The following is a 57,671-nucleotide window of genomic DNA, read 5'->3' as shown; positions in this document are numbered from 1 at the left end:
TGCCTGGCCAGGAGGGAGCGGGCGGCGGCGGTCAGTCCCCTGGGTGAGACCTCCAGGCCGCCGTAATCCCGGCTCTCCTCGGCACCGGCCCCCACCTGGGTGAAGTCGGCCTGGGCCATGTCGGAGGTCCGCTCATAGAACTCGGGCAGGTAGCCATAGAGAAAGTCCGAGGGGACCGTGTCGTCGTTCCAGACGGCGCTGACCCGCACCTGCTCCCCGGCCCGGGTCACCGCCTCCAGGAACCCCTTCTTCTCGGCGTAGAGGATCGACTGGAGCCTGGGGTCATGGCTGAAGGAGGACCGGTCGGGCTCCCCGATGCGGTTGTGGAGGACCAGGTCGGCCAGGTCCTCGGCCCCGAACATGGTGTCACGGGGGGTCAGGTTGGGCCAGACCCCATCCTGGATGGCCGGAAGCCAGACCAGGGGCCAGACCCTGGCCAGGGCGGCGGCACCGGCCGGGGTGGTCAGGGTGACCGCATGCTCGATGGGGCCGATAAGGGCCAGGGAGTCCGCCTCGATCTGCATGCTGCGCACCTGGTCCATGAAGGCCTGGACGGTGCGGAATCGTTGGGAACCGGCCGCATACTGGAAGAGACGCATCAGGGCATCCAGACGGTCGTTGACCTCCTCGCCCTCCTGGGTGGCCACCAGGGCGCGCCGCTGCCAGTCATCGGCCAGCCCCAGACTCCGCCAGGCCTCCCAGAGCACGTACTGGGGCTGGGAATCAGGCAGGGCGGCAATCCTGTCGGCGGTGGTCGTGACCACCTTCAGGGCATGGCGGAGGGCGTGAACATCCGGATCCTCCATGCGGCCACCCGCGATGGCGGCCATGACGGCCAGGATCGTCTGCGAGGAATCCTGCGGATCCAACAGGAGCATGGTCTGGAGGGCGTCCACACTCAGACCGGACGCGGAGGTCGGTGCCTGCCCGGTCCCGGAAATCAGGGAATCATCGACCTTGATGCCCCTCTGCCGGGCGGTGTCGGTCTCCTGGGTCCGGATGGCCCGGGCCCAATCCTGCCACGCCGCGACCAGACCAGGCAGGGCCGACAGGGTCTCCTCGGCGGGATCCGCAGCCGCCGCGGTCGTATCCGTGTCCCGGGAGGATGTCTCCCCGCATGTCGGATCCGAGTCTCCGGAGGACCGGACCCGGGACAGGACGGCCATGGAGTCCATCAGGGATTCCAGGTGTTCCATCCGCACGGGTCGTTCATGCCGACCCTCCCCCACCTTCGCGCTGATCAGGGGACTGACCATCAGGGTGCGCAGATGCCGCCTGACCCAGGAGGCGACTGCGGCGGGGCTGGTTTCGTCGGTGGGCAGTGTGGATGGGTCCTGCACGGCCTGGGCCAGCTCGACCAGGGCGAAGAGCCCCTGGATGGTCGGGTCCTCACTGAGTGGCCGGGTGACCGACGAATATCGGACCGGGACCCCCTGAACCCTGAGTTTGCGGCCCAGGGCGCGAATGGTCGCATTGTCGTGGGCGATGACGGCCATCTCGTTCCAGTCCCTGCCCTGGGTCAGGAACTCATGCTTGACCTGCCAGACCAGGTCGTCCTCCTCCTGGGCGGGGGTATGGAAGAGCCGGGCCCTGACCGAACCGTCGGCAAGGAGGGGGTCGGCCGAGGCCAGGGGTGCCACAGGTCCGGCACCGGGCCAGGCCGGCAACTTGCCTGGTCTGCCGGGAAGGGGCCTGTCGGCCTCCTCCAGGCTGGCGATGCCGAGGGAGATACGGGCGGCCACCAGGTCCGCATAGGAACCGGGACCGTCATGGGATTCCCGATCGGGCAGGGCCGATGCCGAGTCGTCACCTGGCCCCTGACCGGAGGCGGCCGATGTCCGATCCGGACCGGATGCACCAGCTTGGCCGACGCCCCGACCATCCATGTAGGGGACCACGATACGACGCGGTTCCAGGACCATCTGCCTTGCGTCGAGGCAGGCGAAATCATCGGCCAGCATGGGGGCCGCATCCCCCTGGATACGCGCGCTGAGGCCGGTCAGCCTGGTCGCCAGGAATTCCGGATAGGACCCGCGGAAGGATTGGACCGACTGGTCGCAGTTCCCCACCAGAAGCAGACGGCACCCGGCCCGGTTCAGGGTCTGGAGGAATCCCATCCCGGCCAGGGTGACGTCCTGCCAATCATCCACGACCAGGAAGCGCGGCAGAGTCAGTCCGTCGACCCTGCCGACTCCCTCGGCCGCCCCGACCATCAGCAGGGACGGGTCCAAACGGAATTCGCCGGGGTAGGTCCGGTCGATGCACTCCAGGTATTCGTCGTTCAGGGCGAAGGCCAACCGCCATTGCAGGCCGAGACGCTCCTTCCGGTCCAGGTCGATGGACTGGGTTTCCAGGGCGGACAGGAGCTGGTCCCTGTCGCCGGAGGTGACCCCCAGCTCGGTCATCCGGGCGAACATGTCGCGCAACTGGGCGATGAACCGGTTGCTGACCCCCTCGACCTGGCCGTCCGCCTGGGTGACCAGGACCGAGGACCAGCCTGATTCGCTTTGGAAGTAGCGCTCCAGGAGCCTGCATACCGCGCAATCATCACCGGCCCGGACATGCTCGATGTGATCGGCCATGACCTGGCGAAGGAGTGCATCCTGTTCTGCCCCGTTCAGAAGTCTGGGAAGCGACGCCCCCTCTTTTCCCGTCAACGAAGCGGCCTGGGTCAGCACCTGGAAGGCCAGGGCCTGTAGGGTTCCCACGGGCCGGGTCCTGCCGGCGCTCCCCCGTTCCAGGATGACCTGGCGGCTGATCCGGTCCGCGGCGGTGCGGCCCGAAACCACCATGAAGGCATCACGGTCACCGAACGTTTCCATGCCGACCAGGAGGGCACGGGTGGCCACGGTGGTCTTGCCGCTGCGTGGCGGCCCAGCCACGACCAGGGTCGAGGTCCCCTCCCCATCGGGGCCCCTGAGCTCGCCGTCGATCAATTCCCGGACCTCGGCAGGGACCTGATCCGCGTCAACCGGTCTGCTTTCGTTCATGCCTTCAGGGTAGGCCCCAGGCTGGTCCTGTCGCGGAACATCAACCGCCCCATGGCGAGGGATGTATCCGCAACCCACGGTCCGTCAATCAGCGACCAGGGCCTTCCTGAGGTCGGCGATGTCGCTTGGGTCGGCACCATTATGGAGGAGGTACTCGCGGACGGAACCGTATCGGGTATCGATCAGGTCCAGGATCTCACGGATCAGGGCGGCCGGGGTGATGGTGATCATGGGCACCAGGCGCTTGGGGAAGTCGACACCTGAGCGGGCGATCATGGCCAGCATGGCATCCTTCCAGGCCCCCGACAGGTTGGCCTGGGAGGAGGCATAATCAGCGATGACCTGGTCACGGTCGGCTCCCGCCATGTCCAGCAGGAAGGCGATGGACGTACCGGTCCGGTCCTTGCCCGCCGAGCAGTGGATCAGGGTTCCGCGCCCCTGCCGGGCCATGCCGGCGGTGCGGTGGAGCACCTGCACATAATCCGGGCCGTTGTGGGCCACCAGGGACAGGTAGGACCTCCGGAGCGTGGCCTCGGCGTCCATCTCCTTGCCCGACTCAATGGACCGTTCCCTGTCGGCGTCGATGGGCATGGCACCGTCCAGCATGGGGATGTGAACGTCCTTGATTCCTGCGAGCTCGGGATCGGGCATGGCCCTGGCCTCGTCATCGGTACGCAGGTCCAGGACCAGCCCTATCGGGGAATCCTCCATCTGGTGCCTTCCCTGGGCGGTCAACCCATACAGGGCCTCGGACCGATAGAGGAGACCGGACCTGATCCGACCGTCAAGGGTCTTGATTCCGCCAAGATCACGGAAATTATAGAGTCCATCAATGTGTTCCATGTCTTCCCACCTTCATCTGCAACATTCCTTGCCCGAATTTAATCAGCAGGCCCCTACCCGGACCTGGGCCATTCCTTTTACCATATCCCGGACCGTTCAACCCGGGAGCTGATTATGCAGGACGCGAGCGTGACGGGACCGACCTCCCCATGCCCCACCACGAGTCACCGACCCCCCGGCTTTCCCCTATACCTGTCGGGCTTACACAATTGCCGATATATTGTGGTGCTATGACGAGCCAGCCTTCCGCAGCCCTGCCGACAGACGTTCCGGACCTGCAGGGATACCGCTATGTCCGTTTCCTGGGCCGGGGCGGAACCTCATCGGTCTATCTCTACGAGCAGGAATCACCCTCGCGCCCGGTGGCCGTCAAGACGAATGCACACAGTCAGGCCGCCCATGAGCTCTTCCTGAAGGAGGCCGACTACCTGGCCAGGCTCTCCACCCACCCCTACATCCTGACCATCCACCAGGCGGCGGTCAGCGGGGATGGGCAGGATTGCCTGATTCTGGAGTACGCCTCGGGGGGCAGCTGCAAGACGATCATGCACTCGGGGGGGCTGGACCAGGAGCAGACGCTCGACCTGGGGGTGCGGATGGCGAGCGCCCTCTACAGCGCCCACACCAAGGGCATCATCCATCGCGACATCAAGCCTGGCAACTTCCTGATCACCGAACAGGGGCTCCCCGTCCTGGCCGACTTCGGCATCTCGGCCTCCACCTACGGCACCTCCCGGGCCAAGGGGCTATCGATCCCCTGGGCGGCGCCAGAGGTCCTGGCCCATCGGTCTGGAGGATCGGAGGCCAGCGATATCTACTCCCTTGGGGCCTCCCTCTTCGGTATGCTGACCGGACGGTCCCCCTATGAGTACGGGTATCAGGTGGCCGACGAGGACCAACTCGCCCAGGCCATCATCCTCCAGGACCTGCCGACCCTGCTCAGGGGCGAGGCCTCGCCCGAGTTCGAGCGGGTCCTGGGCAGGGCCATGGCCCACGACCGGGACGACCGCTACTACACGGCTCTCGACTTCGGGCGGGATATGCAGGAGATACAGCAGGAGTTCTACGGTCATATGACGCCGTTCGTCGGTGATGGGATCGACCCTTTCCCGGACGGGGGCCATGGCGGGCAAGGCACCGGACAAGGGACCAATGCGGACCTGAGCGGCCTGCGGGGCGGTACAGGCGCTCGCGGCAATGGCGGACGGCCCGGAAGGGGGGACCTGCGCAGCGGATCAGACAGACCATCCGCCCTTACGGAGAAGAAGACACCCGGAGGATCCAAGAAGAGGGGGCCACTTTCTCGAGGATGGGCACGTCCGGCCCTGGTGGCGGGTGCGGCAATCCTGGCGGCGGCTCTGATATCCCTGGTGGTGGGGCTCGTCGTCCTGCCCGGCCGCGACAGCATCAAGGCCGGAACGACCACGACCGCGCCCGGGAATGAGACCTCGACGGCGATTCCGGAGGAGCCCGGCACCCGGGGCGATACCGGGGACCACGCCCCGGTACCCTCGGTCGTCGAGGGGAAGGGGACCTACCAGGGGTCTACGGTCACCTTCACCTGGCGCAACCCGGATCCCAAGGCCGGTGACACCTATACCTGGCATCTGCTCGGCGACCAGGGCGGCGGGCACGGATCCAGCGCCCAGACCGGGGAGACCAGGGCCGTGATCCCCCAGGCGGAGGGCGGGCAGACCTGCATCTCGGTCAGTCTGGTACGGGCCGATAGGCGGGTCTCCCAGGAGCCGACGACGATTTGCGCCACCCAGGAGCAGGGATGAGGCCCTGATCGTGGTTCGGCCGGGCATGGTTGACCACATTGTTCTCCGAGCCGATTTTCCCGGGTACGGGAAGTTAGACTCGAATCACCGGGGACCCGAATGGGCGGGCGATGAAAAAGAAGTCCTTTCCGCCAACGCGGGAGCGCCCGGGATGGCACCATGAATGCATATCGGAAGCATCATCACAAGGCAGGAGCAATGATGGATAGTGGGAGCGGGTCCTCATGGCTGCACCGGACCAGGCGACGGGTCCGCTCCCTCATGTCCGGGGCGCGCAACCCCTGGGCCATGCCGGTCATGGTTCTTCTGGCCATGCTCCTGATCGGGACCGGGGCCATCCTCCTGAACACGATCAATCGGCGGCAGGTGCAGGTTGATGACGGGAGTGTCTGGATCAGCTCCCAGGATGAACGCAAGGTGGCCCGGTTCAAGCCGGCGATAGGCGAGGCCGACGTGGCCCTGTCAACCAATACGAACAGGTTCGACCTGGCCCAGAGCGGGTACACCACCATCCTGGGGCAGGATGGGGCCATGTCGGCCATCAGGGCCTCGACCGCCAGCATCGGCGACCGGACCAGGCTGGGTGCCCAGGTCGAGCAGATCGTCAACGGGCCCACCGTCGCCCTCTTCCAGAAGACCACCGGCAAGGTCTGGGTGGGCAGGGCGGACACCCTGAAGACCATGGACCCGGATCAGAGACAAGCAGTATTGACCCTGGGCCGGGGCGGGGCCGTGGCCGTCACCCCACGGGGGTCCGTCTATGCCTTCCGCCCCTCCGATGGGGCCGTTCTGGTGGTGGATGGGCCCGACGGGAGGACCCATCATGCCCTGGATTCGATAACCGGCGGCAGGGCGATCAGGGCCGACGGTATGGCCGTGGTCGGCGACCAGGCGGTGGTCCTTTCCGGCAGGACCCTGTACTGGTCCAAGGGGTCCACCCGCCTGCACAGTTCAGGCGATCCAAGGCTGCAGGAGACCCCGGTCGACCAGGACCAGCAGGGTACCTGGGTGGGGGTCGGCGACCAGCAGGGTGTCCACCTGGTCGACCTGGACGCACCCGGCACAGATCCCACCCTGATCGCCACCGGAGGGAGCGGCCAACCTGCCCGTCCGGTCTCTTCGGGGGACTGCCTCTGGGCGGCCTGGTCCTCTCCGGGCAGGAACTTCACCCGCCTGTGCGGCACCAGGGGTGGCATGCCGGCCGGTCAGAGCCGGGGTCATGGGTCCAGGTTGGATAGCCGTCTGGTCACCCTCCAATCCATCTCCCCGACCACCAACCTGGTCTTCCGGACCAACCACCGCCAGGTCATCCTCAATGACGTCCAGGCCGGGAACGTCTGGAACCCGCGCAAATCCACAAAGATGATCAAGATCCAGTGGCAGACCATGGAGGTCAAGGAGACCCAGGCCTCGAACCAGAAGGAGGACTCGGCCAACAACCAGCAGCGGTTCGCCCCCACCTGCGACACCCGTTCAGGGGCCATCAGGGCCGAAGACGACCAGTTCGGCATCAGGGCAGGGTCCCAGACCATCCTGGACCCCCTGCGCAACGACCACCAGACGGACTGCTCGGTCCTGCAGATCAGTGACGCAAGAACCTCCAGCGGCGAGATCACCCTGGCCCCGGTATACGATGGCCGCTTCCTCCAGGTCGATGCGGCCCGGGCCCATCCCGGCACCGTCAGGATCAACTACTCCATCACCGACGGTCACGGGCAGGTCTCCTCGGCCGGCATCGACCTGGAGATCACCCCGGGCGACATGGGCGGTGAGGACAGGGCCCCGGAGCAGGTCGACACCCCATCCGAGTACGAGGTGGAGCAGGGGGCCACCATCGATGTCAACGCCCTGGCCGGTTTTGTGGACCCCGACGGGGACCCCATGACCCTGGTCTCGGCCAACCCCACCAACTCCGACCAGGTATCGGTCTCCACCCGGACCGACGGCAGGCTGACCCTGGCCGCGGGGTCCGCCACATCAGGCCGGATCAGTGTCAAAGTGACCGTTTCGGACGGAAAACTGAGCGGGGAGGGACTGGTATACTTCTCCATCAGGCCGGCCAACACCCTGAACCCCCTGGTCGACCCGGTCATCCGGCAGGTCCAACCCGGACGGGCGGTCAGGATAGGCCTGAAGCAGGCCGTACACGGCAATTCGGCCCAGCCCCTACAGCTGACCAGGGTCGAACAGCCCAAGGAGACCCGGGTGGAGGCCAACACCGAGGACCTCTCCTTCACCTTCAGCTCACAGACGCCGGGCACCTACTACCTGCCCTACGCGGTGGCACAGGGCGACCATGCCACCCAGGGGTTGGCCCGGTTGGAGGTGGCGCATATCAAGGGGGATGCGGCCAAGCCCGTCGCCGTCAACGACGTGGCCCTCCTGGGAGCCGACCAGACCGCGATCGTCGAGCCCCTGGACAACGACCTGGACCCCATGGGCGGGGTCCTCTCCCTGACCTCGGTGTCGGTGGACCCGGCCCTGGGCATCAAGGCGGGCATCGTCAACCACAAGCGGGTCTACCTGACGGCACGCCAGGTACCCACCCGACCGGTCAGGATCTCCTATACCGTCACCAATACAGCCGGCGACGCCCAGGGGACCATCACCCTGCAGCCGCCGCCCCTGGACAGGAGCGCCTCAACCCCCAAGGCGGGCAACATCAGCGCCCAGGTCCGTCAGGGAGGCCTGGTCACGATCAGGGTCATGGACCATGTGACCTACCCCGACGGCACCACGGTCAGCCTGGAGCCCGACCTGGGCAGGGACCAGGGGACCTTCAGGGGGTTGGTCTTCGTCTCCGGCGACACGGTTCGCTACCAGGCCGGGCAGGAGACGGGCGCCTACCCCGTCACCTACACGGTCAGGGACAACCTGGGCAATACCGCCTCGGGGACCATCACCTTCAAGGTCCATGCCGACAACCAACGTGACAAGCCGGCGCCGACCCCCGGTGACGTCCAGGCCCAGGTGGCCGCCGGTGCCAAGGTCCGCATCCCCATCACCCTGACGGGCATCGACCCGGACGGTGACTGCGACACCCTGTCCGGACTGGGAAACCAGGCGCCCAAGCTGGGCAGGATCACCCAGGTGGGAGCCGACTACATGGTCTATGAGTCCTATGCCGACTCCAGGGGAACAGACGACTTCACCTATGCCGTCGAGGATTGGGTCGGACAGCGTGCCCAGGGCCACATCCGCATCGGCGTCTTCCGGGGTCCCACCGGCGGGAACGTATTCAGCCGTGACGACCATGTGACCCTGAGACCGGGGACGGCGGTGGACGTGCCCGTACTGGCCAACGACATCTCGGGAGACGACACCGTGCTGGACCTGGACCCCCACCTGGAAGCCACAGGGGTCTCCGATGCCAAGGTTGTCGGCGACATGATCCGCCTGACCACCCCGGCCCAGGCCGGCACCTCGTATGTGGTCTATCGGGCCAGGAACCGGGCCGGCATCAGCGACCAGGCCACCCTGACCATCACCACGGACCCCAAGGCGCCGATACAGCCGCCAACCGTCCAGGACTACGACGTGGCCCCTGCCGACACGATCGACAAACGCACGGTCGAGGTCAACCTTGCCGGCTCCATGGCCAACCCCTCGGGGACCATGGATGACCTGAAACTGGAGGTGCACCCCAGCGCCAGCGACCATGCCCGGGTCAAGGGCGGCCCCGGGTCCACCACGCTCAGCATCGACCTGACGGGCCAGGCCAGGGCGGTGCCGTACACGGTCACCAACACCCGGTACAAGATCACCTCCACGGCCTTCGTCAAAGTGCCGGCCTACGGGGTCTTTCCCCCGACCCTGCGCCCCAAGGCGCCCGCCCTCCAGGTCCGGGCCGGGCAGAGCATCACCATCGACATCGCCGACCAGGTGCGGGTAGGGGCCGGCAAGACGGCCAGGATCGCCTCGGCCGATTCCGTTTCGGCGACTAAATCCGACGGGTCCGACCCCTATGTGGATCCGACCACCCTCAAGTTCACCGCAGGCAAGGACTATTCAGGCCCCGCCTCACTGACCTTCACCGCGCAGGACGGGGTCCCCGACGGGAAGACCATCGTCAACTCGGCCGTCCTGACCCTCCCCATCACCATCGAGGGCGGACGCGAGGAGCCGCCCTATCTCTCGGCTCCCACGATCGACCTGGTGGCCGGTGATCCGGCACAGACCATCTCCCTGAGGGCCCTGACACAGGTTCCAGAGGGGAGCCGGTCCAGCTCGTACACCTATGCCACCAGCGGGGCCAACGGCCCCATCCGGGCCACGCTCACCCCCCAGGGTCAGCTCTCCGTCAGCGCCGACAAGGCCGCCACACCCGGAGCCAAGGCCACCCTCCCCGTCACCATCACCTATGCGGGCGGCAACGTCGGGGGCGGGCTGACCTTCAGGATCGTCAAGACCACCCGTCCCCTGGCATCGGTACCCTTGCGCGCCGTCAGGGCCAAGGCGGGCCAGAGTCTCGATGTCAACGTCCTGGAGGGGGCCATGAATCCCTTCCCCGACACCCCCTTGAGAGTGGTTGGCGTGGTGACCGACGACGCATCCAAATTGACCGCCTCCTCCGGCGAGGACGGCCGGGTAACCATCAGGGCCGACAAGGACATCGGCGCCTCGACCAACACCGTCCTGGTCACCGTGGAAGACGGCACCAGGGACAAGGACAGGCGGGTCAGCGCCGCCATAACGGTCAGCATCATCGACAGGCCACAGGCCCCCAAGGTCCTGGCCGGGTCACCGCGCACCGGGGACGGGACAGTCTCCCTGGCCTGGGAACCGGGGAACGCCAACGGAAGCCCCATTGACGAATACAGGGTCTCCTACCAGTCGGATGCGGGCTCCGGGCAGCAATCCTGTTCGAGGGCCACCACATGCACCGTCACCGGCCTGACCAATGGTCGGGACTACAGCTTCACGGTCCAGGCCCACAACGAGGTCGGGTGGTCTCCGGCCTCCTCCCCCCTTGCCGCCAGGCCTGACGTGATCCCCGGCGGCGTCCGCAACCTGTCGATGGACGGCAGCGCCAAGGAAACCCTGACGGTGAGGTGGGACCAGCCCGAGAACCGCGGTTCGTCCATTGACCGATACTCGGTCCAGGCCAACGGCCCCGGATGCGGATCCATGCGCAATCGCGCACCCACATCGACCAGCGCGGTCTTCTCCGTCGATCATCAGGATGCAGGGCAGGCCTGTTCCGTCACCGTCATCCCCTCCAACATGGCCGGGGCCGGGGCGGCCGAAACCGCCTCCGGGTCCACCTGGTCCCACCCCGACCCGCCCATTTTCGAGAGGGCCGAACAGAGCGACCCCACCGACAATCCCGATCAGGTCGACCTGACTTTGACCCCGGGCGCCAGCCATGGCAAACCCTGCGGGGACATCCTGGTCACCATCGAGGGAGTCGATCCCTCGAGAGCTTCCTGGACGCTGGGATGCACCCTGCAGACGGCCACGGAGCAGATCACCCTTCCCGCCTCGGTGGCCAACCCCGGAGACACCATCCGATTCAAGGCCGTCAGCCGGATCGGCGGCATGGGCAGCGAGGGGATGTCACCGCCCACCACCAGGGAATTGACTCTTGCAGGAGGGCAACCGTCCACGATGCGCACCCTGCGGAACCGTCGAACACCAACCACCCGTAAGACCGGATATGCCCCGTCAGACGCCCGGAACCGCATGGCGGGCCGGGTCATCGGAACCAACCAGGTCTCAGCAGAGGACAAGGATTGACAGACATGAGTGACCAATTCCAGGATGATGCCACCCAGGATGAGCGCAGCCCTCTCAATGATGCGACCAGAGTGGGCGGTCCCCGATCCGGATCCGGCCAGATGCCGCCATCCCTACCCGACCCGGACCAGCCCACGGACCAGGCTGACCGGGGCGAAAGGAAGGGAGGATCCGCGGACCTGGAAGACAGCACCAGACTGGGCACCTATCAGGCCAGACCCCTGGCGGACGGCAGGCCCCTGATCCTGGACGACGGGGACGAGGGCCCGGAAGACAGACCCTCACGGTCCAGCCGCATGAAAATCCTGCAACGACAACGCGAGGCCATGCTGGGCGGTCTCGGACACAACCCGAAACAGACCAATGGTCAAAAGCCCCTTGGAGCCGGTGAGACCCAGGCACGATCGATTCCGGCCAGGCAGCAGGATGGAACCGATCCATCCCAGGCCGCAGCAGCAACCAGGAGAGCCCCTTCCCCGAGTATCTTCCCGACGGGGACCAATTCGCCCAGGTCCACGAACGCAAGAGAATCGGCTGGGTCTTCGGCACCGTCCGCGGAACAGTCCAGCCCGAACCTGTCCACGGACAAAACCGGACTGTTCAAGTTCACAGATGACGACAAACCGATTGACGCTCCGGAACAGTCCGCGGAACAGTCCAGCCCATCCTGGTCCGAGGAAGAAGCCGGTCACTCCCGGTTCACAGGTGGAGCCAGGCCGATCAAGACACCAGGGAGGACCGAAACATCCCTGTCCGACGAGACCTATGCCAGCCCGATCATCGCAACAGGCGAAGCAACCGGACACCATGGCGGGCAAACACCCACAGCCAGACAACCACCTGCAACAGGCGGCCCCACAATGGACCGCGACGACTTTGCCCGTACCTTCCGCTCCATCACCGAGAACGTCGGCAGGGCGGTCGTCGGCAAGGAGAGGACGGTGGAGTTGTGCGTCACGGCGCTGATTGCGGGTGGCCACATCCTTCTGGAGGACAACCCCGGCACCGGCAAGACCCAGCTTGCGCGAGCGCTGGCCAGGTCCATCGATGTCGAGTTCAAGCGGATCCAGTTCACCCCCGACCTCCTTCCCTCGGATGTCGTCGGTGTCACCTTCTACGACCAGGCCGAGGGGAGGTTCTCCTTCAGGCCCGGCCCGGTCTTCGCCTCGATGATCCTGGCCGACGAGATCAACCGGGCATCCCCCAAGACCCAGTCCGCCCTCCTGGAGGTCATGGAAGAGGAGAAAGTCACGGTTGACGGCAACACCTACCGGGTACCCCACCCCTTCATGGTCCTGGCCACCCAGAACCCGATTGAGCAGTTGGGCACCTACAGCCTGCCCGAGGCCCAGATGGACCGCTTCCTGATCCGGACCTCCATGGGGGCTCCCGGTCATGAGGCCAGCATGCGCATCCTCCAGGAGGCCGACATCAGGGACAGGGCCGGACTGGTCACCCCGGTGGTCGGAGCCGACGAGATTGCAGACATGGCCCGGTACGCCTCCAGCGCCTACTGCGACCCATCGATCATGGAGTACATCATCCGAATCATCGAGGCCACCCGCCACAGCAAGGCCATCAGGGTCGGCTCCTCCATCCGTGGAGGCCTGGCCCTTATTCGTTGCGCCCGCATCAGGGCCTGTTCCCAGGAGCGGGATTACGTCATCCCCGACGATGTCAAGGAGCTGGTCGACCCGGTCCTGGCCCATCGCATGGTCCTGGAGACCGAGACCAGACTCTCCGGTGTCGATGAGCACCAGGCACTGGCGAAGGCCCTGGCGACGGTCCCCGTTCCCACGGCGGAGCGCTGAAGACCATGGCCGCAGAGAGTTCAGCCAAGACCTCCAGGCGTATCTCGGAGGCAGACCGGCCGCATTCGGACCGCGTCCCCTTGCGCCAGGCCCTTTCCATGGTGACACCACTGGGATGCTGGATGGTCACGGTCACGGTCATCGCCGGTCTTGGCCTGGCCCTGGTCGGCTGGACCGAGCTTCTGGCCTTCCTCCTGGCCGGTGTGACCCTGGTGGCCACCGGTCTGGTCATGAGCATGGGGAACCTGGGCTGCCGGGCGGAACTCGACCTGGACCAGACCCACCTGAGCGTGGGCCAGGAGTCGGAACTCTCCATAACCCTGTCCAATCCGGGCAGGCGCGCCACCCGCGGCGGCAGAATCGGCATCCTGATCGGAAGCGAGCCCTCCTATCTGGCCCTTCCGGCCCTCTCGCCCGGCCAGTCCGACCATCTGCACCTGAAACTTCAGGCCCTGCACCGCGGCACCATCCCTGTGGGCCCGGTCACCATGGAGACCGGAGACCCCTTTGGCACCATCCTCAGGCAGCGGATCCTGGCGGACGGGGACCAACTCTATGTTCATCCGAAAACCGTTGACCTGACCCCGATCACGGCCGGACTGCAACGGGACCTGGAAGGGCAGGTCGCTTCGGGAATCGTCGATGACGACCTGGAATTCCACGCCCTGCGCGCGTATGAACCCGGGGACGACATCAAGCGCGTCCACTGGCTTTCCACAGCCAAGACCGGCTCCCTGATGGTCCGCCAGTACGAGCCGACCCTCCGCACGGACACAGTCCTATGGATGGATACCGACCCGTCCTCGTATTCCAGCGCCGAGGAATTCGAACTGGCCGTCAGCATCTTCGCCTCCCTGGGGGCACGATGCCTCCTGGACGGCCGCCGTCTGGTGGCCATGGCCCCCCGCGACTTGACAGGAAACCGGTCTGACTCCCCTTCCGGCATACGTTCCACTGACCCCGTGCATGGTCGACGCACCCAGGAAACCGACATTCTCCGCACCGACTTCCCCCGCGCCTTCCTGGATGATTGCAGCTCCATCCTCCCGGTCGAGACGCCCTCGGGAGAAGGCCCCGACCAGACTTCGGCCGCCTGGCTCGACATGATGGAGACCCAGGTTCCCGATGCCTCCCTGATCCTCCTGGTCTCCGGTTCCCAGACCGATCAGCAGGCAACCCAGACCATGACCGCGGGGGTTCCCGAATCCATCCAAACCATGGTCCTGAACGCCGCGCGAGGAGAACAGCGCTCCATCCAGGGCCAGGGAAGACTGACCCGAGCCCGCCTGGCAGCCCTGGAGGATCTCCCCCTGATCATGGAGACCCTCGCATGAGGACCACCACGACCTGGCAGGCCCAGCCGGCCCCCTCGCCGGTCCATGTGCTTTGGCGAAACCAGCCGATGCCCCTGGAGGGCTCCAGGAGCCGTGCCCTGGGTCTCCTCTCCACCCTGGCCCTGGTACCGCTCAATCTCCTGGCCGCGATCCAGCTGCTCCCCGTGTACGGCGACCTTGCAGGATGGCTCCTGGTGGGGCTCCTGGCCAGCCCGGCCGGAACCCTGATCGCCCTGACCTGGTCCCGCCATGCCCCACGCCCTTGCATCCAGGCCGGGTTGCTGGTGCTGGCCCAGTTCGTCCTGGGCCCGATCATCACCCTGAACGGCACCACCATCCTCCATCTGCTGCCCACCACGCAAACCCTGATCCAAGGGTGGACGGCCACCTTCGGCTCCTTCAAGGCCCTGGTCGCAATCGACCCCCCACTGGGCTGGGAGGCGGGCGGTTTCATGGCCCTGTGGACCCTCCTCCTGTGGACCTCATTCCTGGCGGCCTTCCTGGCGCGGATACGCCCCTACGACCGGCCCAGGCGGCCTGACGGCAGGATTGACCCCGCCCCTATCCTGGCCACCCTGCCGATACTCATCACCATGTCGGCATCGGCCCTCCTGGGCACCAGCCATGGATGGCACCCTGAGATCATGGGATGCTGCCTGTGGGTCCTGCTTCTTCTCTGGGCATCCTGGCGTCTGCACCTGATCCAGTCCGGCAGACCCCTTGCCAAGGCCCTGACACTGGTACTGACCCTGGGCATCGCCCTGGGCGGGACCCTCCAGGTCCCTCTTGACCGCCTGGTTCTCCGTGACCGCTACCAGCCCCCGATCGACCCCTGCCAGTTCACCAGCCCCCTGAGCGACTACCGGTCCTACATCAAGGACCACAAGGATGACACCCTGGTCACCGTACACAACCTGCCGGCCGGCACCCCAGTCCGGATGGCCGTCATGGACCGGTTCGACGGCAAGGTCTGGAATCTCTCCGACAGCGCCACCCCCGGGCAGTCGTCCGATTACCGGCGTATCGGCAGCGCCGTCTCCCCCAGCCGGGATGACGGGGGTGACACCAACCGGACCCAGGGCCCGACCTTCAAGGCCTTGTTCACCATCCACCAGGGATTCGGACGCTCCTGGCTGCCCACGGCCGGTCAGGCCTCCTCCATCAACCCCGGCAGGAATCTGAGCAGGGAGGACCTCTACTACAACAAGGGAACCGACTCCGCCCTCTCGGCGACCCCCCTGGGCGCCGAGACCACCTACACGGTCCAGGGGACCCTGAACGTCAGACCCGACCGGGAGGCCATCAGGAACAGCCAGGTGGGAGCCGCACAGGTCCCCCAAATCTCGGACCCCCCGGATTCCCTTCCCCAGGCGGCGGCCCTGATGACCTCCCTCCAGGACAAGCCCGGCACCAGGGCCCTGGCCATCGAGACAAGACTCCACCAGGACGGCTGGTTCTCCCATGGCCTGGAGGGTGACTACCCCTCCCCCTCCGGACACGGGGACTATCGGGTCAGCCAGCTCCTCCAAGCCCAGGCCATGGTCGGCGACAGCGAGCAGTACGCCTCCGCCATGGCCCTCCTGGCCAGGCAGATGGGACTCCCCTCCCGGGTCGTCCTGGGTCTCATCCCCAAGGACAAGCAGGGAGACATCAGCAAGGCCCGTACCCGCCAGGACCCCGATGGCGGCACCACCGTGGACTTCAGGGGCGGGGATGTTGAGGCCTGGGTGGAAATCAACCTGGCGGGCCTGGGCTGGGTGCCCTTCTACCCCACCCCCCAGGAGACCAAGACACCGGACAAGAACCTGAATCTGACCCCGCCCAACCCCAAGACCCTGGTCAGGCAGCCACCGCCTCCCCTGGTCGATCCTCCCCGTGATGACCAGCGCACCAACGGCAGGACCCGAGTCGGCGGTCAGGATGCCGACCAGACGGCAGGGCCCTCCCTCTGGACACGATTCGGCCCCCTGGTCGGGAGGGTCCTTGCCTACTCCTCACCGGTATGGGGTGTGGCCCTGCTGGTTCTGGCCATCCTGGCCCTCAAGGCCTGGATCCTGAACCGTGCCAGAACGAAGGGTTCCGCCGAGGAACGCATTGAACAGGGCTGGAGGCAGGTCGGCAACCTGGCCTGGCAGTCGGGGCTCAGGCCCCAAGGAACCCGAAGGGAGCAAGCCCGGACCATCGGACGGGACCTCCTCGGCCAAAGCACGTTCAAGGCGGGACGAGACACCGACAGGGACAAGCTGAATCGGCTCTGCACGCTTGCCGACCGGGCCACCTTCGACAATCGCCGCGTATCGGACCAGGATGCACTTGAATACTGGCGCCTGACCGATCAGGTCCGCCGGTCCATACTGGTGGGCCTCCCCCGGTCCAGGCGCTGGAGGACGAGGCTCTCCCTGCGTCACCTCTTCTGAATCCCATCCGGGTTCAGATTCCGACCACACCCGAACAAGACCAGGGGTCCCGTCCGGCATGGTGCCGGACGGGACCCCTGAGTCATCCACCCCTGGCAGGGGGTGGATCTCAACTCACCGAATCATTGATTGGCATCCTGGTCCGAGGAGGAGAAGGTTGCCGCGGTTCCCTGGTCGCCCGTCGAATCATCCCGGGAGGCATCCTGGTCGGTGCCGGGCTGGTCCAAGGACCGGCCGGCATCGCCATCGACCGGAACATCCCCGTTGGCGTCCACGTGGCCCTGGCCACCCTGGTCGTTCAGGAAGTCGTCCGGGTTGAAGTCGTCGCCCAGCTTCAGGTCCCCGAAGTCGATGTTGGAGAAGTCCACATCGTTCAGGTCGGCGTCGCTCAGGTCCACACCGTCGCCACCCAGCCCGAAGTTCGGGTAGATGGTGTCGCGAATTGCCTTGTCGGGCTCCACGGTGGCGTTGCGGTACCTGGCCAGGCCGGTGCCTGCCGGGATCAGCTTGCCGATGATCACGTTCTCCTTCAGGCCCTTCAGGTCGTCGACCTTCTGGTTCAGGGCGGCCTCGGTGAGGACGCGCGTCGTCTCCTGGAAGGAGGCGGCGGAGAGCCAGGAGTCTGTGGCCAGGGAGGCCTTGGTGATGCCCATCAGCTCGGGGCGGCCGGCGGCGGGCTTGCCACCGGCCTTGACGGCCTTCATGTTGGCGGCCTTGAACTTGGCCTGGTCAACCAGCTCACCGGGCAGGAGGTCGGTGTCGCCGGAGTCGATGACCGTGACGCGACGGAGCATCTGGTGAACGATGACCTCGATGTGCTTGTCGTGGATATCCACGCCCTGGGAACGGTAGACCGTGTGGACCTCGTTGACGATGTTCACCTGGGCCGCACGCGGTCCGAGGATGCGCAGGATCTTCTTGGGATCCACGGAACCCTCGATCAGCTGGGTGCCTGCCTCGACGTGCTGCCCATCCTTGACCAGCATGGGGGCGCGCCTGGTGACCGGGTAGGTCAGGGCCTCGACGGAGTTGTCGTCCGGGGTCAGGGTGACCTGACGGCCGCGGTCGGTGTCCTCCACCTTGACGGTGCCGGGGAACTCCGCAATCGGGGCCTCGCCCTTGGGGGTACGGGCCTCGAAGAGCTCGGTGACACGGGGAAGACCCTGGGTGATATCGGAGGCCGATGCCACACCACCGGAGTGGAAGGAACGCAGGGTCAGCTGGGTGCCGGGCTCGCCGATGGACTGGGCGGCCACGATGCCCACGGCCTCGCCCACGTCCACCAGCTTGTTGGTGGCCAGGGACCAGCCGTAGCACTTGGCGCACACGCCGCGGGTGGACTCGCAGGTCAGGACCGAACGAGCCTTGACCTCCTCCACACCATGGGCGACCAGGTCACGCAGGACATCCATGGAGAGGGCATCACCGCGCTTGTAGAGCACGGTCTTGCCGTCGGCCGGGTCGACCACGTCGGAGGCCAGCAGACGGGAGTAAGGACCACCGTCGGCGGCCTTGACCAGCACCAGGTTGCCCTGGTCGTCGCGCTCCGCCACCTGCATGGGCAGACCACGCATGGTGCCGCAGTCCTCCTCACGCACGATCACGTCCTGGGAGACATCGACCAGACGACGGGTCAGGTAGCCCGACTCTGCCGTACGCAGTGCCGTATCGGCCAGACCCTTGCGGGCGCCGTGCTGGGAGATGAAGTACTCCAGGACGGACAGGCCGTCGCGGTAGTTGGACTTGACCGGTCGGGGGATGATTTCGCCCTTGGGGTTGGCCACCAGACCTCGCATACCGGCGATCTGGCGGATCTGCATCCAGTTGCCACGGGCTCCGGACTGAACCATGATGTTCACGTTGTTGTCCGGGGTGAAATGCTCCTGCATGGCGTCCGCCACCTTGTCGGTGCACTCGGTCCAGAGGTTGATCAGCTCCTGGCGACGCTCCTCGTCGGTCAACAGACCCATGTCATACTGGGAGTTGACCTTGGCGGCCTGCCCCTGGTAGTCGTTGACGATATCGGTACGCTCCGGGGGCACCACGATGTCCGAGAAGGCCATGGTGACACCGGACCACTGGGCCCGGGTGAAGCCCAGATCCTTCAGGGCATCCAGAGTGGCCGCCACCTGGGCTGTGGAGTACCTGGTCGCGATGTCATCGACGATGCCGGCGAGCTTGCCCTTGGCCACCTGCTCGTTGATGAAGGGGTAGTCCACGGGCAGGGTCCCGTTGAAGAGGACACGGCCGTAGTTGGTGGCGAAGAGCCTGGAACCGTCCTTGAAGACCTCCTCCTTGACCACGTCGGGGCTGCCGGGCTCGGGGTCGACGACCTTGAGCTCTCCGGGCTCCCAATCATTGGGCATGACGAAGTCCTCGGGCACACGCAGCAGGACCTTGGCCTGCATGTCGATCTCACCCAGGTCCAGGGCCATACGGGCCTCGGCCAGGCTGGAGAAGATCCGCCCCTGGCCCTTGGCCCCGTCAACGGCGGAGGTCAGGTAGTACAGACCCAGGATCATATCCTGCGAGGGCATGGTGACCGTGTGGCCATCGGCCGGCTTGAGGATGTTGTCGGAGGCCAGCATGAGCGAACGGGCCTCGGCCTGAGCCTCTGCCGACAGGGGCAGGTGGACAGCCATCTGGTCGCCGTCGAAGTCGGCGTTGAAGGCCGCACATGCCAATGGGGGCAGGTGGATGGCCTTGCCCTCGACCAGGATGGGCTCGAAGGCCTGGATGCCCAGACGGTGCAGGGTGGGTGCACGGTTGAGCAGGACGGGATGCTCGGAGATGACCTCCTCCAGGACACCCCAGACCTCGGCATCGCCTCGGTCGACCAGACGCTTGGCGCTCTTCATGTTCTGGGCGTAGTTCAGGTCCACCAGGCGCTTGATGACGAAGGGCTTGAAGAGCTCCAGGGCCATGGGCTTGGGCAGACCGCACTGGTGCATGCGCAGGGAGGGACCGACCACAATCACGGAACGGCCTGAGTAGTCCACGCGCTTGCCCAGCAGGTTCTGACGGAAGCGGCCCTGCTTGCCCTTGAGCATGTCGGCCAGGGACTTGAGCGGACGGTTGGAGGCCCCGGTGACGGGACGGCCACGACGACCGTTGTCGAAGAGGGAGTCCACGGCCTCCTGGAGCATGCGCTTCTCGTTGTTGAGCATGATCTCGGGGGCACCCAGCTCGATCAGCCTCTTCAACCTGTTGTTGCGGTTGATGACGCGACGGTAGAGGTCGTTCAGGTCGGAGGTGGCGAAACGGCCACCGTCCAGCTGGACCATGGGCCGCAGGTCGGGAGGAATGACCGGGACGACGTCCAGGACCATGGCCTCAGGCTTGTTGCCGGTGTTCAGGAAGGCGGAAACCACCTTGAGCCGCTTCAGGGCCCTGGCCTTGCGCTGGCCGGAGCCTGAGTCGATCTCGTGACGGAGCTCCTTGGCCGCGCCCTCCAAATCGAAGTCCTGCAGGCGCTTCTTGATGGCCTCGGCCCCCATGCAACCCTCGAAGTAGTCGCCGTAGCGGTCCTGCATCTCCCGCCACAGGTCCACGTCGCCTTCCATGTCTCCGGGCTTCAGAGCCTTGAACCGGTCGAAGACCGCCGTGATCCGCTGAATCTGGTCGTCATAGCGCTTGCGGATGGAGGTCATGTCGCGCTCTGCGCCGTTGCGCAGGCGGGACTTGAGGGACCCCTTGGCCTCGTCGGACTTCTCCAGCTCGGCCAGGTCCTCTTCCAGCTTCTTGGCGCGCTTGTCGATCTCCAGGTCGCGCTTCTTCTCCAGCTGGGCGACCTCGGTATCGAACTCGTCCTGGAGGTCGGGCAGGTCCTGGTGACGCTGCTCGTCATCCACGCTGGTGACCATGTAGGCCGCGAAGTAGATGACCTTCTCCAGGTCCTTGGGGGCGATGTCCAGGAGGTATCCCAGTCGGGAGGGCACACCCTTGAAGAACCAGATGTGGGTGACCGGGGCCGCCAGCTCGATGTGGCCCATGCGTTCACGACGCACGCGCGAACGGGTCACCTCGACCCCGCACCGCTCGCAGACGATCCCCTTGAACCGCACGCGCTTGTACTTGCCGCAGGCGCATTCCCAGTCGCGGGTGGGTCCGAAGATCTGCTCGCCGAAAAGGCCGTCCTTCTCGGGCTTCAAGGTACGGTAGTTGATGGTTTCGGGCTTCTTGACCTCGCCATAGCTCCAACCGCGGATGTCGTCGGCTGTGGCCAGTCCGATTCTCAGTTTGTCAAATGCATTGACGTCCAGCACTCTATGTCCTGTCTCTGATCTTGTAACTGCTGTGAAGTTTCCGTCTTGGTCAGGTCCCCTGGGGGCCGGTGCCTGACGGCCGCCGGCCACGGGGGATCATATGGACACGCTGACTCAGCGATACTCCGGCTCGGGGGCCGACTGGTCGGCCTTGGCCGAGGCATCCGGCCGGGCACCGATGTTGAAGCCCAGGTCGTTGGACGCGGCGTTGGGGTCGTCGTCCTCGTCCTTCATCTCGATGACGTTGCCCTCGGCGTTCAGGACCTCCACGTTCAGGGAGAGCGACTGCATCTCCTTGAGGAGGACCTTGAAGGACTCCGGGATGCCAGCCGCCGGGAGGTTCTCTCCCCGGACGATGGCACCGTAGGCCCGCACACGGCCATCCACGTCGTCGGACTTGGTGGTCATCATCTCGTGCAGGGTGTAGGCGGCACCGTAGGCCTCCAGGGCCCATACCTCCATCTCCCCGAAGCGCTGGCCGCCGAACTGGGCCTTGCCGCCCAGCGGCTGCTGGGTGATCATCGAGTAGGGGCCGGTGGACCGGGCGTGGATCTTGTCGTCCACCAGGTGGTGGAGCTTGAGCATGTACATGTAGCCCACGGAGATCGGCTTGGTGAAGGGCTCACCGGTGCGGCCGTCATAGAGCACGGCCTTGCCGTCGTCGCCCACCAGGCGCTCACCGTCGCGGTCGGGCAGGGTGGTCCTGAGCAGGCCGTTCATGGCGTCCTGCCGCACACCGTCGAAAACCGGGGTGGCCACGGCGGTACCGGGATCGGCCTTCTCGGCCCCTGCCGGGATGTGTTTCTTCCACTCGTTCTCCAGGTTGGGGTCCAGGTTGATGTCCCATCCGGAATGGGCGATCCATCCCAGATGGAGTTCCAGGACCTGCCCCAGGTTCATGCGCGAAGGCACGCCCAGGGGGTTGAGCATGATGTCGATCGGGGTGCCGTCGGCCATGAAGGGCATGTCCTCTTCGGGCAGGATCCGGGAGATGACGCCCTTGTTGCCGTGGCGACCCGAAAGCTTGTCACCCTGGGTGATCTTACGGTGCTGGGCGATGTAGACCCGGATCATCCGGTTGACGCCGTTGGGCAGCTCGTCGCCGTCCTCCTCGGCATCCTCTCGGGTGATCTCCTTGACCTCGATGACCGTGCCGGTCTCACCGTGGGGCACCCTGAGGCTGGTGTCGCGCACCTCGCGGCTCTTCTCGCCGAAGATGGCCCGCAGAAGACGCTCCTCGGGGGTCAGCTCGGTCTCGCCCTTGGGGGTGACCTTGCCGACCAGAATGTCGCCGGCCTCGACCTCGGCGCCGATGCGGATGATGCCGCGCTCGTCCAGGTTGGCCACGGCGTCCTCGCCCACGTTGGGCAGGTCGCGGGTGATCTCCTCGGCGCCCAGCTTGGTCTCACGGGCGTCGGTCTCGTACTCCTCGATGTGGATGGAGCTGAGCGTGTCGTCCTGGACCAGGCGCTGGGAGATGATGACGGCATCCTCGTAGTTGTAGCCGTTCCAAGGCATGAAGGCCACCAGGAGGTTCTTGCCCAGGGCCATCTCGCCCTTCTCCGTGGCGGGGCCGTCGGCCAGGACCGAACCGGCCTCAACCCGCTCCCCGTCCTTGATCAGGGGGACCTGGTTGTAGCAGGTGGTCTGGTTGGAGCGCTGGAACTTGGCCAGCTTGTAGGAGGACTGGGTCCCGTCGTCGTTCATGACCCGGATGATGTCGGCGGACACGTAGGTGACCACGCCGGGCTTCTCGGCCAGGATGACGTCGCCGGAGTCGATGGCGGAACGCCACTCGGACCCCGTGCCCACCAGGGGCCTCTCGGACTTGACCAGAGGGACGGCCTGACGCTGCATGTTGGTGCCCATCAGTGCTCGGTGGCCCTCGTCGTGCTCAAGGAAGGGGATCAGGGAGGCGCCCACGGAGACCATCTGCCTGGGCGAGACGTCCATCAGGTCCACCTGGGAGATCGGAACATCCTTGGCCTCGGCCTCGGCGTCACGCACCAGGGCCTCATCCTCGACGAAGTGCCCGGTATCGTCGATCTCCTGGTTGGCCTGTGCGATCGTGTGCTCGGCCTCCTGGTCGGCGGTCATGTAGACCACATCGTCGGTCACCTGGCCATCCACCACCTTGCGGTAGGGGGTCTCGATGAAACCGAAGGGGTTGACCCGGGCGAAGGTGGCCAGGGAGCCGATCAGGCCGATGTTGGGGCCTTCAGGGGATTCGATGGGGCACATACGTCCGTAGTGGGAGGGGTGCACGTCGCGCACCTCCATGGAGGCACGGTCGCGGGAGAGGCCACCTGGGCCCAGGGCCGAGAGACGACGCTTGTTGGTCACTCCGGCCAGGGGGTTGTTCTGGTCCATGAACTGGCTCAGCTGGGAGGTTCCGAAGAACTCCTTGATGGTGGCGTTGACCGGACGGATATTGATCAGGGACTGGGGGGTGATGGCCTCCGCGTCCTGGGTGGTCATGCGCTCACGGACCACACGCTCCATACGGCTCAGACCGGTGCGCAGCTGGTTCTGGATCAGCTCGCCCACCTGACGGATGCGGCGGTTGCCGAAGTGGTCGATGTCGTCCACGTCCACCCGCAACTCGATGTCCTGACCATCGCGCTTTCCGGGGAAGGTCTGGTCGCCTGCGTGCAAAGTCACCAGGTACTTCAGGGTGGCGATGATGTCCTCGGGATGGAGGCTGCGGTCGTTGTAGTCGGCCTCCAGGCCCAGCTTGCGGTTGATCTTGTACCGGCCCACACGGGCCAGGTCGTACCGCTTGGTGTTGAAGTAGAAGGAATCCAGCAGGTTCTTGCCGGCCTCGGGCGAGGCGGTGTCGGCGGGCCGGATCTTCCGGTAGAGATCGGTCAGGGCCTCATCCTGGGTCTCGATGGTCTCCTTCTCCAGGGCATCAAGCACCAGGGGGTATCCCTTGAAGGCCTTGCGTATCTGGGGCTTGGTCATGCCGATGGCCATGAGGAAGACAATGGCGGACTGCTTGCGCTTGCGGTCGACACGCACGCCCAGCACATCGCGCTTGTCAATCTCGAACTCCAGCCAGGCACCACGGCTGGGGATGATCTTGGCCCCGAAGACCTCCTTGTCGGAGGTACGGTCCGGGGTGCGGTCGAAGTAGACACCCGGGGAACGGACCAGCTGGGAGACGATGACCCGCTCGGACCCGCCGATGATGAAGGTGCCGTGGGGGGTCTGCAGGGGGAAGTCGCCCATGAAGACGGTCTGCGACTTGATCTCGCCCGTGTCGCCGTTCTCGAACTCGGCGTTGACGTAGAGGGGTGCCGAGTAGGTGTAGTCCTTCTCCTTGCACTCCTGGACGGTGTGGCGGGGCTCCTCGAAGTATGGATCCGAGAAGGTCAGGCTCATGGTCTGCGCGAAGTTCTCGATGGGGGAGATCTCCTGGAAGACCTCATCCAGCCCGGAAACCGTGGGGACGGTGTGGGTCCCGTTGACCTCGTCCTCCTCGACCCGCTTCTTCCAGCGCTCGTTGCCGACCAGCCAGTCGAAGCTGTCGGTCTGGACGCCCAGCAGATAGGGCACCTCGATGGGTTCGCGGATGGAACCGAAGTTCACACGATCCGTTGCCTTGTGCAGCTTGATCTGATCCTCATCAGCGCGTGCGTATGTAGTGGTGGTACTTCTTGCAGCTTTATTGGCAGCCAAAATGGACTTTCCTTATCGCTCGCCGTACTCGATAATTCCTGTTTCCCTGGGAGACACCGAACGGCCGCCATATGCCTATTCGCGGGCATCTCCTCGATGATGCATGCCCGCTATATGACACACCTCATACAAAGAGTTAACTATACAGCCGATAAGGCCTTGACACAAGGGCGTGTCGCCCTTATGCGGGATGTTCACCGACAGCCCAAGGGCAGGCAGGCGGACGGATTCGGCGGCCAGCAGACGATCAGGTCACTGGACCATGACCGGCACCACCTGGGACTTGACTTTCTCGTTGGACTTCAGAACCAACTGTGCCGAGTAGGACCCGGCGTTGACCCTGGGCAGGTTTTCGTCAGGCTGGCACCCCTCCTGGCTGGCGTCCGCGTTCCAGGTAATGGTCTGCACGTCCTTGTCTCCTCCGGCCATCAGGAGGGAGCGGGGATCGGAGGGGCAGGAGTCCGATCGCCAGACGTTCTGGTCCCCGCTCCTGATGATAAGGACCCTGCCGGCGTTCGACCCGTCGATCAGGCAGGAGCCGGTACCCTTGTAGCGCATGGTCGCAGTGAAGTCGATCGACCCGCCCACCCCGGTGGTCGGATCGGGCGCGCTCAGCTCCAGCTCCACATCCGCAGGTCCACACTTCTTGACCCGCGGGGCCTGGGACCGGGCCTTCGCCTCTTCTTTCCCCTCGGCCTTCCTTGCTGAAGCCTTGCCCTCCTCGGACTTCTTCCCGTTTCCGGACCTGGCCTCCTGGGAGGTGGTGGCCTTGCCCTCAGCCGATCCGCCACGTAGAGCGCGGATGCCCACACCGACACCCCAAACGATCCCCGCACAGGCGAGCAGGAGGACCAGGGCCAGGATGGCGGCGACGATCCGACGGCGCCGGTATATGCGCTGCTGCTGCTTGCTGATCTTTCGTTTGGCCATGCTGACAATCCTAAACCAGGAATCCTCCTATTCAGGCAGCTTCAGCGAACCATCCTTCCCGATGACCAGAAGACCGTCCTCATCCAGGGAAGCGATGCACAGATCCAGCTGGATCCTGTCCTGGCAGACCTCCTCCACCCGGACCCGGCTGATCCGACCTTTCTCGGATTGGCGAAGGGCCTGGAGGATCTTCCCCCGGACCTGCCGGTTGGTCCCGGCAAAACGCTGGCGGGGTCGGGTCCGCTTCATGCCCAGGTCGGGCAGACCGGCCTCGAGGAAGCGGCAGTGATCGGCCAGGGGGCAGATTCGGCAGGCCGGTTTCCTGGCCGTACAGACCGTAGCCCCCAGCTCCATGAGCCCCTGGTTCCACTCGGCCGAAGCAGGCTCCCGCCAGGCGGTTGGACGGGCCTGCTCGTCCGCACCCCCCAACCGGCCGACCAATCCCCCATCCCCGGTGCCACCGGACGATCGGGCCTGCGGATCATCCTCCGGCAGGACGCTCCGAGCCAGTTCACGTTCGGCACTCGTCGTGGAACCCCCCAGGGATTCGATGCCCAGGAAGACCCGGGAGAGCACCCGACGGATATTGGTGTCGATGACGGCTATGCGCTCCCCATGGGCGAAGCTCATGACGGCACTGGCCGTGTAGTCGCCGATACCGGGCAGGTCGACCAGCTCCTGGTAGGTCCGGGGCAGCCGATCATCGTATTCCCCGCTGACCACCTTGGCGCATTCCCGAAGGCGGAGGGCCCGTCGGGGGTAGCCCAGCCTCCCCCAGGCCGTGATGACCTCGGCCTTGCCGGCCCCGGCCAAGGAGGCCGCATCGGGCCAGGTCTCCATCCAGTCCGTCCAATAGGGCACCACCCTGCTCATCTGGGTCTGTTGGCTCATGACCTCGGAGACCAGGACCCCCCATGGGGTGGTCCGGCCGAACCGCCATGGCAGATCCCTGGCGTTGCGCTCCCACCAGGAAAAGAGCCGGAGCCGTATCTGCTCGACCGATTCCGCCCGGTTGTCCTCCACGAGCCCCGCCTTTCCTTGCCCAATCCGATCAGTGCCCCCAACACCATACAACCGTTGGCCAGGCCGGACCCTCTCCCTTCGCGGACTTCGCTGCGAGCGCCAAGACCCACCGTCCACGTCCCGGAAGCCAAAGAATTCGGTCATATATTCAGATAATTTTCTATTGCTTTTCTATAATGTTTCCTGATGTGGTGCATGTCACATACCAAACGAGTCAAAGGAGCACAATGGTATACCGGATGATTTTCAACCAGGAAGCCTACTTCGGACGTGGTGCCATCAAGCAGATTCCCGAGGCCGCCAAGGCCCATGGCTTCACCAAGGCCTTCATCGTGACCGACCCGGTCCTTCTGAAGACCGGCACCGTCGCCAAGGTCACCGACGTGCTGGACGCTGCGGGCCTTCCCTATGAGATCTTCGACAACGTCAAGCCCAACCCCCCGGTGGAATGCATCAAGGACGGGGTCGAGAAGTTCAAGACGGCCGGTGCCGACTTCCTGATCGGCCTGGGTGGTGGCTCCCCCCAGGACACCTGCAAGGGAATCGGCATCATCGCCGCAAACCCCGAGTTCTCGGACGTGCTCTCCCTGGAGGGCACCGCCGCCACCAAGAACCCCTCCGTCCCGATCTTCGGCGTCCCCACCACGGCCGGAACCGCCTCGGAGACCACAATCAACTATGTAATCACCGACACCCGGGCGAAGCGCAAGTTCGTGGCCGTCGACCCCCACGACATCCCCCTGGCGGCCTTCGTGGACCCCGACCTGACCGACACCCAGCCCCGGTCCCTGAAGGTGGCCACCGGCCTGGACGCCCTGACCCACGCCATCGAGGGATACGTGACCCCCGGCGCATGGAGTCTCTCGGACTGTCTCTCCATGCAGACCATCAGGATGATCGCCGAGAACCTGGCCAAGTCGGCCGACGGTGACCTTGCGGCCGGGGAACAGATGGCCTATGCCTCCTACATCACCGGCATGGCCTACTCCAACGTGGGTCTGGGCCTGGTCCACGGCATGGCCCACGCCCTGGGTGGTCTCCTGAATGTCGCCCACGGCGTGGCCAATGGCATCCTCCTGGCCCCGGTCATGGACTACAACAAGGACTACACCGGCGAGAAGTACCGCGACATCGCCCACGCCTTCGGGGTCAGCGACTCCTACACCATGCCCCTGGAAGAGGCCCGCAACCTGGCGGTCAGCAAGGTCCACGACCTGACAGTGAGCCTGGGCAACCCCACCACCATCAGCGAGGTGGGCGCCAAGGAGAGCGATCTGGACAGCCTGGCAGCCAATGCCTTCAAGGACGTCTGCACCGGCGGCAACCCCCGCAAGGCCACCCAGGAGGAGATCCTGGGCATATACAAGAGCCTGATGTAGTTCAGGACTCCGGGTCCCTCCCCTGCCCGGCCTGTCTTTTCCGGGCGTTACCTTGAATGGCATGACCACCCAGGAACAGACGAACGAGGCAGGCCGCCGGGGGGAGGACCCCTCCGAGGCCGTCGGCGAAATGTACGAGTATGGGTACCGCAGGTCCAACTACGGACCCGATGAGCTGGTCACCGACGCCCACGGCAATCCGATTTCGGTCACCGAGGCCATGATGAGCGCCAAGGAGGCCGGCCAGGCCGAAACGGTGACCCCCCACCTCTGCTACTACTCCCCCAGGATCCCCGGCAACACCGGGTCGGCCATCAGGCTCTGCGCCGTGACCGGGACCATCCTCCACCTGGTGGAACCCTTGGGCTTCAACCTCAAGGACACCAAGCTGCGCCGGGCAGGGCTGGACTACCACGACATGGCGCATGTGGTACTCCACCCCGACTTCGACGATCTGGTCGCCTCCATGCCGGATTCGCGCATCATCGCCTTCACGGCCCACGCCACCAAGCTCTACACCGAGGTGGACTACCGGCCCAGCGACATCCTCCTGTTCGGACCCGAGCCGGGGAACATCCCCGACCCCATGGAGATCATGGCCGGCCCCCACGTGGCCGAGCAGGTCCGCCTGCCCATGCGCCCCAGCCTGCGCAGTCTGAACCTGACCAACTGCGCCTCCATCGCCATCTACGAGGCCTGGCGCCAGCTGAACTTCAGGGGCGGCCGCTGATCCCCCCCCCCCCGACTTCAGTTCTTGAAACTGTGGATGGGTGCGGGAATGCGGCCGCCACGGTTGATGAAGTCGGCACAGGAGCGCTCGTTGACCGGCAGGATGGGGCCGCCGCCCATGAGGCCGCCGAACTCGGCCGTATCCCCCACGCCCTTGCCGATGACGGGAATCAGACGAACCGCCGTGGTCTTCTGGTTGACCATGCCGATGGCCGCCTCGTCGGCGATGATGCCCGAGATGGACTCGGCACTGGTGTCTCCGGGGATGGGAATCATGTCCAGACCCACCGAGCAGACACAGGTCATGGCCTCCAGCTTCTCCAGGGTCAGGCTTCCCCCGGTGGCGGCCTGGATCATGGTCGCGTCCTCGGAGACCGGTATGAAGGCACCGGAAAGGCCACCCACATAGCTGGACGCCATGATCCCGCCCTTCTTGACCTGGTCGTTCAGGATGGCCAGGGCCGCGGTGGTACCCGGGGCACCCACCTGTTCCAGGCCCATCTCACGCAGGACCTCGCCCACCGAGTCGCCCACGGCCGGGGTCGGCGCCAGGGAAAGGTCGATGATCCCGAAGGGGACCTCCAGACGGCGTGAGGCCTCCTGGGCCACCAGCTGCCCCATCCTGGTAATCTTGAAGGCCGTGCGCTTGATGGTCTCGCACAGCTGGTCGAAGCTCAATCCGCGGGCCGTCTCCAGGGCGGTCTTGACCACGCCGGGGCCGGAAACGCCCACGTTGATGACGGCGTCGCCCTCGGTCACCCCGTGGAAGCCGCCGGCCATGAAGGGGTTGTCGTCGGGGGCGTTGCAGAAGACCACCAGCTTGGTGCAGCCGGAGCTGTCGGAATCGGCGGTGGCCTGGGCCACGGCCCTGATGACCCGACCCATCAGCGCAACGGCATCCATGTCGATGCCGGTCTTGGTCGAGCCCACGTTGACGCTGGCGCAAACCCGCTCGGTCTGGCTCAGGGCCCGGGGCAGGGACTTGATCAGGAGGCGCTCGGCCGGAGTCATGGACTTGGAGACCAGGGCCGAATAGCCGCCGATGAAGTTGACCCCGACCTCCCTGGCCGACATATCCAGGGCCTTGGCCACGGCCACATAGTCATCGACCGAATGGCAGGCCCCTGCGGCCACCAGGGAGATGGGGGTGACGGTGATCCGTTTGTTGACGATCGGAATACCGTACTGGTGGGTTATGGATTCCCCGGTCGGCACCAGGTCCTTGGCCACGGAGACGATTTTACGGTGGATGTTCCTGCAGAGCATGTCCACATCGTGGCTGGCACAGTCCAGGAGGCTGATACCCATCGTGATGGTGCGAACGTCCAGCCGCTCCCGGTCGATCATGGCATTGGTCTCTTGGACCTCATCAGGAGTAATCATGACGCAGCCCCCTCAGATCCTGTGCATCCGGGTGAAGATCTCCTCGCGCTGGCACCTGATGGAGACACCGATCTCCTCACCCAGGGCATCCAGCTCGCGGACCAGGTCATCGAACTCCTCCGTGCAGGAGGAGCAGTCGACGATCATCATCATGTTGAAGAACCCGTCGATGATGGTCTGCGATATGTCCAGGACGTTGATGGAGTTCCGGGAGAGGCTGGTGCAGACCCGCCCGATGATGCCGATGGTGTCCTGCCCCACCACCGTGATGATCGCCTTGTTCATGTAGTCCTCCTCAGCCCTGGTGTATGCCTGCGAGCCCACAGGATGGGCTCGGCCCTCCCGGGGGATCATGGCTCCCAAGCTTAGAGGAGGAGGCAGAAAAGGCCCGTGACGGGGCGGGACAGCCAGCCAGTCCGGCACGTGGATGCCGGGCCCGGCCTCAGCACTCCTTCCGGGCGGAGGAGGAGGGCAGGGCGGCCAGGGCCCTGGGCTCGTGGAATCCCCTGGCCTGGAAGCCATCCGCGATCTTCTGGGCCACGTCACGGCTCTTGCCGGCATTGACCAGGGCGATGACGGAGCCGCCGAAGCCGCCTCCGGTCATACGGGCCCCGTAGGCCCCCTCGGCCCGTGCCACATCCACGGCCAGGTCAAGCTCCGGGGAGGTGACCTGGTAGTCGTCGCGCAGGGAGTCATGGGAGGCGTCGAAGAGGCGCCCTGCCTCGTGCACATCGCCCCTGCCGAAGGCCTCGATGAACTGGTCGACGCGGGCGATTTCGGTGATGACGTGCCTGACCCGATGACGGGTGACCTCATCCGGCAGCCTGTCCAGGACCTCCTGGAGGGCGGCCGCGGGATCCCGGGAGGCGCTGACCTGGTCGGCCACCTGGCGGAGGTTATCCACCCCCAGGATCCGGGCCGCCTTCTCACAGGTGCTGCGGCGCTGCTCGTACTGCCCGTCGTTGAGCTGGTGCTGGGCCTGGGTGTCGACGACCAGGAGCTCCAGCCCCCTCTCCTTCAGATCGAAGGGGACCTGGGTCACGTTCTCCATGGCGGTGAGCCCCGGCCGGCAGTCCAACCTCAGGGCCTTCCCGGCCCGGCAGCGCATGGACGCGCTCTGGTCCATCCCCCCGGTGGATGCCCCGGCCATGTCGTTCTCGGCCTTGACGGCGGCCTCGATCAGGGTCACCCTGCCCTGGTCGCTCCCACCCAGTCCGAGGCCGAAGACCTCGTCCAGGGCCAGGGCCGTCGAGCAGGTCATGGCGGCCGAGGAACTCAGTCCAGAGCCGACCGGCACACAGGAGGCCAGGGCCATGTCGAACCCACCAACCTGGTCATAACCTGCTTCGCGCAGGGCCCAGGCCACACCCACCGGGTAGGAAGCCCAACCGGTCACGCCACGGGCCTGAAGACCGTCCAGGCCAACCTGGACGCAGGCATCCGGGGTCATGGAGGAGACCAGGCGGACCTGGTGGTCCCGGCGGGGGCTCAGGGCCACGAAGGTCCGGTGGGGCAGGGCGATGGGCAGACAGAGCCCGGCGTTGTAGTCGGTGTGCTCACCGATCAGGTTGACCCTGCCGGGGGCGCTCCAGACCCCCTCGGGTTCCTGACCGTAGACCCTGCGGAAGAGGGTGACCACCTGCTCCGGCCCCTGGCCGGCCTCTCCCCCGCTCCATGCCTCCAAAAACTGAACCTGCCTCATGATGCTCCTTTGAATCTGCGATGTGGTGAACCCCTGGTGACCCGAACGTGTGTGCCAAGCCGGCCCCGGCCCCTTCCGGGCCGGCACCTCCCCTCCCTGACGGGACGTGTCCTTACCCCTCGATGTCCAGCGGGCCAAGCTGGCGGAACCGCCGGGCGATCAACTCGGGTGTGGTGTCGGAGACCCAGGCGGCCATACCTGATTCGGACCCGGCGAGATACTTGATTTTATCCACAGCCCTCCGGAAGGAGAAGAACTGCATGTTCAGACGGTAGTCCTCACGGCGCGAATCATGAAGGGGCGCCTGATGCCAGGCGGCGATGTAGGGAAGGTCCATCCCCTTGCCGTCCCCCCTGTCGAAGAAGGCATTGCCCCGCTTGAGGAGGGTGGAGTACATCTGCGCAAGCCCCCAGCGCTCGTCGTCGTCGAGTTGGTCCAGGGTGAGGACCCCGTCACGGACAGGTGCGAGGTGGACCTCCAGAGGCCAGCGGGCCGCGGCCGGCACGTAGGCCACCCAGGTGGCGTTGCGGAAGACCAGACGCTCCCCGGCCTGGATCTCACCCTGAAGGATGTCATGCAGGAGGTTCCCGCCGGTGCGCTCATGGTAGTCATGACACTGGCGCAACTCCTGCTCCATCCGCGGGGCTATGAAGGGGTAGCAGTAGATCTGGCCGTGGGGGTGGGCCAGGGAGACCCCGATCTCCTGACCGTGGTTCTCGAAGGGGAAGATCTGCTCGATGCCGTCCATGGCCGAGATCTCGGCGGTCCGGAAGGCCCAGGCTTCCACGACCGTGCGCAGGCGGGTCACCGGCAGGCTGGCGGGAAGGGCATTCTCGTCGGGGTCGAAGCAGACCACCTCGCATCGGCCGGCGGCCTCGCGGACGGGCCAGAGGGGGTTACCGTCGACCAGCTGGGCCTGGCCTTCGGCGGGAGCCCGTCCGGGGACCTGCATCATGGACGGGAAGCGGTTCTCGAAGACCACCACGTCATAGTCGGTGTCGGGAATCTCCCCGTCCTGGTAGGGGTCACCGGGCTTCCTGGCTGCCAAAGGGTTCCCCTTGGCCGTGGCCTTGGGGCCGGCGGTGATGGGCCGGTTCATCCTGGCCGTGGACATGGGAATCCAGTCCCCGGTCAGGGGGTCACGGCGCATCTGCGGCGGCTGGAAGGGAACCTCCCTGCCCTGGGCATCCAGGTGGGGGGCAAACCGGTCGGGAAGGTCGCGCGGGTCATCCAGTCGCCTGGTCCTGGTCCCCGACACGTACTCCGGGTCATCGTCCAGGTAGAAGAAGCGACGGCCGTCCGCCAACCTGGTCGGGGTGATGCGGATGTGCTCGGAGGCATAGGCACCAGGAACATAACGCTGGGGCACAAACTGATCTGACTCCATTTTTTCGATATCCACCTTCCATGGCTCTTGACAACTCAAAGATTCACACAGATATACGAGTGCAGGCCCGAATCCGGGCGATCGGCCTCATTCCCGATCGGGGAGGTCCATCGGCTCCCCGAACCCGGAATCATGGACACCCTCGCTCGTGGGCACCAGGACCAGCTCCTTGACCAGCCCCCTGGTGGCCTCGGCCGAATGCCGGTCCAGCTCGTCGTCGGTGATGACCGTATCGACCTGGTCGAACCCGGCGAAGAGGGAGAGGGAGGTGCAGCTCCACTTGGTGTGGTCGGTCAGGATGATGGTCCGGTCGGCTATGTCCATCAGGGCCATGTCAGTGGCCGCCTCCAGGGAGTTGGGCATCAGGAAGCCGCGGGGTATGGAGACCGAGTGGGTGCCCAGGAAGACCGTGTTGACCCTGAGCGAGGAGATGACCTTGTCCGCGATGGGCCCGACCAGGGAGTTGGACCTGGTGATTACCCCGCCGGTGACGATGACCTCGACGTCCTTGCTTTCCATGGCCTGGACCAGCTCGGCCACGGGGATGGAGTTGGTGAGGATGGTGACCCCGGCGCACTGGCGACTTTCCAGGAGATGCTGAGCGAAGACGTAGGCCGTGGTCCCTCCACCGATGGCGATCACGTCGCCCGGGGAAACGTAGTCGATGGCCTTGCGGGCGATGGTGTCCTTGAGGCCCATGTCCATCTGCGACTTGACCGAGAAGAGGGGCTCCGCCAGGAGGGAGCTGGTCGTCACCGCGCCGCCGTGAACCCGCTTGAGCAGGCCCTTGTCGGCCAGATCGGCGATGTCGCGCCGAATGGTCATGGCCGAAACGCCCAGCTCCTTGGACAAGGCCGTGATACGGACGGCGCCACGGGTACGCAACCGGTTCAGAATCAGATGTTGGCGTTGTGACGATATCATTCGAACATTATCGCACACATTCGCCCAATAGTTCAAGTCGGGATTCTTCCCCCGGTCGCTCTTGTCAAGCCGGAAGGGAATAGGCGGTCAAAAGACGCCAGCCGGAACCGACAATCCGGCAATCCAGCCACTGCTCGCCCACCTGGATTCCCACGCCCGCACGGTGTCACCCTCCCGGGAGGGAAGCCCGGGCATCGAAACAGTCGCCAGGAAAGTGAACATCGGTTCTGAAAAACATACCAAAAAGTAACGTCCGTCTCCCGGCCCGGAACCCCGCGGCCGTTCCGGTTGCCCTAGCGGGAGGAACGGCCCAGGATCCGGCCCATTCCCCACCTGGTCACCTGGACCATGGCCTCAAGGACGATGCCGGTATCCATCTTGGAATGCCCCCGTACCCGATCCACGAAGACGATGGGGACCTCATGGACCCTGCCGCCTCCGGCGATGATCCGCCGGAGCATGTCGACCTGGAAAACGTACCCGCTGGAGTGCACCTGCGTCAGGTCGATCCCCGCCAGGGCCGGGGCGCCGTAGGCCCGCAGGCCGGCGGTCATATCCCTGACGGGCATCCCCAGGGCCATCCGGGCATACCAGGATCCCATCCGGGAAATCAGATCCCGGTACCAGGGCCAGTTACGGGTGCTGCCGCCCGGCACCCTGCGCGACCCGATGACCAGATCCACCTCGGGATGCCCCTGCGCATACCGCAGAACCCGGGCCATGTCCCGGGGGCGGTGCGACCCGTCCATGTCCATCTCGCAGATGAGGTCGTATCCCCGGGCCAGGGCCCACTGGAACCCCTCCACATAGGCCGGCCCCAGGCCCTGCCGCTCATGCCTGTGCAGGACCGATATCCGGTCGTCCCTGGCCGCCATGGCATCGGCGACCCCCCCTGTGCCATCGGGCGAATCGTCATCGACCACCAGGACCCGGACCGCGGGGCATGCCTTGAGGAGGCCCCCCAGGGTCGGCCGGATGTTCTGTACCTCCTGGTAGGTCGGCATGACCACCAGGGCCCCCCGCCCTGATTCCTTTCGCAAGGCGTCATTCATGGACATATCCCTTCCCCGGCACAAAGGCCCCTTCAGCGCTTCGTCCCGTAGGCCCCACGCCGGTAGGGCTCGGGATAGGGTATGTCGGCCTTGTCCATGCCCAGCTTGTAGGCGGCCCGGAGCGGCCAGTAGGGGTCGCGCAGGCTGGCCCGCCCGATCTCCACCGCATCGGCCCGGCCCTTGCGGACGATCCTGTTGGCCTGCTTGGCCTTGGTGATCAGACCCACGGCCGTAGTGGGGATCAGAACCTGGCTGCGAATCTGGTAGGAGAAGGGCACCTGATAATCGGGCTTGGCGGGGATGGTGACCCCGGGGACGATGCCGCCTGTCGACACGTCAATCAGGTCGACCCCGTGCAGTTTCAGCACCTTGGCGGTCTTGATCGTCTCCTCCAGGCCCCAGCCGCCGGTGGCCCAGTCGGTGGCCGAGATCCGCACCAGGAGGGGCATGCCCGCCGGAATCACGTCCCGTATGGCATCGGTGACCTGGATCAGGGCGCGCATCCTGCCGATCAGCCCGCCACCGTACTCATCCAGACGCTGATTGGTCAGGGGGTCCAGGAATTCGGAGAGAAGGTACCCATGGGCGGCATGGATCTCGATGCCCTCGAACCCGGCCTTGACGGCCCGCATGGCGGCCGAACGGAAGTCCGCCACGATGGTGGCGATCTCGGTCTTCGACAGTTCGGCCGGGGTCTCCATGTCACCGAAGGCGACGGGACTGGGGGCCAGAGTCTGCCACCCACCCTCGGAGGTCGGCACCGTGGCGTTGAGATAGCCGACGGATGCACACCCGGATGACCCCTTCCGCCCGGAATGGTTGAGCTGAATGAAGGGCTGGGCGCCGGCGGACTTGATGTCGGTGACGATCCCCTGCCAGGCCCTGGCCTGTTCATCGTTCCAGATACCCAGGTCGCAGGGTGATATCCTCCCCTCCGGGTTGACCGCGGTTGCCTCGGAGATGACCACGCCAAAGCCGCCCAGGGCCCTGGAAACATAGTGCTGATAGTGGAAGTTGGTCGGGATGCCGTCCTGGCGTACGGAGGAATAGGTATCCATCGGGGGCATCCAGACCCTGTTGCGAATCTTCAGATCACGCAGCTGCATAGGCTCGAAGAGGTCCGGAATGCGCCGGCCACCCTCGGTCTCGTCCCGGTCATGCTCCGCCGGGATATCCCCATGCGCTTTACCCTGGCTCATACCGCCTGCCTCTCTGTGGCATTGCAGGGACCCGGGTACAAGGGTGCAATCACTCTTTGCAACCCGTACCGGTCGCCACCTCAATGGCCACTTCCATGAGCTTCCCTATGCCTGTCATTGTAGGCATGGGGGCCGGATGGCAGGACTACCGGGCCTGCGGCCGCGCCGGAGCCACGGGCTCCTGGGGGTTCTGTGGCTGCGGGGTGGTCCTGCCCTGAGGGGCAGCGCCCCCGGCGAACCTGGGGTCGGGATTGCCGTACCCATTGTCGGGCTGGATGTTGGCCGCGGCCAGGTAGGTGTTCATGAAATCCTTCCAGGCCGGGGTGGCGATGTACATGCCGTACCAGGTGCCCATGGACCTGCCGTTGATGGTCTTGCCGGTGAAGGAGACCTGGCCTTCGGCGTTGCCCACGGTCACGAAGGAGGCCACCTGGGAAACGAACCCGCCGGTGGTCATGTACTTGTCCTCGTGGGTACCCGTCTTGGCAAAGGTCTTACGGCCTCCGTCCAGCTGGGTCGTGGCCGCCTCGCCACCTGGTTGGACCACACCCTGGTTCAGGGCATAGGCCACGGTTTCGGCAATGCCCGGATCGATCGCCTGGTGGCAGTTGGCCTTGGGCACCTTCAGGGACTTGTTGTTCTTGTCGACCACCCTGGTCATGGCGATCGGCGTGCAGGCCATGCCCTTGGCCGCGATGGTGGCATAGACGTTGGCCATGGTCAGGGGGGAGGCCTGAACGGAACCGATGGTCATGGGCGGCTGGAAGGAGTTGGCCGAATGGATGTCCATCTGGTCCTTGGGCGAATTGTGGTAGCCCATGTCCTTGGCCGTGTCGGCGATGGCGCAGAGCCCTATCTGCTGGGCCATGGAGGCCTGGGTGGTGTTGTGGGAGCGGATCAGACCCTGGAGGGGCGACTCTGGTGAGGTGGTGCCGCCGCCGGAATTCTCCACGTGCCAGTTCCCCGAACCGAACCCGTAGGAGGTCCCGTCTGGTTCCTGGCAGGAGAAGGCGGACTGATTGTAGTTGGTCGATGTCCGCAGGGGTTCGTTGATGGACTTCCCCGCCTTCATCCAGGCGGCCAGGTTGATGGGTTTCCAGGTCGATCCGACCGGGAAGCCCCAACCGCCCCCATCCACCTGGTCAACCGCGTAGTTGATGGCGGTACGGGTGCCGCCGCCGGAATTCTGGGTGGCGTCGTAGATCCTGTTGATGCCGAACCCCAGAACCTCGCCGGTGCCGGGCTTGATGGCCGCCATGGTCACCTCGAAACCGCTGGGGTCATCGACGGGAATCGTGTTCCTGGCCGCCTGCATGGCCGCCGCATTGGCGTTGACGTCCATGGTGGTGTAGATATCGAGGCCGCCCTCCTTGAGGAGTTTGTTGCGATCCTCCTGGGTCTTGCCGAACTCCCGGGAATTGAGGATCTGCTTGGTCACGTAGTCACAGAAGAAGGCGGCATCACCGGCGGCCTGGCAGCCCGCATCGACGCTCTGCACGTGGAGCATCTGCTCCAGGGGCTTCGCCTTGGCCTCGTCATGCTGCTTCTGGCTGATGTAGTCCTCCTGGAACATCAGGTCCAGGACGATGTCGCGCTGCTCCTGGGAGGCCTTGACGTCGACGGTGGGATCGAATCTGGCCGGGTTCTTGGTCACGGCCGCGATGGTGGCCGCCTCCCCCGGGTCCAGGTCCTTGGCCGACTTGTTGAAGTAACGCCTGGCAGCCGTCTCCACCCCGTAGATGTTGGTGCCGAACTGGGCGATGTTCAGGTACCCCTGGAGGATCTCGGGCTTGGAGTACTTCTTCTCCATCTGTACGGCGATCAGCATCTCCCGCATCTTACGGGCGATGGTCTCCTCCTGGGCGTGGTACTCGGCGATGGGGTCGTTGTTCTCCTCGGCCTGGTTCATGAGCACGTTCTTGACGTACTGCTGGGTCAGGGAGGACCCGCCCTGGGTGTCGCCCTGCTTGATGTAGGTCTGGATGAAGGCCCTCAGAACGCCCTGGGTGTCCACGCCGGCATGCTCGAAGAAACGACGGTCCTCCCGCGCCACGACGGCCTTCTGCATATAGCCCGAAACGTTCTTGATCGGCACCACGATCCTGTTCTGGGCATAGAAGGTGGCGATGACCGTGTGCCCGTCGGAGGCGTAGAGCCTGGACTGCTGGGGCAGATCGTTCACATTGAAATCGATGTTCTCGGTCTTCAAAGCCGGCATCAGGTTCTTGGAGGCCACATTGGCGCCGAAAACGGCAGGGAAGAGAAACCCCGAGACCACCACACCGCCTGCCACACAGAACAGGAGGTAGGCCAGGAGCAGGGTGAAGAAGCGGCGTACCGTCATGGACTTCTTTTTTTTGGGCATGGACTCCATACTAGAACTTCGGCTCTACCGACCAGGCGAGTCATGTCGACTTGTTCATGGGGTCCCTACATGCGCGAGCGCCGGATCAGGGCACCGGGCTGGTAGATGATGATGGTGCGGCCCTTGCGCGATATCCATCCCCGGTTCGAGAAGTCCATCAGGGCCTTGTTGACGGTCTCCCTGGAGGCCCCCACAAGCTGGGCCATCTCCTCCTGGGTCAGGTCGTGGGGAACCATCAACCCCTCCTCGAAGGGCTCACCGAAGCGGGTGGCCAGGTTGAGGAGGGTCTTGGCCAGACGGGCCGGAACATCCATGAAGACCAGATCGGATATGCGTTCGTTGTTGGTCCGCAGGCGGTTGGCCAGGACCTGGAGCATGTCGACGGCCACCTTGGGATGCTGGTTGAGCCAGTCGAAGAGGGCGTCATGGTCCAGGGCGGCCACCTTGGTCCGGTTGACCATGACCACGGCCGAGGCCGTCCGGGGCCCGCCCGTCGGGTCGAAGACGGGAATCTCGCCCAGGATCTCGCCACGCCCATAGATGCTGAGGAGCTGGATGCGCCGGTCGGCGGACTGCCGCACCAGCTTGACCCTCCCCTCCTCGATCAGGTACATGTGGTGGTCCGTATCGCCCTGGCGGAAGATGGTGGACCCCTTGGCCAAGGTGTATTCGTTCAGGCTTCCCAGGAGCTGATCCGCCTCATCCTGTGGCACCTGCTTGAACAGGGCGGTCTGCCTCAGCGCGTTTCCCTCTTCGGGAATCTCATTGGGCTTGTGAACCGCCATGCTTCTCCTCCTTGTATCACCAGGCAAGTCGTCATCGACCTCGCACCTGTATGGACGTGTCATCGACCACGCACCTGTATGGACGCTGGCAATGGGTGTGTCTGACTGTGAATGATTATAGTCACACTCATTCGATGGTCCCTGTCCAGCCGGGTCGTGCGTATCGCTCCTCGGCAAGTCGGCTGGCACGGTCCTCCATGTCGGGCCCGGGTTCCCCCATGTGCACACCCCCCACCAGGGAGGGCAGGGTTTGCAGGATTTCCTCGACCAGGGTCTTCCGGTCCAGACGCGTCTGCCTGCTGATCGGGTCCACCCGGCTCCTGGCCGATTGTACGGCCTTGTCGCTGATCTTCTCCTGTGAGGTGTTCAGTACCTGGCCCATCAGTCGGGTGTCGATCGAGTGGGAGAGGGTCACGTGGTGGAGGATTCCGCCGGGCCCGCCACCCTTGCCGGGGAAGCGGCGCTGGGAGGCACCGCCGATCTTGCCCCGGGGGGAGGCGATGTCGTTGATCCCCTCCCAGCCCGCCTCTATTCCCTGGGAGCGCAGGGCGCGAATCAGCCAGAGGTCGCAGAGGCGGTAGGAACGGATCGGGTCCAGTCCCCGCACAAACCCTGCGGGCATATAGAGGGAGTAGGTGATGACCCTGTCGGCCTCGACGAGCATGGTGCCCCCGCCCGTGCAACGCCTGACCACGGTGAAGCCCAGCTCCCGGGCCCGGTCCAGGTGCACCTCGTTGGCCAGGGACTGGAAACGCCCCAGGACCACCGCCGGCGATGCCCACCTCCAGAGACGGAGGGTGGGCGGCTGGGTCCCCGCGGCCACCGACTCGGCCAGGGCCTGGTCCATGGCCATCTGCATGACCGGGTCCCGGAGACGATCCCTGATGACCGTCAGGTCCAGGCCCGCCCAGCGCCTTAAGGCCTCATCCTGGTCCAGAACCTCCAGGTCGGCCCCATGCCTGTAAGAGTCGTCGGTATCCGAGAGACCAGCCCCGGCCTCATTCTCGGTGCGGACCTGCCCGGGAGGGAGGGCGCGGACCAGGGCCCTGACCAGGGACCGCGAGGATATACCCAGCATCCGTTCGGCATCATGCCTTTCCATGACCGCGTCCAGGGCGGCTGTTGCCCGATCGGGATCGAGGGGAAGCCGCAATCTGGTCATGGCCGACTCCAGGTCGGTCAGCAGTTCGTGCGGAGCCCGCCCATCCAGGTCGTAGTCGATGAAGAAATCCCCGTCAATCCTGCAGGACTCCAGGCAGGCCTGCCCCTTTGCGTTCCGACCCATGCCCACGGCGACGGCCACCAACTTGCCACCGGGCTCCTTGCATTCCCCGCGAAGAACGGATGACATTTAATCAATCAGCTCTTGCCCGTAGGCGTCTCGATGCCAGCGGGAGCCGGGTGAGGAAGTCAGGATCAGCACTCCTTCGATCACCCCCCAGACCACGGAGAGGATGGGGCCGGTGAAAAAGAAAAAGAACCCGATCAGGCTGAGCATGAGCTGCCCCATGCCCTGACCTGTCCGCCCAAGATAGAAGTTCCCGATGCCGAAGATGCCCAGGAAGATGCTGAGCAGACCGGCCGTCAAACGGGAGTGCCGCGTGGGGACGACCGCATAGGGCGCCGGTTTTGCATACACGGGTTGCGCATAGGGCGAATAGGGGTATCCGGGATAGACCGGGGCCGGATGGGCCGCAGCTGGCACCGGCCCGTATGGCTGATGGGGCTGGACCCCGTAATACGGAGAATACGGAGCGCCTTGCACCTGGACCGGATAGGTCTGACCACCGCAGGGCTGTGCGAGGTTCGACTGAGCAGGATAAGGCTGGGCCGGATAGGTCTGACCGGCATAGGGCCGCGAACCATAGGGCCGACCGTCGTAGGGCTGCCCACCGTACTGCTGCGAATCATCAATCCGCGGGAAATCGGGTTGCCATCCGTGAGGTTGCGAGCCACATGGCTGCCCACCACCAGACTGGCCGCCATAGGGCTGCGAGCCATAGGGCTGACCATCGTCGTAAGGCCGGTCCACTTGACCCTGATTCCCCCGAGGACGGGCAGCATCCGTCCGACCACCATAAGGCTGGGCCGCGGGGGGCTGGGCACCGTATCCCATAGCCCCATCCGGCTGGGCGGATGGCTGATTGGCCGGGTGCGGCTGGCCGAAAGAGCAAGGCCGATCCGCATACCGCTGCTGGCCCCCATACGGATCGGCGGCCTCTGAAGGTCCATCAGCTGCGGGAGCCCCGCCGAATTGAGAATCGGCAGGGATGGTGCTGGGCGAATCCGCCCAACCTGCCACCTGTCCACCGGCGCCGGATCCCACGTTCCGGTTCTGATTGGCATCCTCTTCGGACTGTCGATAATCGTCCATAGTCATGCTTTCAAGCCTAGCCCAGAGTCCATAAAAGCCCTGGCGGCGAAAAGGCCGTTCAGAGTCTGGCCAGGATGTCTTTGCCGATCCGGCTGGTGGAACGGGTGGTGGCCCCGAGTTCGGCTATGTCGTCCTCAACGGCCCTGTCGATTCGCGCCGCCTCCTGGTCGAAGCCCAGGTGGCTGAGCAGCATGGCAGCCGAGAGGATGGCAGCCGTGGGGTTGGCGATGCCCCTGCCGGCGATGTCGGGGGCGGACCCGTGGATGGGCTCGAACATGGAGGGGTAGGTGTTGCTGGCGTTGATGCAGCCAGAGGCCGAATACCCCACGCCGCCCACCACGGCACCGGCCTCGTCGGTCAGGATGTCGCCGAAGAGGTTGTCGGTCACGATCACGTCGAAACGGCTGGGCTCGGTGACCATGAAGATGGTCGAAGCGTCGATGTGGAGGTATTCGCGCTCGACCCGGGGGTACTCCTCCCCCACCTGGTCGACCAGGCGCTGCCACATGTCACCGGCGTTGGTCAGAACGTTCTTCTTGTGGACCAGGGTCAACTTCCTGCGGCGCTTCATGGCAAGCCCGTAGGCATAGCGGATGACCCGCTCGGCCCCGAAGGCGGTGTTGATGGAGACCTCGGTGGCCACCTCCTGGGGTGTGCCCCGGCGGATGGAGCCACCGGCCCCGGCATAGAGCCCCTCGGTTCCCTCACGGACCACCACGAAGTCGATGTCGCCCGGGTCGGCCAGGGGGGAGACCACGCCCTTGTAGAGCTTGGAGGGGCGCAGGTTCACATACTGATCAAGCTCGAACCGCATCTTGAGCAGGAGGCCGCGCTCCAGGATGCCGGCCTTGATGCGGGGATCGCCGATGGCCCCCAGGAGGATGGCGTCCTGCTGCCTGAGCCTGTCCAGTTCCTCGTCGGGCAGGATGGCCCCGTCGCGCAGATAACGCTCGGCACCCAGGTCGAAGTCCACGTATTCGAAGTTTGCCTGGCCCTCGGTCACCTTCTCCAGGGCGGCCTGGGCCTCGGGGACGATCTCCTTGCCGATGCCGTCCCCGGGAATGACGGCGATGTGATATGTCTGCTTCTTCGTATCAGTCATACACCGAGCATAGATAGGGTTGTCGGGGCCGTTTCAGGAAGAGACCGAATCCCGGACAGGGGTTTGGTCGGGGACCATGATGGACAGGCACCAGGCGTTCTCGAAGGCCAGCTCCTCCCACTGCCTGTAGCGGCCGCTGATCCCCCCGTGCCCGGCCTCCACCTCGATCTTGATCAGGGCATCGGCCGCCACGCCCGGCTCCTGGAGCCGGGCCAACCACTTGAGGGGTTCCACGTAGAGCACACGCGTGTCGTTCATGGAGGTGGTGACCAGGATGGCCGGGAAGTGCCTGGTGCCGTGGCAGCGCAGACGGTCCTGAGCATCCTGCACGTTCTCGTAGGGGGTGTAGGACTTCATGTACCGGTAGACCTCCGGGTCGTGCAGGGGGTCGCCCCACTCGTCCCACTCGGTCACGGTCAGGGGGAGGTCCGGGTCCAGGATGCTGGTCAGGGCATCCACGAAGGGCACGTCGGCCTCGATCCCGGCATAGAGCTGGGGGGCCATGTTGGCCACGGCACCCATGAGAAGGCCGCCTGCAGAACCGCCGTTGGCCACCGTGTGGAGGGGGTCCGCCCACCCCTTGGCCTGGAGGGCCGCCGTCACGTCGACGAAGTCCTCGAAGGTGTGCTTCTTCCGGAGCCTGCGCCCCTGTTCGTACCAGGCGCGGCCCATCTCGCCACCGCCACGGACGTGGGGGACGGCATAGAGCACCCCCCTGTCCAGAAGGCTCAGGCGACCGGTCGAGAATCCTGGATCTGAGCTGATCTCGTAGGCCCCGTACCCCGTGATGAACATGGGGGCCCCACCGGGATGGACCCAGGGGGCGCCACCCTGGTCACCGGCCCAGGCCAGGTGGCCGGGGTCGGCCGGGACCTGGATGACCTCATCGCCCAGGCCGGTCCTCCCCTCGGCATCCAGTGCGGGGACCATCCCCCGCCGCCAGACCAGGGACACGGGAACCCTGGCCCCGTCGCGCACACCTACCCAGAGGCGGCGCTCGGCATACCTGTCCGGGTCGAAGTCGCCCAGGACCCTGGCCCGCTTCAGGAGCCTGTCATCACCGGTCGCCGGATCCAGCTCATGCAGCTCCGAGGGGGTGGTGTAGCTGCTGAAGATATAACGCATGGTCGGGGCATCGTAGGAGGGGTTGTCGGAGGAGGCGATGCTGTAGACCCTCCCCTGTCCGCCTTCCTGTCCGTCCGAATCGGCCAGGCCCAGACCGGGTACCACCTGGCGGAAGCGCCAGGGCCTGCCGGCACGGAGGTCCTCGATGGCATCCCCCTTGGGGATGACCGCCAAGTGGGGCAGGCTGTCGGCCCGATAGGTCATGACCACGAAGTTGCGATGGATGCCCATCCCCTCGATGCCCAGCCCGCGAGCGCCCTGGAGGATGGACGGGTTGGCGGGGTTCCGGTAGGGGGTGTCAGGGGAGCGGTCAGCCTCGACCCCGCCCTGCTCGCACCCGCAGGGGCTCCCCTGGGCTATGCACACCCCCTGACCCAGGCGATAGGGCGGCCTGTCAAGGCTCATGTCAATCAGGTCTACCTGGAAATTCGGGTTGAGCACGTTGTGGTAGACCACCGCCACCGGCAGGTCCTCCCCGTCCGGCCCGGCCCCCTCCAGGCGGCTCAGGCTGACGTCATACTCGACCCCCTCCTGGCGGGGGATGAAGGGGATGAAGTCACCGGTCGGATCCTCCGTCGAAAGCATGAGGACCTCGCTGGTGGTCTTTGAGGATGACCCGATCATCAGGCTGGACTCGTCAAAGCTCAGCCCCACCCCCACCCAGAAGCGCTTATCAGGCTCCTCGAAGACCCTCACGTCTTCCTCCCGGGGCTGGCCTACCCGGTGACGCCAGACGGCACAGGGCCTCCAAGCCTGGTCCAGGGTCGTGTAGAAGATCCAACGCCCATCGGGGGTCAGCACAGCCCCGGACGACACCTGGTCGATCCGGTCGGGCAGGTCCCGGCCGGTTGAGAGGTCGCGGATGCGCAGGTCGTAGCGTTCGTTCCCGCTGGTATCCAGGCCGTAGAGCATCCACCGCCCGTCGGTGCTCAGGTCCAGGCAGCCCAGGGCGAAGAAGTCATGCCCCTGGGACTCCTTGTTGGCATCGAAGATGACCTCCTCACCGGGCAGGGAGCCCGGGGCGCTCCCCTTGTCGATCCGGGGCGGGCCCCAGTCCCCCCGGCTCCGGATGGGCAGGCGGCATTGCAGGCCGTACTGGCTCCCCTCCAGGGTCCTGCCGAAGTACCAGTAACCGTGGATTCGGGTGGGCACGGTCATGTCGGTCTCCTGGATCCGGGCCTTGAACTCGTCCAGGAGGGTCTTGCGCAGTCCGGCCAGGTAGGCCACCCGCTCCTGGCAGTACCGGTTCTCCTGGTCCACGTATCGGCGGGTGCGGGGATCCTCCTTCTGTCTCATCCACTCGTACCGGTCCTCGAAGACGTCGCCGTGGAAGCACCGCCGGGTCGTCTCGGACGGCGCCTGGGGCGGGGTCGGTCGGGTCATGGGGGAATCGCCGCAGTCACTTGCCGAAAAGCTCATGGGGCGATTATAGCCACGACCCGGAACCCCATCGGGCCGGGGTCAGTGGGTGGCGGCCAGGTAGGGCAGCATGGTCCGCATCAGGTTCGCCCCGGTCGTTCCGTAGAAGACCGGCACGTCCGTGTCCGGGGCCGGCCGGGAGGCGGTCCGGTTGATGATGCCCAGACCGGCTTCCCTGGGACTGAGCTGGCGGATGCCGATGGCCAGGACCCTGTTCGGGTAGTGTCTGACCACCTCGGCGAAGGTGGCGGGGTCGCTCTGGCCGTCATCTCCCATCAGGACGAAGCGCATGTGGGGGAAGTCGGCCATCAGTTGATGGATGAACTCCATCTTGTGCTGGACGATGGAGGGGACGAAGGTCTTGGGCCTGGGGTCCAGGTCGCGCAGGAGGAGGGGCCCGGGCGGGAATCCATGGTCGCGGATGAACCCCCGGATGGCGGCCTCCACGTTCCACGGAGAGGCCGAGAGGTAGAAGAAGGGGGCCATGGGGTCCAGGTCGTGGATCCGGTTGTAGAAGACCGACATCCCCGCCACCGAGGATCGGTAGTGGGGGTTGGAGAGGAGGAAATTCCAGGCGGCCTTCCACATGGTGGGCACCTGGCTGACCATGATGGTGTCGTCCACGTCGGAGATGATCCCGAACCTGGTCTCGGCCGGGATGATGTAGAGGGGCGCCGTGACGGTCGGCCGCCCCTGCACCGCATAGGAGACCTGGTGGATGCCGGGGCTCAGGTGGTGTTCGGCCACCATGTCCAGGTAGCCCGACCGGTCGGAAAAGGCGAATTCACTGCTCTGGTTGCGGCCGGGGTCCACGGCGTCATAGGAGGCGGAGTCCCCGACCTGGACCGTGCTCAGGTAAACCTGATCGATGGCCAGGGCCACCTTGGTCCTGGGAGCGGGGACGGTCAGGAGCCCCCTGATTCCGCGCACGACCTGGTCCGACCTGCCCTGGAGGTCGGATAGAACGGTCCGGCAGATCAGACGGGAGTACGTCTGGGTCCCATATCCGACATAGGGCTGGACCCGGGGGAACCAGCCGATCCTGTCGGTAAGGTTGGTGGAAAGCCTCACCCAGAGCTCGAAGAGACCGGTCATGAGGCGACGTGCCAGGCGGATCGGAGCCGGTCTGGACTCGATGCCCTCACCGGGTACGGCAGCGTCGAAGGCCGTGCTGACACTGGTGACCTGTATGGGCCGCCCCCGGTCGCCCCCATCCCGGATTCCGTGACGTTCCCTGTCAGACACCATGCCCCCTCAGGACGACAACCTCCGCCTCAGCCCAGGTTCCTGAGCATCTGGCTGTACTGGTCCGCCGAGAGGAGATCGGGTTCGTCATCGTCCAGGGTCATCTTCATGATCCACCCCTCCCCGTACGGGTCGGAGTTGATGACAGCGGGATCGTCCGAAGCGGACCGGTTCACGTAGGCGATGGTCCCCGAAAGCGGGCAGACCAGGGGTTCCACCGCCTTGGATGACTCCAACTCCACCACCTCGTCGCCGGCCTCGACCTGGGTCCCCGTCTCGGGCAGGTCCAAAAAGACCAGGTCACCCAACTGGTCCGCCGCATACTCGGTTACACCGAGCACGGCAGGCTCCTGGGAGGTATCGATCCAGACATGGTCCGGGGAGTACTGCAGGTGGTCGGGCACGTCCAGTCGTGGGGTGCCTTCGCTGTTTTCTTCGCTCATGGTTCCAGCCTACTCTGCTCTGGGCGGATACGGGTCCTCATCGGCACCTGGGTCCGGGTCGTGCGCCAGGCGCGGATGGAGGTGCCTACCGGACCGCACCGCTGGGCACCTGACCGGAAACCCTGACCATGGTGCCGACCGGAGCATTGTCGTAAATCCACTTGGCATCCTGCTCGTACATGTTGATGCATCCGTGCGATCCGTTGTGCATGGGGTCGCCCCTGGCGATGCCGTCATAGTTCCAGTCGGCAGTGTGGAAGCCCTCGCTGCCGTTGTAGTAGGAGACCCACCTGACGTCGGGTGAGACGTAGCCCGGGCCCCGCATGGTCTGGACCTGGTAGCGGACGTTGATGAAGAAGGTCCCCGTGTCGGACCCGTCACCGTCGTAGGGCTTGCCCGAGCATATCAGGAAGGTCTGGACCGGGGTGGTGCCGTGGTAGGCGGTGGCGGTCTGGTTGGAGAGGTTCACGTCGATCCAGGTGTCGCCGTCCGGCACATCATAGCGGGCGGTCCTGGTCTGCTCCTTGTGGGGGGTCACATCGGCCTGGGCCTTGACCGGCGCCATGCTCCCGCTCTTCAGCACCTGGATGACCTGGTCTGCGGTGGCGTCGAAGTCCTTGACCTTGACCCCGTCCACACCCTTGGTGGTCTCGGCCACCACTTCACCCTTGGTGTTCTTGACGTTGACGGCCGTGACCATCTCCCGGTCCAGACCCTTGGGGAGTTCCCGGCTCAGATAGGAGGATACGGCGGTCTGGTCGAAGTCCAGACTCATGGTCCCCCGCTTCAGGTCCGTATCCGGCTTCACCCAGGAGGCCACGACCGGGGCCGGGACCTTCATGGTGTCATCGTCGGCCCCCTGGATGACCAGGTCCTTGCCGATGCGCTGGTTGGCCTCACCGGCCACCCTGGAGGCCACCTCCTTGCTGATCGGCATGGGCACGTCGTAGAAGGAGACCTTGGCCCTGACCTGCTGGCCGGGCTCCTGGACCAGGGCGGAGACCGCATCCTTGACAGGATCCAGCCTGGGGGCCTGGCCCCCGCGCCCCTCCTGGACCGTGAAGGCGTGCAGGCCCTCGTCGAAGACTATGGAGGAGGGGACGGAATGCTCGCCCCCGTCGACGAGCCTTCCGGTCAGGTACCGGTCCATCTTCAGTTCGTCGTCCTTGGCCACCAGGGGTACGGATACCCGCTTGAAGGGGTTGAGGCGGGCGAAGTCGCCCTGGCGCTTGCTCTCCATGAGGTCCTTGGCGGTGCGCTCCTCGTCGACGGAGACCCCCAGGTCGCTCAGACCCGCCGAGACCGGCCCCCTGCCCGGGGCGTCCAGCTCGACCTTGGAATCCTTGACCTTCCGGCTGACGATCTGCCTGACCTGGGCGGCGTCCTTGCCCATCATGCTTTGCCCGGCGAAGCTGACGCCCGGGGCCACCCTGTCCTGGAAGTACTGACGGGCACCGAGGAACCCTCCCACCAGAACAACCGCCAGGAGGAAGACGACCGCCAGGGTGATCCAGATGGCCTTGTGGGCCCCGAACCACGACCGCTTTGCGATGGCCTCCTGTCCGAAGGCCCTGCTGGCCGCCTCATCATCAAACAAATCAACCGGTTCCGGTGCCCCGACCCCGTCCCGGAAAAGATCAACCGGCCCCTCAGCCGCAGTCCCGTCCGCGGGAGACCGAAGAGGCTGCATGGCTATGGTTTCAGCCTCTTCGACGCCCCCTTCAACGTGAGGAATCTGCGATTCCGATTGCCCTTCCACAGACATAGGCCACCTTTCCGCGTGTTCTCGCCTTGGAATATCCTACCCTGCGCCTTACCCAGATTCCCTATTCCTCCAGGCCCTTGCCGTACCATTCCTCGATCATGGCCCGGGCTATGGTCGCCCGCTTGGGCATGCGGATGGTGCCGGCCGCCATACTGGCGCTCAATTCGTCACGGCTGAACCAGGCGGCCTCCTTGGTTTCCTGACCGTCCACCCGAATACCGGTCATCATGGCGCGGGCCTTGAAGGCCACCATCAGGGAGGATGGGAAGGGCCATGGCTGGGACCCCATGTAGTGAACCTCCCCCACCGGGACCCCGACCTCCTCCATGGTCTCGCGGCGTACGGCGTGCTCAAGGTTCTCGCCGGCCTCGACGAACCCGGCGGTCACCGAATGGAAATCAGGTCCCCAGGCGTTGTTGTGCTGGAGGAGGAGCCGATCCCGGGAATCCACAACGGCCATGATGACGGCCGGCTCGATCCGCGGGAAAAGGGTGTGACCGGGGTCCGCGCCCAGGCAGCGTTGGGCCCATCCACTCATACAGGGCTTCACCGGGGTGCCACAGGCGGGGCAGAAGCGCTGCCGGTTCTGCCACATGGACAGGGAGACCGCGCTGGTGGCCAGGCCCACCTGCCGGGGTGTGCCATGGGGGGCGAACTCCCGGAGCCCAAGCCAATCGAACCGTTCCCCGGCCGATTGCCCCAGCCCGCCGTCTACGGTCCGGCCATCGTCGGCACCCTGCCCCAGCAGGGCCAAATCCAGGGCCAGATAGTCACGGCCGTCCTTGGAGCCCAGATAGTACAGGGGCCAGGATTCCCGGTCCTCCCCATCAAGCATCCCCGCCAGGTAGGTGGCGGGCAGCATGGCCAGGCGGATCCTGGCATGCCGGCGGCCGGCGGTGCCGCCCTGCCCCTTGGGAACGGCCAGGTGGTCACGGTCCACCAGGATCACGTCCACGGCCGGGGATCCGGTCAGGTCCCGCATCAGGTCGGGCCGGCTGCGGCGGGCGACGTGGTAATCCACATCCCCCTGCGCCAGGGGAAGAAAGGGAAGGACCTGGGTCAGGGCCAAAGGAGAGAAGGCGGAACGGGGGGAATCACTCATCGTGGCCCGCCCCGGTTTCGTCGGCCCCGCACGATGCCTGAACATCGGCCACCAGGTCGACCAGGGCCGAGGCCACCGCCTCGGGATGCTCCACGGCGCTGAAGTGGCCGCATTCGGGGACCTGCACGAACCTGACCCCGCCGGGTGCCGAGGTGGCGGCCCGGGCCAGGGGGCGCATGGTCCGGGGTGAACTGGAGGGATCCAACTCCCCCGAAACCATGGTCAGGGGAACGTCGATGCCGGGCAGCAGACCGGTCTGGTCAGGGCGCCCGGCGGCCATCCGCTCCCTCCAGGCGATGCCCTGGGGCGACTGGGACCTGATCCACCCGGTCATGGTCTCGATGAACTCCGGAGAGGTCTTGATCCTGGAATCACCCTCCTGGGGCCGGGCGAAGTGCATGACCCCATCAACCGAGCCGGTCTCCAGACAGTCCTGGGCCACGTCCAGCCGGTTGGCCCGGGACTGCGGGGTATCGCCCCTGGTCGTGGTGTCGCAGAGGGCCAGGCCGGCCACCGCCTCGGGGTGGAGCCGCCAGATGGCCTCCACCAGGTATCCTCCCATGGAAAGGCCCACCCATATGGCCTTCCGGTGCCCGAGTCCGGCAACCATGTTGACGAAGGCGTCGGCCATCCGGTCCAGGGCCTGGGGGTAGGCGCCGTCCGGGGCCACCTCGCCGTTCTGCCCGGCCTCGGGCAGGGGGCAGTCGCCCGCCCCGGGCATGTCCGGCGCATAGACCGGGAAGGGGACCAGCCCACGCCGGTCGGCCCGGTCGATGAGGCTGGACGCACACCTGTTCCACATCCGATGATCCACCGGGAAGGCATGGCAGAGGACCAGCGGCAGCCCGCTCCCCCCACGATGAACGGTATTGGTGATGGTCATGGTCATCGGCCTCGGACCGCCTTTCCTGCTGCTGGTAGTGCACTGGTATGCAAAATCGGAACTCAGAGAACCCCGGCCCATGACAGGGCCGTGCGGAGCACCCGTCCGTGCCCGTTGGGCATCTGGCTGATGAAGGTGTCGAGCATGTCTCCCCTGGGGTCGACCCATTCCACGTCCAGGGTCTCGTCCTGGGGCTTGCAGTCGCCGGCCACGGGAATCAGGTAGCAGAGGGCGATGGCATGCTGGCGGGGATCATAGTATTCGGATACGCCGGGCGTGGGGAAGAACTCGGCCACGGTGAAGGGTTGGAGCCCGGTGGGCAGGACGGGCAGGGCCAGCTCTCCCAGGTCCTTGGCGATGTTCCTGGCCAGGGCCTCCCTGATGGTCTCGTGGTAGAGCACCCGTCCGGTGATCAGGGTCCTCTCTATATTGCCGTCATCACCGACGCAGAGCAGGGAACCCACCTGGGATACGCCTCCCAGATCGTCCGTCCGGACCGGCACCACCTCGACATAGGCCATGGGCAGTTCCCTGCGGGCCTGGTCGATCCGGTCCTTGTCCAGCCACCCCGGGGGGTTCCCCCGCGATGTGCCACGGACGAAGTCCTCGGGGGTGATGTTCGAGAACGCGCCCCGCTTCCGATCGGCATCGAAGTCATCGTCGTCGGGTATCTCGTCATTCAGCACTGGCATACACCCCATTATCGATTCCCGGCTTGACCGGTCCAAACCGCCCGTCCATATCTACACCCTGAGCTGATTCCGGGGCTTTCTCCAGCCATGATGGAATGCTGATGGTAAGGGATCGGTTGTCTTGCAGTCACCTGACCAGATCCCAACATGATTCGTAAGGAGCACGAGTATGGCCACTACGACTATCACCTCAGAGAACTTCGAGCAGACCATCAGCGGGAACGACCTGGTACTGATCGACTTCTGGGCCACCTGGTGCGGGCCCTGCAAGGCCTTCGGCCCCATCTTCGACAAGGCCTCCCAGGAGAACACCGACATCGTCTTCGGCAAGGTCGACATCGACCAGAACCAGGACCTGGCTGCGGCCGCGGGAATCCAGGCGGTCCCCACCCTGATGATCGCCAAGCAGGGCCAGATCATCTTCAAACAGGCGGGGGCCCTGAGGGCTTCCGATCTGGATGACCTGATCCAGCAGGCCCGACAGGCCGACATGGGCGTGACCTCGGAGACCTGATCTCAGGAGCCCCCTCCCCGCCCGTGTTGGCTCGGTAGGGACAAGGGTCTATAATGGTCAGATATATGTTCCAGCGCCTCTTTCGGTATGCCCGGATGAGGGCGGGCGCGGATTGAGTCCGGTCTGCATGTCGCTGAGGATCTGTTGGCCAAACAGAGGAGTGTAATGGCGAACCATCGAAGAGGGCGGATGGCCGCGGTCAAGGCCCTGACCAGGCGTCAGTGGCTGCGGTTGGGCGCAGGCGTCACCGTCATCGGCATGGTCATCGGTGCGGGATTCATCTCCCGCGACTTCTATACATCACAGGGCGGCAGCCCCACCCAGGGCATGACTGCATATTCCGCCACCCAGCAGGGCAACCTGGAGGTCTCACGTAGCTCCACCAGGCAGGCCCTGCGCAACGGCGAGGGCGGGTCAACCGCCAACACCTCCTATGTCACCGTGCAGATCAACGGGAAGAACAGGGTGGTCCTGGGCAACCACTTCACCGACGTGAAGTCCGTTCTCGAGGCCGGCGACATCACCCTGGAACCCGGTGACCAGGTCAGCCCGGCCCTGACCACACCGGTCAGCGAGAAGACCGTCATCAGGATCGACCGGGCCGACGCCCAGGTCGCCACCGAAGAGTCCGACATCCCCTTCAACACCATCGAAGAGAAGACCGACTCCCTCCCCGCCGGAACCACCAAGGTCAAGACCGAAGGGAAGAACGGCGTCATGGAGACCACCAGCCTGGTCACGGCGGCCGGCAGGAAGAACCTGTCCAGCAACGTCTTCGCCTCCTTTGTCAGGTCGGCTCCGGTAGACAAGGTCGTCCTGGTCGGCACCGGCAGTGCCGGCAGTGCTGGCTCGTCGGTCTCGTCCGGCCCCGCCACGACCACGGCACCCGTCGGCGAGTCCCAGAGTGTCGCCCACGAACTGGTCACCTCACGAGGGTGGGGCGAGGACCAGTTCACCTGCCTGGTCCAGCTCTGGAACAAGGAGTCCGGCTGGAGAACCAACGCCGCCAATCCTTCCGGTGCCTACGGCATCCCCCAGGCACTGCCCGGCAGCAAGATGTCGTCGGCCGGAGCGGATTGGCAGACCAACCCCCGCACCCAGATCACCTGGGGCCTCGGGTACATCCAGGGACGGTACGGCACCCCCTGCGGCGCCTGGTCCCACTCCCAGGCAGCGGGCTGGTACTGATCCGACAGACCAAGACCACTCAGGATCCCCCACAGGCGTCAGCCGGTGGGGGATTCTTCCATATCCATGAGCCTCCCTGGCCAAGCCGAACACCCTCCCGTGGATACAAATCACACAGTTTCCGCCGACCCCGCTACGACATGGGGGGGGGGGGGATCGGCCAGCCGTCTGGCGCCTTTCCGTGGGTCACGGCCCGACCAGGGCCGACGTTCCCTCACTTCAGCCTGCGTTATTCTTTTCCCGATATGGCGACCCTGGTGTGTCTGGGTATCGGGAAGGTGCTGCTGCGCATCGGGGCGGCGGCACCACCGTCATTCTGACCCCGCCTGCACCCTGCGGCATCCCCACACCGGGCCGGATTGATACCTCACCCCAGGTGTCCCCACCTCCGTCAGGTTCGGCGCATCAACGGGCACCGGCCCTGCTGCGAACGCTGACCACACCTGGATGGTGACCACGCCGGCCCACGAGCCAGGCCAGGTCGTGATCACCATCGACTGAACGCACGGTGGTGTCGTCCAGGTCTCGGACACCGCAACCTGTACGAGTTCCGCCGCATCGTCGTCCTGCCCCGGGCTGGGGGCGAGGGCATCCTTCCCCCTCTTTACCGAGCAGCTCGTCATGGCCGCCGCCCTGGCGGGACACCACATTCTGACTTCATCAGAATAGATGCCCCCGGGGCTGCGGAACAGTTCCCCTGACGACCTATCCCGCCCGACCGGATGTCCCCGAGGAGGCCTTGGTCTTCCTTCCGCTGGCCGGGCAGGCCGGGTTATGTCTTTCTGCCTGGTGGGTGTGTGCTGGCTGTGTGGTATAATGTTTGGTGATGAACTGGGGGGTTCGTCGTGTGTGCAGGGTGCCGGGGAGGGCACCGTGGCGCACGTGGGGGTTGCTTTCCCGCCGGTTTGGGACGGTGGGATGAGTTTGGGGAAAGAGGTCCGCACCTTGCATCGTCTCGCACATTCGCCACGACTTGCTTTGGCGGTCATGCTCATGGCCGCCATGATCCTGCCCGCGGCAATCCACGCCCCGGCCGCCGCCGACGCGGCACCCACGGCCATGGCCATGACGGCACAGGGGGGTCGATCCCCCCGCACGGCCGACAGGCAACAGACCCGGCCCGCCACACCAGCCGCCACACCCACACCCACACCAACCACATCACCATCCGACGGGACACCGGCCGGACCGGCCGCCCCATCCCTGTCCGTCCCCTCACCGTTGGGCGGGGGACCAGACAGCCCCCTGGCATCCGTCTCCCCCCTGCATCCCGCCACGACCGGACCGGCCACACGGGCCGGATCCCCGGCCACGGTCGTCTTCGACCCGGCCGGCGGCACCGCCGGCTTCCCCACCAGGCAGACCCTCACCACAGGGCAACACTGCCCACGACCCACACCCGACCCCACACGGGCCGGATACCTCTTCGACGGATGGTTCAACGAAGACACACCACTCGCCTACGACTTCAACCAACCCGTCACCACCGACAACCTCACCCTCAAAGCACACTGGACCAAAAACAACGACACCTGGAACATGACCCCCGACCACGGGACCACCCAAGGCGGCGACACCATCACCCTCACCCCGCCCCCACCCCGCGGCATCCGCTTCACCCAGACCAGCACAGGAGAATTCCATTCCCTGGCCATCGGATCCGACGGCAACCTCTACACCTGGGGACGCAACCAATACGGCGAACTGGGACGCACCACCACCAGCGGCACCGACCCCACGCCGAGCATCGTGGCCAAGCCCGCGGGCGCACCCGCCGGATTCACCTGGACCCAGGCCACCGCCGGATGGCAGTATTCCATGGCCATCGGATCCGACGGCAACCTCTACACCTGGGGAGACAACCAATTCGGCCAACTGGGACGCGACACCAACAGCGGCACCCTCAACCCCAACCCCACGCCGGCCGTGGTGGCCAAGCCCGCGGGCGCACCCGCCGGATTCACCTGGACACAAGCCATCACAGGATGGTACCATTCCATGGCGGTCGGATCCGACGGCAACCTCTACACCTGGGGAGACAACGAGTACGGTCAACTGGGACGCGCCACCAACAGCGTCATCGACCCCACGCCGGGCCCGGTGGACAAACCCGCGGGGGCACCCACCGGATTCACCTGGACCCAGGCCACCGCAGGAATCGTCCATTCCATGGCGGTCGGATCCGACGGCAACCTCTACACCTGGGGAAACAACCTCTACGGCCAACTGGGACGCACCACCAACAAGGGCAACTGGAAACCCAACCCCACGCCGGGCATGGTGGACAAACCCACGGGCGCACCCGCCGGATTCACCTGGACCCAGGCCACCGTGGGAAGGTTCTATTCCATGGCGGTCGGCTCGGACGGCAACCTCTATACCTGGGGAAGCAACAACTGCGGCCAACTGGGACGCACCACCAACAGCGGCACCACCCCCACGCCGGGCCCGGTGGACAAACCCACGGACGCACCCGCCGGATTCACCTGGACCCAGGCCAGCGCAGGATACACCCATTCCATGGCGGTCGGATCCGACGGCAACCTCTACACCTGGGGAGACAACAACTACGGCCAACTGGGACGCGCCACACCTACCGTCTCCCCCAACCCCATGCCGGGTCCGGTGGACAAGCCGGCGGGCGCACCCGCCGGATTCACCTGGACACAAGCCAGCGCAGGAGACTACTTCTCCATGGCGGTCGGCTCGGACGGCAACCTCTACACCTGGGGAGACAACCAGTACGGCCAACTGGGACGCACCACCAACACCGGCACCACCAACCCCAATCCCGTGCCGGACCGGGCTGATCCCCCCGGCACCGGGCCCGCCGTCCCCACGGGCGTCGCGTTCGGCGGGGCCGCCGGCACCACGCCGGCCGGGAACACGGACGGCACCTGGAGGGTCACCACACCCGCACACGCGGCGGGCCAGGCGGACACGGTCATCACCTGGACCAGGAACAACGCACCCCAGGCCGACACACACCTGCCCTACACGTACGAAGCACCCTCCCACACGGTCAACTTCGACCCGGACGGGGGCACACCCACACCACCCGACCAGCAGGTCGCGGAGGGCCAGCGGGCCAGCCGCCCCGCCGACCCGGTCAAGACCGGCCACGTGTTCGACGGATGGTTCATCACCGGCACACCCGTGGCCTACGACTTCAACCGGCCCGTCACCGGACACGTGGACCTCAAGGCCCACTGGAGCCCGACCCCGTCATGGACCATCAGCCCCGGCCACGGATCCGAACTGGGCGGCGAACAGGTCACCCTCACCCCGCCCGCACCCCGCGGCATCCGCTTCACCCAGATCAGCACAGGATACCAGCATTCCATGGCCATCGGCTCAGACGGCAACCTCTACACCTGGGGAAGCAACCTGTACGGCCAGCTGGGACGCGACACCAACACCAGCTTCACCGACCCCACGCCGGCCATGGTGGCCAAACCCACGGGCGCACCCGCCGGATTCACCTGGACACAAGCCACCGCAGGATGGCAGCATTCCATGGCGGTCGGCTCCGACGGCAACCTCTACACATGGGGAAACAACAACAACGGGCAACTGGGACGCACCACCAACAACACCGCCAATCCCACGCCGGGCATGGTGGCCAAGCCCACGGGCGCACCCGCCGGATTCACCTGGACACAGGCCACCGCAGGATACATCCATTCCATGGCCATCGGATCCGACGGCAACCTCTACACATGGGGAAGCAACAGCAACGGGCAACTGGGACGCACCACCAACAACAACACGCCGGGCATGGTGGCCAAGCCCGCGGGCGCACCCGCCGGATTCACCTGGACACAGGCCATCGCAGGATGGGGCCATTCCATGGCCATCGGATCCGACGGCAACCTCTACACATGGGGAAGCAACAGCAACGGGCAACTGGGACGCACCACCAACAACACCGCCAATCCCACGCCGGGCATGGTGGCCAAGCCCACGGGCGCACCCACCGGATTCACCTGGACACAGGCCACCGCAGGATACATCCATTCCATGGCCATCGGATCCGACGGCAACCTCTACACATGGGGAAGCAACAGCAACGGGCAACTGGGACGCACCACCAACAACAACAC

General features: G+C 65.6%; 35 protein-coding genes (1 of these 35 running past the window's edge). 10 read left to right on the top strand and 25 right to left on the bottom strand.

Translation table 11 applies throughout. From position 1 onward, the window contains the following. Together AACP59_RS08260 and AACP59_RS08255 are read right to left on the bottom strand one after the other, a co-directional pair. On the bottom strand, nt 1-2,990 hold the 5' portion of the coding sequence (locus AACP59_RS08260; RefSeq protein ID WP_339350672.1) for a PD-(D/E)XK nuclease family protein. Its footprint begins 1,696 nt before the window's first position; 2,990 of the gene's 4,686 nt are visible here — the first part of the coding sequence; the start codon lies at nt 2,988-2,990; its stop codon lies off the left edge, out of view. An 84-nt stretch (nt 2,991-3,074) separates the two neighbouring features. Next, on the bottom strand, nt 3,075-3,833 hold the full coding sequence (locus tag AACP59_RS08255) for a tyrosine-protein phosphatase (RefSeq protein WP_297316276.1): 759 nt from the start codon (nt 3,831-3,833) through the stop codon (nt 3,075-3,077). Nucleotides 3,834-4,063: 230 nt separating this feature from the next. Between AACP59_RS08255 and AACP59_RS08250 the strand changes: the two genes are divergently transcribed. The 5 genes from AACP59_RS08250 (at nt 4,064) to AACP59_RS08230 (ending at nt 16,912) form a co-directional block, all read left to right on the top strand. Next, a complete protein-coding gene (locus AACP59_RS08250) occupies nt 4,064-5,614 on the top strand; it encodes a serine/threonine-protein kinase (protein ID WP_339350670.1) in 1,551 nt (516 codons plus the stop codon). A gap of 198 nt (nt 5,615-5,812) precedes the next feature. Then, entirely contained in the window at nt 5,813-11,350 is a 5,538-nt protein-coding gene (locus tag AACP59_RS08245) for an Ig-like domain-containing protein (protein WP_339350668.1), read from the top strand. Nucleotides 11,351-11,355: 5 nt separating this feature from the next. Next, on the top strand, nt 11,356-13,161 hold the full coding sequence (locus AACP59_RS08240) for a MoxR family ATPase (RefSeq protein ID WP_339350667.1): 1,806 nt from the start codon (nt 11,356-11,358) through the stop codon (nt 13,159-13,161). A gap of 5 nt (nt 13,162-13,166) precedes the next feature. Further along, nucleotides 13,167-14,495, top strand: a complete 1,329-nt coding sequence (locus AACP59_RS08235) for a DUF58 domain-containing protein (RefSeq protein ID WP_339350665.1) — start codon at nt 13,167-13,169, stop codon at nt 14,493-14,495. Then, nucleotides 14,492-16,912, top strand: a complete 2,421-nt coding sequence (locus tag AACP59_RS08230; RefSeq protein ID WP_339350663.1) for a transglutaminase TgpA family protein — start codon at nt 14,492-14,494, stop codon at nt 16,910-16,912. Before AACP59_RS08235 ends, AACP59_RS08230 begins: the two co-directional genes overlap by 4 nt. A gap of 122 nt (nt 16,913-17,034) precedes the next feature. Here AACP59_RS08230 and AACP59_RS08225 read toward each other — a convergent pair whose 3' ends face one another. From AACP59_RS08225 to AACP59_RS08210, 4 genes are all read right to left on the bottom strand, one after another. Next, nucleotides 17,035-21,177: a DNA-directed RNA polymerase subunit beta' gene (locus AACP59_RS08225; RefSeq protein WP_297316270.1), complete on the bottom strand. Its 4,143-nt coding sequence runs from the start codon at nt 21,175-21,177 to the stop codon at nt 17,035-17,037. Between the two features lie 114 nt (nt 21,178-21,291). After that, nucleotides 21,292-24,858 carry a DNA-directed RNA polymerase subunit beta gene (rpoB, locus tag AACP59_RS08220; protein ID WP_339350661.1) on the bottom strand — a complete coding sequence of 1,189 codons (3,567 nt, stop codon included), beginning with the start codon at nt 24,856-24,858 and terminating at the stop codon, nt 21,292-21,294. A 252-nt stretch (nt 24,859-25,110) separates the two neighbouring features. Then, nucleotides 25,111-25,788 carry a hypothetical protein gene (locus AACP59_RS08215; protein ID WP_297316268.1) on the bottom strand — a complete coding sequence of 226 codons (678 nt, stop codon included), beginning with the start codon at nt 25,786-25,788 and terminating at the stop codon, nt 25,111-25,113. A 27-nt stretch (nt 25,789-25,815) separates the two neighbouring features. After that, the gene (locus AACP59_RS08210) at nt 25,816-26,811 is read right to left on the bottom strand and encodes an iron-sulfur binding domain-containing protein (protein WP_297316267.1); all 996 of its coding nucleotides are present in this window, start codon (nt 26,809-26,811) and stop codon (nt 25,816-25,818) included. Between the two features lie 227 nt (nt 26,812-27,038). On the opposite strand from AACP59_RS08210, the gene fucO reads away from it, so the two are divergent. Together fucO and AACP59_RS08200 are read left to right on the top strand one after the other, a co-directional pair. Continuing rightward, complete coding sequence (gene fucO, locus AACP59_RS08205) at nt 27,039-28,190, top strand: lactaldehyde reductase (RefSeq protein ID WP_297316266.1); 1,152 nt, start codon at nt 27,039-27,041, stop codon at nt 28,188-28,190. Between the two features lie 61 nt (nt 28,191-28,251). Next, a complete protein-coding gene (locus tag AACP59_RS08200) occupies nt 28,252-28,920 on the top strand; it encodes a tRNA (cytidine(34)-2'-O)-methyltransferase (protein WP_297316265.1) in 669 nt (222 codons plus the stop codon). Nucleotides 28,921-28,937: 17 nt separating this feature from the next. Here the strand turns inward: AACP59_RS08200 and AACP59_RS08195 are convergent, their stop codons facing one another. From AACP59_RS08195 to AACP59_RS08105, 19 genes are all read right to left on the bottom strand, one after another. Next, nucleotides 28,938-30,302, bottom strand: a complete 1,365-nt coding sequence (locus AACP59_RS08195; RefSeq protein WP_297316264.1) for a PFL family protein — start codon at nt 30,300-30,302, stop codon at nt 28,938-28,940. Between the two features lie 12 nt (nt 30,303-30,314). Further along, nucleotides 30,315-30,587 carry an ACT domain-containing protein gene (locus AACP59_RS08190; RefSeq protein WP_297316294.1) on the bottom strand — a complete coding sequence of 91 codons (273 nt, stop codon included), beginning with the start codon at nt 30,585-30,587 and terminating at the stop codon, nt 30,315-30,317. 157 nt (nt 30,588-30,744) lie between these two features. Further along, nucleotides 30,745-32,004 (bottom strand): galactokinase, encoded by a 1,260-nt coding sequence (gene galK, locus AACP59_RS08185; protein WP_339350660.1) that lies wholly within the window; start codon nt 32,002-32,004, stop codon nt 30,745-30,747. A gap of 112 nt (nt 32,005-32,116) precedes the next feature. Then, nucleotides 32,117-33,391 carry a galactose-1-phosphate uridylyltransferase gene (gene galT / locus AACP59_RS08180; protein ID WP_297316262.1) on the bottom strand — a complete coding sequence of 425 codons (1,275 nt, stop codon included), beginning with the start codon at nt 33,389-33,391 and terminating at the stop codon, nt 32,117-32,119. An 87-nt stretch (nt 33,392-33,478) separates the two neighbouring features. Further along, entirely contained in the window at nt 33,479-34,315 is an 837-nt protein-coding gene (locus tag AACP59_RS08175) for a DeoR/GlpR family DNA-binding transcription regulator (RefSeq protein ID WP_297316261.1), read from the bottom strand. Nucleotides 34,316-34,608: 293 nt separating this feature from the next. Beyond that, nucleotides 34,609-35,367, bottom strand: a complete 759-nt coding sequence (locus AACP59_RS08170) for a polyprenol monophosphomannose synthase (RefSeq protein ID WP_370466005.1) — start codon at nt 35,365-35,367, stop codon at nt 34,609-34,611. Between the two features lie 32 nt (nt 35,368-35,399). Next, nucleotides 35,400-36,566, bottom strand: coding sequence for an NADH:flavin oxidoreductase/NADH oxidase (locus AACP59_RS08165; RefSeq protein ID WP_370466004.1), 1,167 nt, complete (start codon nt 36,564-36,566; stop codon nt 35,400-35,402). Nucleotides 36,567-36,711: 145 nt separating this feature from the next. Then, nucleotides 36,712-38,931 carry a transglycosylase domain-containing protein gene (locus AACP59_RS08160; RefSeq protein ID WP_297316259.1) on the bottom strand — a complete coding sequence of 740 codons (2,220 nt, stop codon included), beginning with the start codon at nt 38,929-38,931 and terminating at the stop codon, nt 36,712-36,714. Between the two features lie 65 nt (nt 38,932-38,996). Then, the gene (locus tag AACP59_RS08155; RefSeq protein ID WP_297316258.1) at nt 38,997-39,716 is read right to left on the bottom strand and encodes a Crp/Fnr family transcriptional regulator; all 720 of its coding nucleotides are present in this window, start codon (nt 39,714-39,716) and stop codon (nt 38,997-38,999) included. Between the two features lie 127 nt (nt 39,717-39,843). Beyond that, nucleotides 39,844-41,067, bottom strand: coding sequence for a lipoate--protein ligase family protein (locus AACP59_RS08150; RefSeq protein WP_339350659.1), 1,224 nt, complete (start codon nt 41,065-41,067; stop codon nt 39,844-39,846). Next, a complete protein-coding gene (locus AACP59_RS08145) occupies nt 41,068-42,090 on the bottom strand; it encodes an NINE protein (RefSeq protein WP_339351226.1) in 1,023 nt (340 codons plus the stop codon). Nucleotides 42,091-42,148: 58 nt separating this feature from the next. Then, nucleotides 42,149-43,192, bottom strand: a complete 1,044-nt coding sequence (locus tag AACP59_RS08140; protein ID WP_297316255.1) for a 3-isopropylmalate dehydrogenase — start codon at nt 43,190-43,192, stop codon at nt 42,149-42,151. Nucleotides 43,193-43,225: 33 nt separating this feature from the next. Next, nucleotides 43,226-45,736 (bottom strand): S9 family peptidase, encoded by a 2,511-nt coding sequence (locus AACP59_RS08135; RefSeq protein ID WP_370466003.1) that lies wholly within the window; start codon nt 45,734-45,736, stop codon nt 43,226-43,228. A gap of 42 nt (nt 45,737-45,778) precedes the next feature. Then, nucleotides 45,779-46,984: an App1 family protein phosphatidate phosphatase gene (locus tag AACP59_RS08130; RefSeq protein WP_339350655.1), complete on the bottom strand. Its 1,206-nt coding sequence runs from the start codon at nt 46,982-46,984 to the stop codon at nt 45,779-45,781. A gap of 26 nt (nt 46,985-47,010) precedes the next feature. Beyond that, entirely contained in the window at nt 47,011-47,424 is a 414-nt protein-coding gene (gene gcvH / locus AACP59_RS08125; protein WP_297316253.1) for a glycine cleavage system protein GcvH, read from the bottom strand. Between the two features lie 85 nt (nt 47,425-47,509). After that, the gene (locus tag AACP59_RS08120) at nt 47,510-49,189 is read right to left on the bottom strand and encodes a L,D-transpeptidase (RefSeq protein ID WP_339350653.1); all 1,680 of its coding nucleotides are present in this window, start codon (nt 49,187-49,189) and stop codon (nt 47,510-47,512) included. Nucleotides 49,190-49,250: 61 nt separating this feature from the next. Beyond that, nucleotides 49,251-50,291, bottom strand: a complete 1,041-nt coding sequence (gene nudC, locus AACP59_RS08115) for an NAD(+) diphosphatase (protein WP_339350651.1) — start codon at nt 50,289-50,291, stop codon at nt 49,251-49,253. Further along, complete coding sequence (locus tag AACP59_RS08110) at nt 50,284-51,180, bottom strand: alpha/beta fold hydrolase (RefSeq protein WP_339350649.1); 897 nt, start codon at nt 51,178-51,180, stop codon at nt 50,284-50,286. Before AACP59_RS08110 ends, nudC begins: the two co-directional genes overlap by 8 nt. 56 nt (nt 51,181-51,236) lie before the next feature. After that, nucleotides 51,237-51,866, bottom strand: a complete 630-nt coding sequence (locus AACP59_RS08105) for an NUDIX hydrolase family protein (protein WP_339350648.1) — start codon at nt 51,864-51,866, stop codon at nt 51,237-51,239. A 169-nt stretch (nt 51,867-52,035) separates the two neighbouring features. Between AACP59_RS08105 and trxA the strand changes: the two genes are divergently transcribed. The 3 genes from trxA to AACP59_RS08090 form a co-directional block, all read left to right on the top strand. Beyond that, entirely contained in the window at nt 52,036-52,380 is a 345-nt protein-coding gene (gene trxA / locus AACP59_RS08100) for a thioredoxin (protein ID WP_297316248.1), read from the top strand. A gap of 165 nt (nt 52,381-52,545) precedes the next feature. Further along, on the top strand, nt 52,546-53,568 hold the full coding sequence (locus AACP59_RS08095; protein ID WP_339350646.1) for a resuscitation-promoting factor: 1,023 nt from the start codon (nt 52,546-52,548) through the stop codon (nt 53,566-53,568). A gap of 945 nt (nt 53,569-54,513) precedes the next feature. Beyond that, nucleotides 54,514-57,671: RCC1 domain-containing protein (locus tag AACP59_RS08090; RefSeq protein WP_339352934.1), on the top strand; the 3,158-nt coding region annotated here is incomplete at its 3' end.

The organism is Bifidobacterium indicum (assembly GCF_036987015.1).
In the GTDB taxonomy this organism is placed as follows: Bacteria; Actinomycetota; Actinomycetes; order Actinomycetales; family Bifidobacteriaceae; genus Bombiscardovia; species Bombiscardovia indica.
The sequence above is the reverse complement of the archived record's forward strand: the minus strand, read 5'-3'. Positions and strand labels throughout refer to the sequence as shown.

Bases quoted from the DNA above. Each gene is read 5' to 3' on its own strand.
- AACP59_RS08195 (WP_297316264.1), bottom strand. From the start codon at position 30,302: ATGATTACTCCTGATGAGGTCCAAGAGACCAATGCCATGATCGACCGG.
- AACP59_RS08145 (WP_339351226.1), bottom strand. From the start codon at position 42,090: ATGGACGATTATCGACAGTCCGAAGAGGATGCCAATCAGAACCGGAAC.
- galK (WP_339350660.1), bottom strand. From the start codon at position 32,004: ATGAGGCAGGTTCAGTTTTTGGAGGCATGGAGCGGGGGAGAGGCCGGC.
- AACP59_RS08095 (WP_339350646.1), top strand. From the start codon at position 52,546: ATGGCGAACCATCGAAGAGGGCGGATGGCCGCGGTCAAGGCCCTGACC.
- AACP59_RS08235 (WP_339350665.1), top strand. From the start codon at position 13,167: ATGGCCGCAGAGAGTTCAGCCAAGACCTCCAGGCGTATCTCGGAGGCA.
- AACP59_RS08175 (WP_297316261.1), bottom strand. From the start codon at position 34,315: ATGATATCGTCACAACGCCAACATCTGATTCTGAACCGGTTGCGTACC.
- fucO (WP_297316266.1), top strand. From the start codon at position 27,039: ATGGTATACCGGATGATTTTCAACCAGGAAGCCTACTTCGGACGTGGT.
- AACP59_RS08170 (WP_370466005.1), bottom strand. From the start codon at position 35,367: ATGAATGACGCCTTGCGAAAGGAATCAGGGCGGGGGGCCCTGGTGGTC.
- AACP59_RS08250 (WP_339350670.1), top strand. From the start codon at position 4,064: ATGACGAGCCAGCCTTCCGCAGCCCTGCCGACAGACGTTCCGGACCTG.
- gcvH (WP_297316253.1), bottom strand. From the start codon at position 47,424: ATGAGCGAAGAAAACAGCGAAGGCACCCCACGACTGGACGTGCCCGAC.
- AACP59_RS08165 (WP_370466004.1), bottom strand. From the start codon at position 36,566: ATGAGCCAGGGTAAAGCGCATGGGGATATCCCGGCGGAGCATGACCGG.
- AACP59_RS08255 (WP_297316276.1), bottom strand. From the start codon at position 3,833: ATGGAACACATTGATGGACTCTATAATTTCCGTGATCTTGGCGGAATC.
- AACP59_RS08140 (WP_297316255.1), bottom strand. From the start codon at position 43,192: ATGACTGATACGAAGAAGCAGACATATCACATCGCCGTCATTCCCGGG.
- AACP59_RS08245 (WP_339350668.1), top strand. From the start codon at position 5,813: ATGATGGATAGTGGGAGCGGGTCCTCATGGCTGCACCGGACCAGGCGA.
- nudC (WP_339350651.1), bottom strand. From the start codon at position 50,291: ATGAGTGATTCCCCCCGTTCCGCCTTCTCTCCTTTGGCCCTGACCCAG.
- AACP59_RS08160 (WP_297316259.1), bottom strand. From the start codon at position 38,931: ATGCCCAAAAAAAAGAAGTCCATGACGGTACGCCGCTTCTTCACCCTG.
- AACP59_RS08120 (WP_339350653.1), bottom strand. From the start codon at position 49,189: ATGTCTGTGGAAGGGCAATCGGAATCGCAGATTCCTCACGTTGAAGGG.
- AACP59_RS08130 (WP_339350655.1), bottom strand. From the start codon at position 46,984: ATGGTGTCTGACAGGGAACGTCACGGAATCCGGGATGGGGGCGACCGG.
- AACP59_RS08230 (WP_339350663.1), top strand. From the start codon at position 14,492: ATGAGGACCACCACGACCTGGCAGGCCCAGCCGGCCCCCTCGCCGGTC.
- AACP59_RS08135 (WP_370466003.1), bottom strand. From the start codon at position 45,736: ATGAGCTTTTCGGCAAGTGACTGCGGCGATTCCCCCATGACCCGACCG.
- AACP59_RS08110 (WP_339350649.1), bottom strand. From the start codon at position 51,180: ATGACCATGACCATCACCAATACCGTTCATCGTGGGGGGAGCGGGCTG.
- AACP59_RS08105 (WP_339350648.1), bottom strand. From the start codon at position 51,866: ATGCCAGTGCTGAATGACGAGATACCCGACGACGATGACTTCGATGCC.
- galT (WP_297316262.1), bottom strand. From the start codon at position 33,391: ATGGAGTCAGATCAGTTTGTGCCCCAGCGTTATGTTCCTGGTGCCTAT.
- trxA (WP_297316248.1), top strand. From the start codon at position 52,036: ATGGCCACTACGACTATCACCTCAGAGAACTTCGAGCAGACCATCAGC.
- AACP59_RS08215 (WP_297316268.1), bottom strand. From the start codon at position 25,788: ATGGCCAAACGAAAGATCAGCAAGCAGCAGCAGCGCATATACCGGCGC.
- AACP59_RS08240 (WP_339350667.1), top strand. From the start codon at position 11,356: ATGAGTGACCAATTCCAGGATGATGCCACCCAGGATGAGCGCAGCCCT.
- AACP59_RS08200 (WP_297316265.1), top strand. From the start codon at position 28,252: ATGACCACCCAGGAACAGACGAACGAGGCAGGCCGCCGGGGGGAGGAC.
- AACP59_RS08190 (WP_297316294.1), bottom strand. From the start codon at position 30,587: ATGAACAAGGCGATCATCACGGTGGTGGGGCAGGACACCATCGGCATC.
- AACP59_RS08155 (WP_297316258.1), bottom strand. From the start codon at position 39,716: ATGGCGGTTCACAAGCCCAATGAGATTCCCGAAGAGGGAAACGCGCTG.
- AACP59_RS08150 (WP_339350659.1), bottom strand. From the start codon at position 41,067: ATGTCATCCGTTCTTCGCGGGGAATGCAAGGAGCCCGGTGGCAAGTTG.